Origin of the sequence: Pseudomonas sp. 1D4 (assembly GCF_001728925.1) — a bacterium.
GTDB lineage: Bacteria > Pseudomonadota > Gammaproteobacteria > Pseudomonadales > Pseudomonadaceae > Metapseudomonas > Metapseudomonas otitidis.
This window is the reverse complement of the sequence record NZ_LXJQ01000005.1, coordinates 56,655-112,235: the sequence shown is the minus strand read 5'-3', so window position 1 is coordinate 112,235 and position 55,581 is coordinate 56,655. Positions and strand designations below refer to the sequence as shown.

The following is a 55,581-nucleotide window of genomic DNA, read 5'->3' as shown; positions in this document are numbered from 1 at the left end:
GGCAACCCGCCGGATGCCGAGGAGCCGCTGGGCATGATCCTGCCCAAGGGCATCTCTCCGCTGGCCGATGAATCCTGGGCCGTGACCATCGAATACGAGGAAAGCGGCTACGTGTCCGACGAGGATGCCAGCGACATCGACTACAACGAGATGCTGCAGGGCATGAAGGATGACACCGAGGAAGACAACACCTGGCGCGCCGAGAACGGCTACGAGCCGGTGCAGTTGATCGGCTGGGCCTCCCAGCCGCGCTATGACGCCAACGGGCGCAAGCTGCACTGGGCCAAGGAGCTGAAGTTCGGCGATGCCGAAACCCACACCCTGAACTACAACATCCGCGTGCTGGGCCGTAAGGGCGTGCTGGTGCTGAACTTCATCGCCAACATGGATCAGTTGCCGACCATCGAGCAGAACCTGCCGGCGGTGTTGGCGATGACCGAGTTCAACCCGGGCAACCGCTACGCCGACTTCAACCCGGAACTGGACAAGGTCGCGGCCTACGGCCTGGGCGCGCTGATTGCTGGCAAGGTGGCAGCCAAGACGGGCCTGCTGGCCATCCTGCTGGTGCTGTTGAAGAAGTTCTTCTGGGTGCCGATCGCCATCGGTGGCTGGGTCATTGCCCGTGTCCGTGGGAAGAGGAAGGAGGCCGCCCAGGCTGCCGAGCCGGCCCAGCCGGAGGCGGCGCCGGTGGTGCAGCCGAGCCAGCCGGTCGAACCCGCCGCAACAGTGATGGACCTGAACCGCGAGGAGCCGCCCAAGTCCTGACGGTTGCTGCTGTCCGGGGTGATGCGTCAACCCGGGCACACATGAAAACGCCGCGATACCCGAGAGGGGATCGCGGCGTTTTCGTTTGTGATGTACCCCGGCAGCGGCGCCGCCGGGGTCCAGGTCAGAAGCGGTAGGTGACCTGGGCACCCAGGCCGTGGGCGCTGTTCTTGTAGGTGGAGGAGTAGTTGCCCTTGCTGCTGCTGCTCTGGTTGACGGTGGCTTCGTCTTCCTTGAGGTAGGAGTAGGCGAGGTCCACGGTCCAGTCGTCGCTGGGGCTCCAGGCGGCACCGAGGCTGAGGATCTTGCGGTCGTCGGTGGGGATGCGCGGGGAGCGGTACTCGTTGCGGGTCGGGCTCTGGTCGTAGGCCAGGCCGGCACGCAGGGTCCACTCGCGGTTCAGCTTGTAGGCCGCGCCGACGGCGTAGGACCAGGTGTCGCGCCAGTGCTGTTCTTCGGTGATGGTGCCGAGTGCCCCGGCCAACGGGCCGCGTACACCGTCGTTCTCCACCTTGATTTCCTCCAGGCGGCTCCAGCGGGTCCAGGTGGTGCCGGCGTAGAGGGTCCAGTCGGCGTTCAGGTCGTGGGTGATGGAGAAGTCGACCGACTCGGGCGTTTCCAGGTCCAGGGAGGCGTCGTACTTGCCGGCCGAGCCCGCCAGCACGCCGCTGGTGGAGACGGTGGTGTCGCCACGCAGCTTGTACTTGACCTTGGAGTGGTAGGTCAGGCCCAGACGGGTGCTGGGATCGACCTCGAACAGGACGCCGGCGTTGAAGCCCAGAGCGGTGTCGTCGCCCTTGACCTTGACCTTGCCGTCCGCAGCGCCCGGAACCGGGTTGGGCAGGGCCGAGGTCAGCTCGCCGTCGATGCGGTTGATGGTGGGGCCGAAGCCGACGGAGAGCTGGTCATTGATCTTGTAGCTGACGGTGGGCTGCAGGGTGACCACGCGGACTTCGCTGCGGGTGCCGTAGTAGCGGCCCTGGAAGCCCTTCTCATAGTCGGTCACCAGGCCGAAGGGCACGTACATGCCGAGGCCGAAGGTCCATTTGTCATCGATGGGCTTGACGTAGTAGCCCATGGGCACGCCGATGAACGGGACCATGTCGCCGTCGTTGCTGCCCGAGAAAGAGCCACGGCCATGGTCGATGTCGGTCTTGGCGTCCAGCAGGGCGAAACCGCCGCTGACCTGCTCGCGCTTGAGGCGCGACATGCCGGCAGGGTTGCCGAATACGGTGGAGGCGTCCTCGGCCGAGGAAGAGCGACCGGCGAAGGCAGTACCCATACCGCTAACGCTCTGTTCGTTGATGGCGAAACCGCCGGCGAGGCTGTAGGTAGAGGCGCCGGCAACGGCGAGAGCGAGGCTGGTCTTTATGACTCTTGTGATCACGGTTGACTCCTGGGTCTGGTAAGGCGGGGGCGGAAACTAGCAGGATTTCCAGACCCTTTCCAGCCACGTGAGTTCCCGTCAAATCCGCATTCTAGAGGCTTCCGTGTGGCAAATTGCCGCTAATTTCATGCTTCGTGCAAAAAGGTCTTGGACGCTCGTTCCTGACTGGCTGGTCAGTGATCGGTGTTTCTTAGGCGGCCTGTTGGCGTTGTCCTACGCATCGGTTCCACGCCTCAAGGTAATCGCTGGGATTTCCCTGCGGGTTGAATACGCGCCTCCAGACGTCGGCCATGCCAGGCCAGTCATCCGCCGAGGGCATCACGAGGACTTCGCTTTCCACCAGCAGCCAGGCGATGGCGGTGGCGTAGCGCAGGTTCACCGCGAGTTCCAGGTGGGGAGCGCCGAGGAAGGCGTGCTGGCTGGCAAGGCCCCGTACCAGGCTGGCCAGGTCCGGATCACGTGCCAGGTGCTGGTCCCAGAGTTGGCGATGGTGCGCTTCGCTGATGTGGTAGAGGCCGTAGCCGGCGCGATCCCCGAGGGCCGTGCCAAGGTCGGACTGGCACGCGGCGGCGCCGAGCAGGAGCACTTCGGCCGTGGGGGAGGGACGTTGCAGGTAGGCCAGGGTGGGGCGGATGACGTGTTGGCAGAGGTCGTGTGCGGCGATGCCCATGATGCCCTCGCGAAAGGTGCCGGCGGGGTCGGGGGCGTGTGGCAGCTTCTCGTTCTGGGAAAGGACCCCGCCGGGAGCGGGGTTAGCCGCTCGATTTGAAGTGTAGTGGGATAAAGATGCTGTAAAGGCCTGTTTTTAAACTGTTTGGCGTCTTGCGCAAGGCGCCATATGCCAGACAGTCATTAACAGCTTGCGGAGTAGGCCGCCCGGTGACGGGCGGCCTGGATCACAGGCCGGTGGCCACGGGGCGGCTGGGGTCGGTGATCCATTCGCTCCAGGAGCCTGCATAGAGCGGTGCGAGCGGGTAGCCGGCGAGGCTCAGGGCGAACAGGTTGTGGCAAGCGGTGACGCCGGAGCCGCAGTAGACCACGAGGCTGTCCGTGGGGCGGTCGGCGAGGAAAGCCTGGAACCGCTGGCGCAGGGCCGGGGCGGGCAGGAAGCGGCCGTCGGCGTCGAGGTTGTCGGTGAACACTGCGCATTGGGCGCCGGGGATGTGTCCGGCGACGGGGTCGATGGGTTCCACCTCGCCCTTGAAGCGCGGCAGGGCACGGGCGTCCAGCAGGGTGAGTGCGTGGGCATCGAGGCGGGCCTGGAGCTGACGGGCATCCAGCACCAGGCTGGGGTCGGCTGTACCGGTGAAGCTGCCGTTGCGCTCGGTGGGGTGTTCCGCATCCAGGGGCAGGCCGGCATCGCGCCAGGCCTTCAGGCCGCCGTCGAGCAGGTAGACGCCATCGCGCTTGCCCAGCCAGGCGAGCAGCCACCAGGCGCGGGCGGCGAAGGCGCCGGGGCCGTCGTCATGCAGCACGATGGTGCTGGTGTTGTCCACGCCCCAGCGGCGCAGGGCGGCGACCAGCCTATCCGGCTCCGGCAGCGGGTGGCGTCCGGTGATGCCCGGTTGTACGGGGGCTGAGAGATCGCGCTCGAGATCGGCGAAATGTGCACCCGGGATATGCCCTTCGGCGTGGCTGCGCTGGCCGTAGCTCGTGTCGTCCAGGGCGAAGCGGCAGTCGAGGATCACCAGGCCGGGTTGCTCCAGACGGTGCGCCAGTTCATCGGGGCTGATCAGTTGCGCGAGTGACATGACGGTCTCCTGTGTCGAATCGATGACGTTGCGCATCATAAGGAACGATCGCGCGTTGCGTCGCGCGGATGAACACGAGATGGGAGGGCCACGATGCCAAACCTGCATTCATTCGCCCAGAGCGCTACCCTGGCACGCCGAGTCGGCGTGGTGGTCGGTTCGGTGCTGTGGACGCTGTATTTCTGCTGCCTTGTCCTGTGGCTGGCGCTCTGGCGGCGTCTGGACCGCAAGCGTGTGGACGGCTTCACGCGGGCCTGGTCGCGGGGGCTGTTGCGCCTTGTACGGGTTCGCTTGTCGGTCCATGGGCGTTGGCCGGATTTCAATGATGGTCGGCGCTACCTGATCCTATGCAATCACTCCAGTCACTACGACATTCCGGCGTCTTTTGTGGCGCTGCCGGGCTCCATCCGCATGTTGGCCAAGCAGGAGCTGTCCCGGGTGCCTTTCCTGGGGGCGGCGATGAAGGCGGCGGAGTTCCCGTTCATTGACCGGCACAACCGGCGCCAGGCGCTGGAGGATCTTGCCAAGGCGCGCGCCATGATGGAAAGCGGCATTGTGTTGTGGGCCGCGCCGGAGGGCACGCGTTCCCCGGATGGCCGGTTGCAGCCATTCAAGAAGGGCTGCTTCCACCTGGCCCTGGATACCGATGCGGTGATCGTGCCGGTGGCCATTCGCGGCATTCATCGCGTACTGCCGGCGCGTACCTGGCGTTTCAACCTGGGGTTGCCGGTGTCTGTGCATGTGGGGGAGCCGATCGATGCCAGCCAGTACGATGTGGCGCGGCTGGGGACGCTCATGGAACTGACCCGTGAGCGAATGGAGGCCTTGTTGGAGCCTGGGGTGGCGCAGCCGGAAGCGGTGAGGCAGGGACTGCTGGAGCCGGCCTGAACCTGCTCGCAGCGGCGAAGGGGGAGGGCGGTTAACGAGCCGCCCAGCCTGAGAGGGCTCAGTGCTGTGAACGAGGCATGAAAAAGGGACGCCATTGGCGTCCCTTTTTCATGGAGCAAGCAGGCCTCAGACGGTCGGCTTGTCCTTCTCTTCCTCGCTGGCCTGCTGTTCTGCAGCAGGTTGCTCGGCTTCGACGGTTGCGGCTTCTTCTGCCTGGGCCTCGGCCTGGACGGCTTCAGCTTCGGCGGCCGGTGCGGCCTCTTCGGTCGGCTGAGCTTGTGCCTCGACAGGGGCTTCGGCCACGAGCGGCTCCTCGACCACTGCAGGTGCGGCAGCCTCGGCTTCGACCGGGGCCGCGGCAGCGGTGGCAGCGGCTTCACGGGCCAGGCGCTCGGCCTCCTGCTGGCGACGACGAACCTCGCGAGGATCGTTGGGCGCGCGGCCGGTGCTGCTCACGCTGGTGGTGGGCGCAGCGGGGGCGACTTCGACGCTCGGAGCAGGCTCGGCGACGACTTCTACTGCGGGCTCCGGCTGGGGCTCGGCTGCCTGGGGCTCGACGACAGCAACCGGCTCGGCAGCTTCGGCGACTTCAACCGGCTGAGCTTGAGGCTCGCTGGCCGCTTCGGCGCTTTCGGTCTGCTCGGTCACGGCAGTGATCGGTTCGCTGGCTTCGGGCGCGTAATGCGGCTGGCGCAGCTCAAGGCTGGCCTGCTGCTCGGTGGCCTGGCTGTCGGCGTTCGCTTGGGGCTCTGCCTCGGCTGTCTCTGCTGCTTGGCTGGCGGCTTCGACGGCGATCACGGAGCCGGCGGCGACCGCTGCAACCACGGCAGCATCGGAGGGCTCGTTGGCCTGCTCGGCATCGCCTTCGGCTTCTTCGTTGCCTTCCAGCGACTCGTCGCCATTCACTTCACGCTGACGCTCGCGGCGGTTGCTGCGGCGGCGCTGGCCACGGGAGCGACGACGGGGGCGTTCGCCGTCCGCGCCTTCCTGGCCGTCGTCCAGCAGCTCTTCGCTGTCGTTCAGCAGTTCTTCTTCGCTCTGGGCATTTGCAGCCTGTTCGGGGCGCGGTTGGCGCTCTTCACGGGGCGGACGCTCACCACGCTCGCGGCGGTTCTCCTGACCTTCACGCGGCTCGCGGGCTTCGCGGGGCTGGCGCTCCTCACGGGGCTGACGCTCTTCGCGGGGTTGGCGTTCCTCACGGGCCTGGCGCTCTTCACGCGGTTGGCGCTCTTCGCGAGGCTGACGCTCCTCACGGGGCTGGCGCTCTTCGCGCGGGGCGCGCTCTGCACGAGGTTGGCGCTCTTCGCGCGGCTCACGGCCTTCGCGGGGCTGGCGCTCCTCACGCGGTTGACGGTCCTCGCGAGCCTGACGCTCTTCACGCGGCTGGCGCTCTTCGCGAGGCTTGCGCTCGTCGTCACGACGGCCTTCACGGCCTTCGCGGCGGCGGTTCTGCTGGCGGCCGTTACGACGCTCCTCGCCGGTACGGGCAGGGCGCTCGCTGGTGGTGGCCTTCTCAGGCGCAGGGCTCGGCTCGTCCTTGCCGGCGAACAGGCTGACCAGCGACTTCACCAGGCCCTTGAACAGGCTCGGTTCGGCGGCGGCAACGGCAGCGGTGGGCGGTGCCATCGGGGCCGGGGCGGTCGGTGCGGGAGCCGGACGCTCGGGGGCAACGGTCTTCACGGCGGCCTCCTGGCGAACCAGGGTGCGGGTGGAGGTGGCCGGATGGTGTTCCTCGACTTCGGTCGGGGTCATCTCGTAGCTGGACTGGCCAGTGAGGACTTCCGGGTTGTCGTCGCGCAGGCGCTGGACTTCGAAGTGCGGGGTTTCCAGGTGGTCGTTCGGCAGGATCACGATGCGGGCGCGGGTGCGCAGCTCGATCTTGGTGATGCTGTTGCGCTTCTCGTTGAGCAGGAAGGCGGCGACCGGGATCGGCACTTGGGCACGGACTTCGGCGGTGCGGTCCTTCAGGGCTTCTTCCTCGATCAGACGGAGGATGGCCAGGGACAGGGATTCGACGTCGCGGATGATGCCCTGGCCGTTGCAACGGGGGCAGACGATGCCGCTGGTTTCACCCAGGGACGGGCGCAGGCGCTGGCGGGACATTTCCAGCAGGCCGAAGCGGGAGATGCGGCCAACCTGGACGCGGGCACGGTCGGCTTCGAGGGCTTCGCGGACCTTCTCTTCCACGGCGCGCTGGTTCTTGGCCGGGGTCATGTCGATGAAGTCGATGACGATCAGGCCACCGATATCGCGCAGACGCAGTTGGCGGGCGATTTCCTCGGCCGCTTCCAGGTTGGTCTGCAGGGCGGTTTCTTCGATGTCACCACCTTTGGTGGCGCGAGCGGAGTTGATGTCGATGGACACCAGGGCTTCGGTCGGGTCGATGACGATGGAGCCGCCGGAGGGCAGCTTCACTTCGCGCTGGAAGGCGGTTTCGATCTGGCTCTCGATCTGGAAGCGATTGAACAGCGGGACGCTGTCCTGGTAGAGCTTGATCTTGTTCTGGTACTGCGGCATCACCTGGCGGATGAAACTCAGGGCTTCTTCCTGGGCCTCGACGCTGTCGATCAGCACTTCGCCGATGTCCTGGCGCAGGTAGTCGCGGATCGCGCGGATGATGACGTTGCTTTCCTGGTAGATCAGGAAGGGGGCGCCGCGCTCACCGGAGGCTTCTTTGATGGCACTCCAGAGTTGCAGGAGGTAGTCGAGGTCCCACTGCAGTTCTTCGCTGGAGCGGCCGAGGCCGGCGGTACGCACGATCAGACCCATGTCGGCCGGCGCGTTCAGGCCGTTCAGGGCTTCGCGCAGTTCGTTGCGCTCTTCGCCTTCGATGCGACGGGAGATGCCGCCGGCACGGGGGTTGTTCGGCATCAGCACCAGGTAGCGGCCGGCGAGGCTGATGAAGGTGGTGAGGGCTGCGCCCTTGTTGCCGCGTTCTTCCTTCTCGACCTGGACGATGACTTCCTGGCCTTCGTTGAGCACGTCCTTGATGTTGACGCGGCCCTCGGGGGACTTCTTGAAGTATTCGCGGGAGATTTCTTTCAGCGGCAGGAAGCCGTGACGTTCGGCACCGAAGTCGACGAATGCGGCTTCGAGGCTGGGTTCGATGCGGGTGATGCGGCCTTTATAGATGTTGGCCTTTTTCTGTTCGCGGGCGCCCGACTCGATGTCCAAGTCATACAGGCGTTGGCCGTCGACCAGGGCAACACGCAACTCTTCGGGCTGAGTTGCGTTAATCAGCATTCTTTTCATGTAGTACCGTCGGTTTCCGGGGCTACCGGAAACGGCGATCAGCACACACGACTCTCGCGGTCGGTGTCAGGTGCGTGTCAGGAGCGGATTAATGCTCCCGTGTCCAGCGACATCAGGCCATCTGGCCGGAGTCGCGACGACGTCTCCCGCTGCTGTTGTCGTAACAGAAGCAACGTTTATCAGGAGGAGGAATCAGCCATCGGCAGCGGACGGAATAAAACGTCTTGGTTGAAACGCTGCTACGCAGTCCGACGGTTGTGCATCTCCACCCTACACTTGTCCCTTGAAAATCGGGTGCCGCTCGCAGAATCCGTAGCGGGTTGCATTTACCGCGACCGCCCAAGGGTGGTCACGCGTCATGGCTCAAGGCTTTTTTCTCCGAATAGTCGCTGTTCTGGAGCGAAAATCCTGACGGACGGCCTGACGTCCTGAATGGGTTGCACGTGGCTGGGATGGCAGTCTTGGCGAGCATCCGGGGCACGGCCGCTTTTGGCGGCGTTCGCGACTATAGCAGCAATCATTAAGTGCTTCAAATCCATAAAAAATTGTTATGATCGCCGCCATGACAACTCCCTCCTCTCCGACTTCCGGCGTGCAAATGCTCGAAGTCGCGCCGGAATATGCCGGCCAGCGTATCGATAATTTCCTCCGGACCCAGCTGAAAGGCGTCCCCAAGACTCTGATCTATCGCATCTTGCGCAAGGGTGAGGTGCGGGTGAACAAGGGGCGCATCAAGCCTGAGTACAAGCTTCAGGCTGGAGATGTGGTCCGCGTGCCGCCGCTGCGTCTCGCTGAGCGGGATGAGCAGGTACCGGTTGCCCAGGGGCTGCTTGAGCGTATTGAGGCCGCCATTGTTTACGAGGACAAGGGTTTGATCGTCCTCAATAAGCCAGCAGGCATCGCTGTGCATGGTGGCAGTGGTCTCAGCTACGGGGTGATCGAGGCGTTTCGTCAGTTGCGGCCCGATGCGCGTGAGCTTGAGTTGGTCCATCGCCTGGATCGGGATACCTCGGGTCTGCTGATGATCGCCAAGAAACGCAGCATGTTGCGCCATCTCCACGAGGCACTGCGCGGTGATGGGGTGGACAAGCGTTACCTCGCTTTGGTTCGGGGCAGTTGGCCGACGTCGAAGAAGAAGGTCAGCGCGCCACTTCTGAAGAACACCTTGCGATCCGGCGAGCGGATGGTGGAAGTAAGTGATGAGGGTAAGGATGCTTTGACCGAGTTCCGCGTGCTGCGGCGTTTTGGTGAGTTCGCCACTTTGATCGAGGCGAGCCCGATCACTGGACGGACCCATCAGATTCGCGTTCACACTCGCCATGCCGGTCATGCCATTGCTGGCGATCCGAAGTATGGGGATGAGGATTTTTCCCGGGAAATCCGTGAGCTGGGCGGCAAGCGTCTGTTCCTGCATGCTTATGCGCTCTCCCTGGTGCTGCCCGATGGCACGCCTCTAAATCTTGAGGCGCCAGTGGATGAGGCGTGGTCGCAGACCCTGGAGCGGATTGGTGCCTGACTATCAACTGCTGATCTTCGATTGGGATGGAACTCTGGTGGATTCCATCTCGCGCATCGTCGAGTCCCTTCGAGTGGCGGCTGATGCTTGCGATTTACCGCAATTGGACGATTCGGCCCTCAAGGGCATCATCGGTCTCGGCTTGCCCGAGGCGATTGCAGTGCTTTACCCGGACCTGGCTGATCCGCAGCGGATCGCTCGCTATCGAGAGGTCTATGCCTCGCACTACAGTCATCTGGAAGCGGCCCCGTCGCCGCTCTTTGCGGGTGTGGAAGATGCGCTGGAGTCGTTTCGCGAGGCTGGCTATCGCCTGGCGGTGGCAACGGGCAAGACGCGGCGCGGGCTTGATCGTGTTCTGGCGGGGCGAGGTTGGGAGCGCTATTTCGATATCACTCGCTGCGCTGATGAAGCTGCGAGTAAGCCTGATCCCCTGATGCTGTGCCAGATCATGGCGCACTGCGGTGTCGATGTCGGTGCGTCGCTGATGGTGGGGGATTCGCCCTTTGATCTGCGCATGGCGCGCAATGCGGGAATGGACTGCGTGGCGGTCGGTTACGGCGCACAGTCGCTGGATGTCCTGCGGCTGGAGTCGCCGACACTAGCAATCGAGCATTTTGATGAGCTTCGCCATTGGCTTGCCAGTGGTGCGAACAATCCAGTGAACAAGGTGGAACTGCATGTCTGATGAATGGAACGCATCGGCACCCGCTGGTGGTGATGACAAGAGTTGGAAGCTGCTTGAAAAGGCAGTCCTGGCGGGCGTTCAGGAACAGCGGCGAGCCAGGCGCTGGGGTATTTTCTTCAAGCTCCTGACCTTCTTTTATCTGTTCGGCGCGCTGCTGATGTTTTCGCCGTTGTTCGATCTGCAGAAGACGGCGGCACGTGGTGAGACCCATACGGCACTGGTCGAGGTTCGCGGCATGATTGCGGACAACGAGGCTGCGAGTGCCGACAACATCGTGAGCAGTCTCAGGGCGGCCTTCGAGGATCCGAAGACCAAGGGTGTTGTGCTGCGCATCAACAGCCCGGGCGGCAGCCCCGTCCAGTCGGGCTACATCTATGACGAGATCCGGCGGCTGCGGGGTGAGCATCCCGATACCAAGGTCTATGCGGTGATCACTGATCTTGGGGCATCTGGTGCCTACTACATTGCCAGTGCGGCGGATGAGATCTATGCGGACAAGGCAAGCCTGGTGGGGTCCATTGGTGTCACGGCGGCCAGCTTCGGCTTCGTCGACCTGATGGGTAAGCTGGGTGTCGAGCGTCGTGTCTATACCTCGGGCGAGCACAAGGCGTTCCTTGATCCGTTCCAGCCTCAGAAGGACGACGAAACTCGCTTCTGGCAGGGTGTGCTGGATACCACTCATCGCCAGTTCATCGAGAGTGTGAAGAGGGGGCGAGGTGATCGGCTGAAGGTCGATGGGCATCCCGAACTCTTTAGCGGCCTGGTCTGGTCCGGTGAGCAGGCTCTTGAGCTGGGTCTGGTGGATAAGCTCGGTAGCACCAGCTACGTGGCGCGCGAGGTCATCGGTGCCAAAGAAATCGTCGACTACACGAAGCAGGACACGCCGTTCGATCGCTTTGCCAAGCGCCTGGGTGCGAGCATGGCTGAGCAGTTGGCAATGTGGATGGGGTTCCAGGGGCCTTCGCTGCGCTGAACCTCGCAGGTAGTTGCCAGAAAAGCCCGGCTTGTGCCGGGCTTTTTCGTATCAGGGGACCTGCCGGCCTTCGGCGAGCAGCATGTCCACCAGGCGGATCAGTGGCAGGCCAACCAGGCTGGTGGCGTCCTCTCCCTCTGTGGTGCGGAACAGTGCGACGCCGAGCCCTTCCGCCTTGAAGCTGCCGGCGCAGTCGTAGGGCTGCTCTGCCTGCAGGTATCGCTCGATGGTGGCTTCGTCCAGTTTGCGGAAGTGCACGGTGAAGGGGATGCAATCCACCTGGCAGCTGCCGGTTCGCGTATTGAGCAGGGCGAGGCCAGTCAGGAAGCTCACGCTGGCACCGCTCGCGGCCATGAGTTGTTGCTTGGCGCGGGTGAAGTCGCCGGGCTTGCCCAGTACCTGCTGGCCGAGTACGGCGACCTGGTCGGAGCCGATGATCAGGTGTTGGTCATGGATGTGCGCCAGGGCTCGGGCCTTCTGTTCGGCGAGACGGCGCACGAGGTGCTCGGCGCTTTCACCTGGGTGACGTGTTTCATTGATGGCGGGCGCGCTCCAGGTGAAGGGAAGGCCCAGGCGCTCCAGCAGGGCGCGCCGGTAGGGTGAGCTGGATGCGAGCACCAGATTGGTCATGATCGACTCCGCGAAAAAGTGCCGCGATTCTATCGGGCGTGCCGCGCGGCGGACAGGTCGGAATTTGTTTTGACAGGGCAGGGGGGCATCCCTAGAATACCGCGCCTATGTTGAATGGGCCGATTCCAACTCACGTCGATCCGCGCAAGATGGCCGATCGCAGCGCCACCCTTCAGGGTGAGCTGCCTCTCGCCAGTCTCGAGCGTTTGTGCGATCCCCTCTCCGATGACGCAGGTCGCGTCACCGTGAAGCTTTCGTTCGAGCGCGACGAGCAGCGCACTGTGGTGATCCACAGCGAGCTCGACGTCGAGGTCAAGATGGTATGTCAGCGTTGCCTGGAGCTGGTCGCGCTGCCGATCCACAGCGAGTGTACGTACGCCGTGGTGAAGGAGGGTGCGGACAGCCAGTCACTGCCCAAGGGCTATGACGTGCTGGAAGTGGGTGAGGATCCGCTGGATCTTCTGACTCTGGTCGAGGACGAGCTTCTGCTGGCCTTGCCCATTGTTCCGGCCCATGACCCTGAAGAATGCCAGCAGCCGGCGGGGCTTGATGAGCCCGAACCGAGCGAGGACGAGGTTCCGCGGTCCAACCCGTTCAGCGTACTGGCGCAGTTAAAGCGTGACCCAAACGTTTAGGAGTTAATTGATTATGGCTGTTCAGCAGAACAAAAAATCCCGCTCTGCCCGTGACATGCGTCGCTCCCACGACGCCCTCGAGGCCAATGCCCTGTCCGTCGAGAAGAGCACCGGTGAAGTTCACCTGCGCCACCACGTCTCCCCGGACGGCTTCTACCGTGGTCGCAAAGTGATCGACAAGGGCTCGAACGAGTAATCCTTGTCCGTCTCTGTTATAGCGATTGACGCAATGGGCGGGGACTTCGGTCCCCGTTGCATTGTTCCGGCCAGCATTGCCTGCCTGGCTGAGTTTCCCTCCTTGCATCTGGTTCTTGTCGGCCAGGCTCCCGTCCTTGAAGATCTCATCGCCTGCGAAAGCGGAGTCGATCGCCGGCGGCTGTCCGTCGAGCATGCTGCCGAAGTGGTGGCGATGGACGAGCGCCCCTCGCAGGCGCTGCGCGGCAAACCCGACTCCTCCATGCGTGTCGCTCTGGACCTCGTCCGTGCCGGGCGTGCCCATGCTTGCGTGAGCGCCGGCAATACCGGTGCGTTGATGGCGCTTTCCCGCTACGTACTCAAGACCCTGCCGGGGATTGATCGGCCTGCCATGGTCACCGCGATCCCTACGGCGCGTGGCCATTGCCACCTGCTGGATCTGGGGGCCAACGTGGATTGCAGTGCCGAGCACCTTTACCAGTTTGCGGTGATGGGAAGCGTTGCTGCTGAGGCGCTCGGGTTGCGCAGCCCTCGTGTGGCGTTGCTGAACGTCGGCACGGAGGACATCAAGGGCAACCAGCAGGTCAAGCTCGCGGCAAGCCTGCTTCAGCAGGCCAATGGGTTGAACTACATCGGCTACATCGAGGGCGATGCGCTGTATCGCGGCGAAGCGGATGTGGTGGTCTGCGATGGCTTCGTCGGCAATATCCTGCTCAAGTCCAGCGAGGGTCTGGTGGCGATGATTGCCGCGCGCATCGAGTCCCTGTTCACCGAGAATCTTGGCTCCCGTCTGGTCGGTGCGCTGGCGCTGCCGCTGTTGAGTCGCCTCAAGGGCGACCTGGCTCCGTCCCGCCACAACGGTGCGAGCTTCCTCGGGCTGCAGGGGATTGTGGTGAAGAGTCACGGCTCCGCAGGGGCGGATGGCTTCCAGAGTGCGATTCGTCGTGCCGTCATCGAGGTGCGGGAGAATCTGCCGCAGAGACTCCATGGGCGGCTTGAGGATCTGTTGCTCTAGGATGTGACCGTTGGACGAGGGCTGTCATCCAACTGTCAGTCCGTTGCGCCCGGCCTGCCGGGTGCGCGAATCGAACAAGGCAAACACGGGAACCGTTCCAATGTCCGCATCCCTCGCATTCGTTTTCCCCGGCCAGGGCTCCCAGTCCCTTGGCATGCTGGCCGAGCACGGTGCTTCGAGTCGTCTGGTCGTCGATACTTTCGGCGAGGCCTCTGAAGCCCTCGGCTATGACCTGTGGACCCTGACCCAGCAGGGGCCAGAGGAAGATCTCAATCAGACCGACAAGACCCAGCCCGCGATCCTGACAGCATCCATTGCGCTGTGGCGCCTGTGGCAGCAGGAGGGTGGTGTGCGTCCGGCTTTTGTTGCCGGTCACAGCCTGGGCGAGTACTCCGCTCTGGTGGCAGCAGGCAGCCTGCAGTTCGCTGACGCCGTGAAGCTCGTCGAGCAACGTGGGCGGTTGATGCAGCAGGCTGTCCCGGCTGGTCAGGGTGGCATGGCAGCCATCCTTGGGCTGGAGGACGCTGATGTGCTGGCCGCTTGCGCCGAGGCTGAAAAGGGTGACGTGGTCAGTGCAGTGAATTTCAACGCCCCAGGCCAGGTGGTGATCGCGGGTTCGGCTGCGGCCGTCGAGCGTGCCATCGAAGCCTGCAAGGCGCGTGGTGCCAAACGTGCGATGCCGCTGCCGGTTAGCGTGCCGTCCCACTGTGCCCTGATGAAGCCTGCTGCAGAGCGTTTCGCCGAGTTTGTCCAGGCGCTGGACTGGAAGGCGCCCGAGATCGCGCTGGTGCAGAACGTCAGCGCCTCGGTGGTGACCGATCTTGATGTGCTCAAGGCCGACCTCCTGGCTCAGCTCTACAGTCCGGTCCGCTGGGTTGAGTCGATGGTGCGCCTGTCCGAGCAGGGTGTGACCGATCTCGTCGAGTGCGGCCCCGGCAAGGTCCTGAGTGGCCTGAACAAGCGCTGCGTCAAGGGCATCGCCACCCATAACCTGGATACCCCCGACGCCTTCGCAGCCGCTCGCGCTGCGCTGGCCTGATCAAGGAGAAGACCATGAGTCTGCAAGGTAAGGTCGCACTGGTTACCGGCGCGAGCCGTGGTATCGGCCAGGCCATCGCCCTGGAACTGGGCCGCCAAGGTGCCGTCGTCATCGGCACCGCCACCACGCCGGGCGGCGCCGAGCGCATTGCCGAATACCTGAAGGAACACGGCATCGAAGGGGCCGGCCTGGTTCTGGATGTCAGCAGCGATGAATCCGTCGCCAGCACGCTGGAGCACATCCAGCAGCATCTGGGGCAGCCGCTGATCCTGGTGAACAATGCCGGCATCACCCGTGACAACCTGATGCTGCGCATGAAAGACGACGAATGGTTCGACGTCATCAATACCAACCTGAACAGCCTGTTCCGCTTGAGCAAGGCGGTTCTGAGGGGCATGACCAAGGCGCGCTGGGGCCGCATCATCAACATCGGCTCCGTGGTCGGTGCGATGGGCAACGCCGGCCAGGCCAACTACGCCGCTGCCAAGGCCGGTCTAGAGGGCTTCGGTCGTGCGCTGGCCCGTGAAGTGGGCTCTCGCGCCATCACCGTCAACTCCGTTGCCCCTGGCTTCATCGATACCGACATGACCCGCGAACTGCCCGATGCGCAGCGCGAGGCTCTGTTGACCCAGATTCCGCTGGCTCGCCTCGGCCAGGCCGAGGAGATTGCGAAGGTGGTCGGATTCCTCGCTTCCGATGGTGCTTCCTACGTCACAGGGGCTACCATTCCGGTGAACGGTGGGATGTACATGAGCTGAATGTGACGAATCCCCTCAGGAAACTGTCATACGAGCTGTCTAAAATCCGGTACTTGAGTGCAATTGGGTTCTGGACGGCTCCTGACGGGGCCTGAAGGGGTTCGGAGTCCTGCTTGAAAAGCAGAAAACCCTTTCTATACACTGCAGCCCAAGCTGCACGGATTTTTCCATAGGAGTGAAAACAAGGTATGAGCACCATCGAAGAACGCGTCAAGAAGATCGTCGCCGAGCAACTGGGCGTCAAAGAAGACGAAGTCACCAACAGCGCTTCCTTCGTTGAAGACCTGGGCGCCGACTCCCTTGACACCGTTGAGCTGGTGATGGCTCTGGAAGAGGAATTCGAGACCGAGATTCCGGACGAGCAAGCCGAGAAGATCACCACCGTTCAGGAAGCCATCGATTACATCAACGCTCACGCGCAATAAGTAATCGTCGGTTCCCCGACCTGGAAAAGCCGCACGACCCTGAAGGTCGTGCGGCTTTTCTTTAAGCGGTTTTTGTCGCCGATCAGCAACATGTAAAAAGGAGAGCGCTGTGTCGCGTAGACGCGTCGTGATCACAGGTATTGGCATGCTGTCGCCCTTGGGTAACAACGTTGCCGACAGTTGGCAAGGCATCCTGGCTGGCCGCAGTGGCATCGGCCTCATCGAGCATATGGATCTGTCGGCCTATGCCACCCGTTTCGGCGGTTCGGTCAAGGGCTTCGATGTTGAGCAGTACCTGTCGGCCAAGGAAGCACGAAAGCTCGACCTGTTCATCCAATACGGCTTGGCTGCCAGTTTCCAGGCGGTGCGCGACGCTGGTCTGGAAGTGACCGATGCCAACCGCGAGCGCATCGGCGTAGCCATGGGCTCGGGCATCGGTGGCCTGACCAACATCGAGAACAACTGCCGTTCGTTGATCGAGCAGGGGCCGCGGCGCATTTCGCCGTTCTTCGTTCCAGGCTCGATCATCAACATGGTGTCCGGCTTCCTGTCGATCCACCTGGGAATCCAGGGGCCGAACTATGCCATCGCCACTGCATGCACCACCGGCACCCACTGCATTGGCATGGCGGCACGCAACATCGCCTATGGTGAAGCGGATGTGATGATCGCCGGCGGCTCCGAGATGGCGGCCTGTGGCCTCGGCCTCGGCGGCTTCGGTGCGGCCCGTGCGCTGTCCACCCGCAACGACGAGCCGACCCGCGCGAGCCGTCCGTGGGACAAGGGGCGCGATGGCTTCGTGCTGTCGGATGGTGCGGGGGCGCTGGTGCTTGAAGAACTGGAGCACGCCCGTGCCCGTGGCGCCACCATCTATGCCGAGCTGGTCGGCTTCGGCATGAGTGGCGATGCCTTCCACATGACCTCTCCGCCGGATGACGGCGCCGGTGCCGCGCGCTGCATGCGCAATGCCCTGCGTGATGCCGGTCTGAATGCGGACCAGGTGCAGTACATCAATGCCCATGGCACCTCGACGCCGGCCGGTGACCTGGCGGAAGCCGCTGCCGTTAAGAGTGTCTTCGGCGATCACGCCTACCGTGTTGCGGTGAGCTCGACCAAGTCGATGACCGGTCACCTCCTGGGTGCTGCCGGGGCCGTTGAGGCGATCTTCAGCGTGCTGGCGATCCGCGACCAGGTGGCTCCACCGACCATCAACCTGGAGGAGCCGGACGAAGGCTGCGACCTGGATTTCGTGCCTCACCAGGCGCGCTCCATGCCTATCGACGTCGTCCTGTCCAACTCCTTCGGCTTTGGCGGCACCAACGGTTCCCTGGTGTTCCGTCGCTTCGAGGGTTGATGGACGACTGGATCGATGGCCGGCCGGCCGCCTCCCTTCCCATCAGGGATCGCGGCTTGGCCTACGGCGATGGACTGTTCGAGACCATCGCCGTTCGCCGGGGCGTTCCAAGCCTGTTGGAGCGTCATCTGGCGCGCTTGGCTGAAGGCGCGCGTCGGCTCTTCCTGTCCCTGGATCTGGAGACCGTTCGTAACGAGCTCCTGGCATTCTCCGCCGAATTGGGGGAGGGCGTCGCAAAGCTCATCGTCACCCGGGGTGATGGCCTGCGCGGCTATGCACCCTCCAGCGGCCCTGCTCGTCGCCTGCTGATGGCCAGTCCATTACCTGCCTACCCGTCGGTATGCGCTGAGGAGGGCATTGAGCTCTTTTCCTGTTCTACCCGCCTGGCCGAACAACCTTTGCTGGCAGGCCTCAAACATTTGAACCGGCTTGAACAGGTGCTCGCGCGCGCCGAGTGGAGCGACCCTCGTTATGCGGAGGGGCTCATGCGGGACCATTCGGGCCGGTTGATCGAGGGCGTGTTCAGCAACCTCTTCCTGGTGCGTGATGAGCAGTTGCTGACGCCGGATCTGCAGCGCTGTGGCGTGCGGGGCGTCATGCGCGCGGCGTTGCTGGACTTGGCTGTCGCCGAGGGTGTCAAAGTCCAGGTCCGCGACATCGCCTTCGACGAACTGGCGTTTGCCGACGAGGTCTTCACCTGCAACAGTCTTTATGGCATCTGGCCGGTGCGTGCATGCGGCGAGCATGTCTGGTCGGTGGGGCCGCTCACCCGTAAACTGCAGCCCCTTGCCCTCGCCCAACTGGATTGCTGATTCGTGATACGCAAATTGCTCATGCTGCTGCAGGGTGGCCTGTTCCTCGCTGGCCTCTTGCTGGCGTTCGCGGGTTGGCAACAGCATTTGGCTCTTAGCCAGACCCTCAATCTTGGCGAGGAACGTCTGCTCGACGTGCCGAACGGCGCCACGCCCGGTGGTGTGCTCAATCGACTGGAAGAGCGGGGTGTCATCCACAGTGCCTTCTGGTTGCGCCAGTATTGGCGTTTCAACCTTTCCGGTCAGGCCCTGCACAGCGGTGAGTACCGCATGACTCCTGGCATGACTGCCGAAGGGTTGCTCGGGCTCTGGCAGCGAGCCGAGGTCGTCCAGTACAGCCTCACCTTGGTCGAAGGCTGGAACTTCCGCCAGTTGCGTGCCGCGTTGGCCAAACAGGCCAGACTGGAGCAGACCCTGGCGGGTTCCAGCGATGAGGAGGTGATGAGGCGCCTCGGCCTGGAAGGCAAGCATCCTGAGGGGCGGTTCTTCCCCGATACCTACCGTTATGTCCGCGGTATGCGAGACATCGATCTGTTGCGCCAGGCTCACCAACGGTTGGAACGGGTTCTGGACGAGGAGTGGCAGTCCCGTGCCCAGGGCTTGCCCTACAAGAACGCATATGAGGCGCTGATCATGGCCTCGATGGTGGAGAAGGAAACCGGGGTACCGGAGGAGCGCGGGCAGATCGCTGGCGTATTCATCCGTCGGCTCCAGCAGGGCATGCTGCTGCAGACTGACCCCACGGTGATCTACGGCCTGGGTGAGCGGTATACCGGCAAGATCACCCGTGCCCACCTGCGAGAGGCCACTCCTTACAACACCTATGTCATTGCCGGAATGCCGCCAACACCCATCGCCATGGTGGGGCGCGAGGCCATCCACGCGGCCCTCAACCCGGTGGAAGGCAAAAGCCTCTACTTCGTCGCCCGTGGCGACGGTAGCCACGTTTTTTCGGAGACCCTCGAAGCGCACAACAAGGCGGTCCGTGAGTTCCAGCTCAACCGCCGTGCGGACTACCGCTCGAGTCCCGCTCCCGTCAGCAAGAAGGACACCCCGTGAACGGCCTGTTCATTACGCTCGAAGGCCCCGAAGGGGCCGGCAAGAGCACCAATCGCGACTTCATCGCCTCTCGCCTGCGCGAGCGTGGCGTTGAAGTCCTGCTAACCCGCGAGCCCGGTGGCACGCCGCTGGCCGAGCGCATCCGCGAGTTGCTGCTGGCGCCCAGTGACGAGTCGATGGCGGTGGATACCGAGCTGCTGCTGATGTTCGCCGCACGCGCCCAGCACCTGGATCGTGTCATTCGTCCAGCCCTCGAGGCTGGGCAGGTGGTGCTGTGTGACCGGTTCACCGACGCTACCTACGCCTATCAGGGGGGAGGGCGGGGGGTGCCGATGGCGCGTATTGCTGAACTGGAACGCTTCGTCCAGGGCAGCCTGCGTCCGGACCTGACTCTGGTGTTCGACCTGCCGGTGGAAGTGGGCCTCCAGCGTGCAGCGGCTCGAGGCCGGCTGGATCGCTTCGAGCAGGAGGATCGCAGCTTCTTTGAAGCCGTCCGACAGACCTATCTGGAGCGGGCGGACCAGGCGCCCGAGCGCTACCGGGTGATCGACGCGGCGAAGCCCCTTGCTGATGTCCAGCGCTACCTGGATACCCTCTTGCCTGAACTGCTGGAGCGTTGCCATGGCTGAGGCCTACCCCTGGCAGGATTCGCTTTGGCAGCACCTGGCCGGACGCACGCGTCATGCCCACGCCTACCTTCTGCATGGGCCGGCAGGCATCGGTAAGCGCGCGCTCGCCGAACGCCTGATGGCTCGGTTGTTGTGTCAGCAACCTTCGGGAAACGATGCCTGTGGCCAGTGCAAATCGTGCTTCCTGCTTGCCGCGGGTACTCACCCTGACAACTACGTGCTGGAGCCCGAGGAGATCGACAAGGCGATCCGTGTCGATCAGGTGCGAGACCTGGTGGATTTCGTCGTGCAGACCGCTCAACTGGGTGGACGCAAGGTCGTACTGCTCGAGCCGGCCGAGTCCATGAACCTGAACGCAGCCAATGCCTTGCTCAAGAGTCTTGAGGAGCCCTCCGGCGACACCGTGCTGTTGCTCATCAGCCACCAGCCGAGTCGCCTGCTGCCCACCATCAAGAGCCGCTGTGTGCAGCAGGCGTGCCCGTTACCAGGCGAGGCCGAGAGTCTGACCTGGCTCGCCCGAGCGTTGCCTGACAGTGATGCCGCGACTCGCGCGGACCTGTTGGCTCTGGCCGGCGGCTCGCCCTTGACCGCACTGCGTCTGCACGGACAAGGCGTGCTGGAGCAGCGTGCCCAGGTGGTGGAGGGGGTTAAGAAACTGATCAAGCAGCAGGTCGGTGTCAGCCAACTGGCCGAAGGCTGGAATGCGCTGCCGCTGGTATTGCTGTTCGACTGGTTTTGCGACTGGGCCCAGTTGATGCTGCGTTACCAGTTGACGCAGGACGAGGCGGGACTGGGGCTGGCAGACATGCGCAAGGTCGTCCAGTACCTGGCAGACAAATCCTCCCAGGCCAAGGTGCTGGCGATGCAGGAGTGGCTCCTGCAGCAGCGGCAAAAGGTGTTGGGCAAGGCCAATCTCAACCGTGTCTTGCTTCTCGAAGCCTTGCTGGTGCAGTGGGCAAGCTTGCCCGGACCGGGCTAGAATCGCCCACTGAGCCAGCCAGCAGGAACGCCGAATGAGTCTCCCACCCAATCTAGGCCCGCGTAACGGGATCCTGTCCCTGACGATCAAGGACAAGTCCGTGCTTTACGCCGCCTACATGCCGTTCATCAAGAACGGTGGCCTGTTCATTCCCACCAACAAGAGCTACAAGCTCGGTGACGAGGTGTTCATGCTGCTGAACCTGATGGATGAGCAGGAGAAGATCCCGGTGGCGGGCAAGGTGGTGTGGATCACCCCGAAGGGCGCCCAGGGCAACCGGGCTGCCGGCATTGGTGTGCAGTTCAACGATGGCGACACCACTGCCCGCAACAAGATCGAGACCTACCTGGCCGGTGCGCTGAAGTCTGATCGCCCCACCCACACCATGTAATCCCCGGCGCCGCCGACGGGCGGCGCTTCCCTGTATCCCTCCAGTGGCACCCCGCACCATGTTGGTCGACTCTCATTGTCATCTTGATCGCCTTGATCTGGCTGCCCATGGCGGCTCGCTTGACGCAGCACTCGACGCGGCTCGCGCCCGAGGTGTTGGGCAATTCCTCTGCATTGGCGTGAGCGCCGACAACGCTGGCGCAGTCAAGGCCCTGGCCGACCGCTACGGTGATGTGCACTGCTCGGTCGGTGTACACCCGCTGGATCTCGCGCCCGGTCAGCCCCCAGCCCTGGACTGGTTGCTGCAGGAGCTTGACCACCCGCGTGTGGTGGCCATTGGCGAGACCGGGCTCGACTATCACTACGAGCCGGAAGCAGCGGAGCTCCAGCAGCAGGCTTTCCAGTTGCACCTTGAGGCTGCGCGGATCACCGGCAAGCCGGTCATCATTCATACCCGCGAGGCGAGGGCGGACACCCTCGCCCTGCTGCGCGAAGCCGCGCTGCCCCAAGCGGGCGTGTTGCATTGCTTCACTGAGGACTGGGACATGGCCCGCGCTGCACTCGACATCGGCTTCTACATCTCCCTGTCGGGGATCGTCACCTTCCGCAATGCCGAGGCGCTGCGTGAGGTTGCTCGCCAGGTTCCAGCCGATCGGCTACTGGTAGAGACCGATTCCCCCTACCTGGCACCGGTGCCCCACCGGGGCAAGGCGAACCTGCCGCAGTATGTGCGCGAGGTGGCGGAGTTCCTGGCAGAGCTGCGGGGTGTGTCCTATGACGTGCTGGCCGAGCAGACCACGGCCAACTTCTACCGCCTGTTCCCGCTGGCGCAGCCGGCTGCCTGACGCGCGGGCAAAAAAAACCCGGGTTCTGGGGGATGAATCCGGGTCAAGACCATTAGGAGTAAACAAAGTACGCGATCCTCAGTACTTTGGCCGGTGGGGCACTTGGGGGAGATGCCGCACGCCGGTAAAGGGAAGTATTGGCCAATATCCCCGAGCGTCCAGAGAAGATCGGTCGTTTTTTAAACAGATTTGGAATACCTCCGCCCCCGCTGAGTCCCCCCTGTTCCTGTCTACCGTCTTGCATGTCGCAGCCCCGAAAGGGTGAGGGTAATGTGACTTTTTCCCTTTTATCGGACTTGCTATGGGCGTTTAATTGCCTGGCGTCGCCTTATAGATTGCTGATCGCATCTGGTCGATTTGATGTCTGGATGGCTTGAGGGCGTTTCGTTCGGAAGGGGCAGAAGCCTTCTGGGTCGTGCTTTACAGCCATCTGGCTGCGTGACGGCTACCGCCTAATATGCTCGGCTGGGTGTCGGCAATACGCTCATAGTCGGATGTTCCGTGCATTTTGTCGGCATTTAGGCATAATACGCGGCTTGATTTTTGACCCTATAGTCCCTTTATGCAGAAAGAACCCCGTAAAGTCCGTGAGTTTCGCCGCCGCGAGCAGGAAATCCTCGATACCGCGCTCAAACTGTTCCTTGAGCAGGGCGAGGACAGCGTCACCGTCGAGATGATTGCCGACGCAGTGGGTATCGGCAAAGGCACGATCTACAAGCACTTCAAGTCCAAGGCGGAGATCTACCTTCGCCTGATGCTGGACTACGAGCGCGACCTGAACGAGCTGCTCCACTCGGCGGACGTTGACCGCGACAAGGAAGCGCTGTCCCGCGCCTATTTCGAGTTCCGCATGCGGGACCCGCAGCGCTACCGGTTGTTCGACCGCTTGGAAGAAAAAGTGGTGAAGAACAGCCAGGTGCCCGAGATGGTGGAGCAGTTGCACAAGATCCGTGCGTCCAACTTCGAGCGCCTGACCCAGTTGATCAAGGGACGTATCGCCGAAGGCAAGCTGGAGGATGTTCCGCCGTACTTCCACTATTGCGCGGCTTGGGCGCTGGTGCATGGCGCCGTTGCGCTCTACCACTCGCCCTTCTGGAGCAACGTTCTGGAAGACCAGGAAGGCTTCTTCCAGTTCCTGATGGACATTGGCGTGCGCATGGGCAACAAGCGCAAGCGTGACAATGAGTCGCTGTCCGGCTGAGTGATGGACGCCTGCTGGGCGCCGAGCCATGGGACGAGCTCGGGGCCCGGCGATATACTGCGCTACCCCCTCCTTGGAGCGTCCCGTGATCGTCGATCGACAAGGCAGGCGGTTTCGCAACCTGCGCATCAGCCTCACTGCCGCTTGCAACTACGCCTGCACCTACTGCGTACCTGACGGCAAGCGCCTGGTCGCCGCCCATGACGAGTTGTCTGCCGATGCGCTGGTGCGCGGTGTGGCTTACCTGATCGAAGCAGCGGGCATCGAGCGATTACGCATCACCGGCGGCGAGCCCCTGGTCAGCCCCAAGCTCGAAGCCTTTCTGGATGGCATCGACCAGCTCGGCCTCGATGACGTCAGCCTGACCACCAACGGCCAGTTGCTCTCCCGCAAGTTGCCCGCGCTGCTTGCCAGTGGCATCCGCCGCCTCAATGTCTCCCTGGATACCCTTGACGCCGATGCCTTCCGCCGGATCGCCAGGGGAGGGGACCTGGCGTCCGTGCTTCGTGGAATGGATGAAGCGGCCGCTGCCGGGGTCAGGATCAAGGTCAACATGGTGCCGCTGCGGGGTCAGAACCTCGATCAGGTGCTGCCCCTGCTGGAGTACTGCCTGGCGCGCGGTTTCGAGCTGCGCTTCATCGAGCTGATGCGCATGGGGCATCTGGCCCGCGACGCCGCCGGCTTCCAGCGTCAGTTCGTCGGCCTGGATGAGTTGCTGGCCGCCATTGGCGAGCGGTACGCCTATGTTCAGGCCGATGCGCCGGTGGACGCGACGGCGTTGCGCTATGAGATTCCGGGGCGCGGCCACTTCGGGGTGATCGCCAATGAGAGCGTGCCCTTCTGCCGGACCTGTTCGCGGCTGCGCCTGTCGTCCACGGGCTGGCTGCATGGCTGCCTGTCCTCCAGCAATCGCCACTATGTGGGGGACTTGCTGCACAAACCCCGTCACCAGGCACTCCCTGCACTGCAGCGGCTGCTCGTCAGCGCGTTGGCGGACAAGCAGGATGTCGCCTTCTCCGGTGGTGTGACGGTCATGAAGATCATCGGCGGCTGATGGCCGCCTCGGCGAGAAACAGCCCATGAGCTTTCCCGTTTCCTATATCGAACCCGTGTTCCGGCCGCCGAGTGAGGCGAACTCCCTGATCCTGCCGGTGACCAACGGCTGTTCGTGGAACCAGTGCACCTTTTGCGAGATGTACACACAGCCCCAGAAGAAATTCCGGGCGCGTGACGAAGCGCAAGTGCTGGAGGAAATCCGCCGCTGCGGCGAGCAGCTGATCGTCCAGCGGGTATTCCTGGCCGATGGCGATGCGCTGGTGCTGCCGACTCACCGCCTGCTGACGATCCTTCGCGCCATTGCCGAACACCTGCCGGAGGTGACGCGCGTCTCCAGCTATTGCCTGCCGAGGAACTTGCGTCGCAAGTCGGTCGAGGAGCTGAAGGAGTTGGCCGATGCAGGCTTGGGGATGGTGTATGTCGGTGCCGAGTCGGGGGACGACGAGGTGCTGGCCCGGGTCAACAAGGGTGAAACTGCGGCCTCGACCCGCGATGCCTTGCTGAAGCTCGGCGAGGCTGGCATCAACCGTTCGGTGATGATCCTCAACGGGCTGGGCGGAACGGTGCTCAGTGGCCAGCATGCTGATCATTCAGCGCAGTTGATGAGCGAGACCCAGCCCGAATTTCTCTCCACGCTGGTAGTCAGCTTTCCCATGGGGGATGACCGCCTACGGTCGCGTTTCGAGGATTTCCGTCCCCTTGATCAGATTGGCCTGTTCCGCGAAGTCGAGCGGATGCTGGAGGGGTTGGAGCTGCACGACACGGTCTTTCGCAGTGACCATGCGTCCAACTACCTGGTCCTCAAGGGGCAGTTGGGAGCGGACAAGCCGCGCCTGCTGGAGCAGGTGCGCCAGGCCATCGCTGCGCCAGAGCGCGCCAATCTTCGCCAGGAATGGCAGCGCGGGTTGTGATGGCGCGGAACCTGCATTTCATACCGCCAGTGCCGGATTTACGTCGTTGGACGGAGGAACGTTATGCATAGGCTGATGGTGTTGCTGGTGATCGTGGCGTTGGGTGGCTGCATGAAGGTGAGTGACCTGGCCCTGGGCGCCCGGGACCACATGAGCGATGCGGGCCTGCTGGACCACAGTGAGACTCGCCGTGCCAATACGTGGCGCCTGCAGGCGGACTCCCTCATCTATATCGCCCAGAGCGCCTTCGTGCCGGAGAACGGCACCCATACTCGGCCGAACGTGGTGGCGGAGGAGACGTTCCGGGGCTTCGTCGAGTATTTCCCCATGGTTCGTCGCGCACGCCAGCCAGTGAGCCTGGAGCAGGCGATGAGCGAGGCGCGGGCGGTTGGGGCGAACTACCTGCTGTATACGCGCTTCGCCGATGCGGATGACCGGATCGGCACGCTGGAAGAGTGGGAGGACCAGGAAGCGGTAGACCGACTCGGCGTCGACAACGGTGTGATCCAGCTGATGCTGATCGAGACCAACACCCGTTACCTGGTGGATACCGCACGGATCACCAACCGCGGTGGGTTGTTCACCTTCTATGACCAGAAGCCCGAGGGCCTGATCGGTCCGCCCCTGAGAGAGTATGCGCGCAGCCTGTTGGGGCTGAGCCGCTGAGGAGGATTTCATGAGCGACACAGGCAAGGCAGGTGATCTGCTGGCACAGCTGCCCAAGGGAAAGGGGTTGCCGCCTGTGCACCTGTGGAACCCCGATTTCTGCGGCGACATCGACATGCGCATCGCCCGGGACGGGACCTGGTACTACCTCGGTTCGCCCATCGGGCGGAAGCCGATGGTACGGCTGTTCTCGTCCATCATCCGCCGCGATGGTGACGACTACTTCCTGGTGACACCGGTGGAAAAGGTGGGCATCACCGTCGAGGACGCGCCCTTCGTTGCAGTAAGTGTCGAGGTGGGCGGGGAGGGCGAGCGGCAGGTGCTGCGCTTCGTCACGCATGTCGAGGACGAGGTGGAGGCCGGCGCCGAGCACCCCATTCGCGTGGTGATCGATCCGCTCACCCAGGAGCCTTCGCCCTATGTGCATGTGCGGGCCAACCTGGAGGCGTTGATACACCGCAATGTCTTCTACCAACTGGTCGAGTTGGCGGTGGTGCGCGAGATCGATGGGCGTCGCTGGCTTGGAGTCTGGTCGGGTGGGGAGTTCTTCCCGATCGGCGAAGAACCTTGATCGGCTTTCCCACAAATAACAAAAAAGGCCCCTTGGGGCCTTTTCTGCTTGTGGCGATTACATGTTGGGGTAGTTCGGGCCGCCTGTGCCTTCCGGGGCAACCCAGGTGATGTTCTGCGCCGGGTCCTTGATGTCGCAGGTCTTGCAGTGGACGCAGTTCTGGGCGTTGATCTGGAAGCGCTTGTTGCCGTCTTCCTGGGTCACCACCTCGTATACGCCGGCCGGGCAGTAGCGTTGGGCGGGCTCGTCGTACAGCGGCAGGTTCTTCTCGAGCGGGATGCTCGGGTCGGTGAGATTCAGGTGGCAGGGTTGTTCCTCTTCATGGTTGGTGTTGGAGAGGAATACCGAGGACAGCTTGTCGAAGCTGATCTTGCCGTCCGGCTTCGGATAGTCGATGCGCTGGGACTGGGCGGCGGGCTTCAGGCAGGCGTAGTCCGGCTTGTTGTCACGCAGGGTGAAGGGAATCTTGCCGCCGAACCAGTTCTGGTCGATGTAGTTGAATGCACCGCCGACCAGGGCGCCGTACTTGTGGATGGCAGCGCCGAAGTTGCGGCTGCAGAACAGCTCGTCGTACAACCAGCTGGACTTGAAGGCATCGACGTAGCCGGTCAGCTCGTCGCCACCTTCCTTGCCGGCGGCCAGGGCGGCAGCGATGGCCTCCGCAGCGAGCATGCCGGACTTCATGGCGGTGTGGCTGCCCTTGATCTTGGCGAAGTTCAGGGTGCCCAGGTCGCAGCCGATCAGCGCGCCGCCCGGGAAGACCATCTTCGGCAGGGAATTCAGGCCGCCCTTGCAGATGGCGCGGGCACCGTAGGCGACGCGCTTGCCGCCTTCCAGATACTGCTTGATCACCGGGTGGTGCTTGTAGCGCTGGAACTCGTCGAACGGCGAGAGGTAGGGGTTGGCGTAGGACAGGTCGATGATCAGGCCCACGACCACCTGGTTGTTCTCCAGGTGATAGAGGAAGGAGCCGCCCGTGTTCTCGGTGCCCATAATGTCCATCGGCCAGCCGGCGGTGTGCACCACCAAGCCCTGCTCATGCTTGGACGGGTCGATGTCCCAGATTTCCTTGATGCCGATGCCGTAGTGCTGGGCGTCTGCTTCGGAGTCGAGGTTGTACTTCTTGATCAGTTGCTTGCCGATGTGGCCACGGCAGCCTTCGGCGAACAGGGTGTACTTGGCACGCAGTTCCATGCCAGGGGTGTAGTAGCCTTCCTTCGGGTTGCCTTCACGGTCGACGCCGAGGTCGCCGGTGACGATGCCGCGAACCACGCCGTTCTCATCGATCAGCGCTTCCTGGGCGGCGAAGCCCGGGTAGATCTCGACGCCCAGGCCTTCGGCCTGCTGGGCCAGCCAGCGGCACAGGTTGCCCAGGGAGATGATGTAGTTGCCCTCGTTGTGCATGGTCTTGGGCACGAAGAGGTCGGGGATCTTGATCGCGCCTTCGGCATCCTTGAGCATATAGATGTCGTCGCGCTTGACCGGCGTGTTCAGCGGAGCGCCCAGCTCCTTCCAGTCAGGGAACAGCTCATTGAGCGCGCGGGGTTCGAAGACTGCACCCGAGAGGATGTGGGCGCCGACTTCGGAACCTTTCTCGACCACGCACACGCTGATCTCCTGACCAGCTTCGGCGGCCTTCTGCTTCAGTCGGCATGCTGCGGACAGGCCAGATGGGCCGGCGCCGACGATGACGACGTCGAATTCCATGTATTCGCGTTCCACTGTCTATCTCCTCAAGGCTCTCTTCGATGTTTTATGTGGGAGGGCTAGGCTCGATCCCTGACCAGAGCTGGCGCATTATATCCACACCCTTTGGCGGGTCCAATACAAACGTTTGTTTGAATTTTGTCAAAGCCTGATAGGATAAGGCTCTGCGGCTTATGACTGGGTGTTTTTCCGTATTGACCGGTTTGGGTGTTACGGTCAAGATACGGGCGGTTTTGCGCTCGCCGTATGGGCTGACCGTCGGTTCCGGCCGATGAGCATCACCCGCCAGGTTCGCCTTGGCGACATTCTTATTTCACCGGAGAGTAACGAGGAATCCATGAAGGTTCTTGTAGCTGTCAAACGAGTGGTCGACTACAACGTCAAGGTCCGCGTCAAGGCGGACAACTCCGGCGTCGACCTCGCCAACGTCAAGATGTCGATGAACCCCTTCTGCGAGATCGCTGTCGAAGAGGCCGTGCGTCTGAAGGAAAAAGGCGTCGCGACCGAAATCGTCGTCGTCACCATTGGCCCGAACACCGCTCAAGAGCAGCTGCGTACTGCCCTGGCCCTCGGTGCTGACCGCGCCATTCTGGTCGAGTCGGCCGATGAACTGAACTCCCTGGCCGTCGCCAAGCTGCTGAAAGCCGTCGTGGACAAGGAGCAACCCCAGCTCGTGATCCTCGGCAAGCAGTCCATCGACAGCGACAACAACCAGACTGGCCAGATGCTGGGCGCCCTCACCGGTTTCGCTCAGGGCACTTTCGCCTCCAAGGTCGAAGTCGCCGGCGACAAGGTCAACGTCACCCGTGAGATCGACGGCGGCCTGCAGACCGTGGCCCTGAACCTCCCGGCCATCGTCACCACCGACCTGCGCCTGAACGAGCCGCGCTACGCTTCGCTGCCGAACATCATGAAGGCCAAGAAGAAGCCGCTGGACGTGGTTACCCCCGACGCCCTGGGCGTTTCCACCGCCTCCACCGTCAAGACCCTGAAAGTAGAAGCGCCTGCTGCCCGCAGCGCCGGCATCAAGGTCAAGTCCGTGGCTGAACTGGTCGAGAAACTGAAGAACGAGGCGAAGGTAATCTAAATGGCTATCCTGGTTATCGCTGAACACACTAACTCCGCCCTGGCCGCCGCTACCCTGAACGTAGTGACCGCTGCCCAGAAGATCGGCGGCGACATTCACGTCCTGGTTGCCGGTTCCGGCGTTGGCGGTGCTGCCGAAGCGGCTGCCAAGGTTGCTGGCGTTTCCAAGGTACTGGTTGCTGACAACGCGGCTTTCGCCCATCAGCTGCCGGAAAACGTCGCGCCTCTGATCGCCGAACTGGGCAAGGGCTACAGCCACGTCCTGGCTGCTGCCACCACCAACGGCAAGAACTTCCTGCCGCGCGCTGCTGCGCTGCTGGACGTCGACCAGATCTCCGAGATCATCGCCGTTGAAAGTGCCGATACCTTCAAGCGTCCGATCTACGCCGGTAACGCCATCGCCACCGTGCAGTCCACTGCTGCCATCAAGGTGATCACCGTTCGTACCACCGGTTTCGATGCCGCTGCTGCCGAAGGTGGCTCCGCCGCCATCGAAGCCGTAGGTGCTGCCAACGACGCTGGCAAGTCCGCCTTCGTGGGCGAAGAGCTGGCCAAGTCCGACCGTCCCGAACTGACCGCAGCCAAGATCGTCGTATCCGGCGGCCGTGGCATGGGCAACGGTGACAACTTCAAGCACCTGTACGCCCTGGCCGACAAGCTGGGCGCTGCCGTCGGTGCTTCCCGCGCCGCCGTCGACGCCGGCTTCGTGCCGAACGACATGCAGGTCGGCCAGACCGGCAAGATCGTTGCCCCGCAGCTGTACATCGCCGTGGGCATCTCCGGTGCCATTCAGCACCTGGCCGGCATGAAGGACTCCAAGGTCATCGTCGCCATCAACAAGGACGAAGAAGCCCCGATCTTCCAGGTGGCTGACTACGGCCTGGTGGCTGACCTGTTCGAAGCCGTACCCGAGCTGGAAAAGCTGGTCTGATCCCGCTGCCCCAGTCGTGAAAAAGCCCGCCTCCTGGCGGGCTTTTTCATGCCTGCATGATTCCTGGCGGCAACCATCCCGACCTGTCTCCTGAAGTCTGCATGTCCTTGCCTGCTTCGCGCTGCGGTCCACTGTAGTCCCGAGGGCTGTCGGCCGGATAACAAAAAGCCCGCCATAAGGCGGGCTCTTCGAGCGGTCCAGCCGGTGTCAGCGTGTCAGCTTCAGGCTGCGAACCATCGCCAGTGTCATCAGCAGGGCGGTGGCAGCCCAGCCGATGGCCTGGATATTGCCCAGGGTTTCCTCGACGAGCTGGGGAATGATACCCAGGCCGATCATCAGGGCCAGCAGCAGTGTCTCGCGGCGCGAGGCGCTGACCGGGCGAGCGAGATAGAACAGCGCCGGCAGCAGCAGTGCTGCGCTGGGGAAGCTGCGGTAGCGCGCATCGAACACCAGGCCCAGCATCAGTACCGCGCCGACGAAGCCGGCACCGAGCAGCCACCAGCCGCCACGGGCTTCCAGCCAGGCGAACAAGCGTTCACGCGCTGCACCCCGGGCGGACAGGCTCAGCACGCCGTGGGCCAGCACCACCAGGTTCAGCGCCACGATGGCGGCGGCCCAGGCCCACTCGCCGGCATAGCGTGCGGTCACGCGGGTCAGCTCGGCCCACATGCCGATGCTGCCGGCACCCAGGGCGGCCAGCAGCGGCATCAGCCAGGCAGCGCGTACCGAGGCAGGGCGGCCACCCAGGGCCATGGCGACCAGGAACAACAGGGCGCTGGCGCCCAGCCAGTTCGGCCAGTGGGGGAGGTTCGAGACCGGCCCGGCCAGGACGCCCTTCTCGGTGCGGTCAGCGCTGAACAGGCCCCAGTAGCCGCCCACCGCGCCTTCGCTGACGCGCTTCCAGGGCTGGTCGAAGGCTTCGATCAGGTTGTAGCGCCAGCCGTTCTCCTCGGCCATGTGGACGAAGCCACGGATGAACTTGGCCTCGTTGACGCGGCTGGGCAGGGCCGTTTCGCGTTGGCGTCCCTCGCTGGGCCAGCCGGTCTCACCGATCAGGATGTCCTTCGGCGCAAAGCGCTTGCCGAAGTCCTCGCGGATCTCGCCTACATGGGCAAGAGCCTCGTCGATGCCCGCCGGATCATCTTCCCAGTAGGGCAGCAAGTGGATGGTGAGGAAGTCCACCGTCGGCGCCACCTCGGGATGGCGCAGCCAGAACTCCCACACATCGGCGTAGGTCACTGGTTGCTTTACCCGGGCTTTCACTTCGGTGATCAGCTTGGCCAACTGGGTACCGGTCACTTCCTTGCGCAGCAGGGTCTCGTTACCGACGATCACCGACTCGACCACGTCCGGGTTGGCGTTGGCGGCTTTCACCAGGGCATCGATTTCCTTGCCGGTGTCCAGCGCGTTGCCGTTGACCCAAGCGCCGAGCATCAGCTTCAGTCCGTGCTTGCGGGCCAGCTCCGGTATGGCCTCGAGGCCGGTCATCGAATAGGTGCGCACGCAGTGGAAGCGCGTCGCCAGCAGCGCCAGGTCGGCATCCATGCGTTCGGGCCGCAGGACGAACGGCTGGTCGAACGGCGACTGGTCCTTGTCGAAGGGGCTGTAGGACGCGCACTGCAGCTTGTGGGTTGGCGTGGCGGCGTCCGGCAGGATTACCGGCTTGCCCTGGCTGTACCAGAGGCCGGCAAGCGACAGCAGGGCGATCAGCGATGCGAACAGGTAGGGAAACAGGGGGAATCGGCTGGTTGGGCTCATTGGATGTGTCGCGACTGGCGGCAAAGCGCCGAATCTTAGCGGATTCACACCCCGCGTAGGAATGTGCCTTTCCTCGCGGTCCGCCCGGGCCGGTGTCCAGCCGTTACCGTCAGTGTCAGGCGTGGCGATGGGCCCAGCTCGCAATGCCGTTCTCGCCACCGATGCCACGGGCTTCCAAGCGCTTCCAGACTTTCTCGTGCAGGTAAAAACCCACCGAGTTCACCAGGGGTTCCACCAGGGCCACCAGGCCGCCGACCGTCACGCTGCCAGTGAGCAGGTAAGCCACGGTGAAGGCAATGCCGAAGTGCATGAGGGTGAAGGTCATGGTCTTGAGCATGATGGCGCTCCCGGTTGCGAATGATTCATGTTCGCTAGGCTAGTGACCCTGCGATACGAAAGGAAATTCAACGCAGGAATGGTGGCGATAGCCCGGATCAATCAAGGGCGTACGACCTTCGTCTAGAAAGCGGCGGCGCTACGACTAAGGTCGTCTGTCACCCGTGCATGGTCGATCTAGAGTTGCTTTCACCACCCATGTGCTGTGGAGGACAACAACAAAATGAACGACAGCATTTACCAACGGATTCACGAGAATCCGCGCTTCCAAGAACTGGTGACCAAGCGTGAACGTTTCGCCTGGTTGCTCTCTGCCATCATGCTCGGCCTCTACCTGGCCTTCATCCTGCTGATCGCCTTCGAGCCGCAAGTCCTGGGCACGCGCCTCAGTGCTGACTCGCCCATCACCCTCGGCATCCCGATCGGCGTCGGGATCATCCTCACCGCCTTCGTCCTGACCGGCATCTACGTGCGCCGCGCCAATGGCGAGTTCGACCGGCTGAACCAGGAAATCCTCAAGGAGGCGCAGCAATGAGCGCGCGTATTCTCTCGCTTCTTGCCGCCGCGGGCCTGATGGTCGCCGCGCCGGCACTCTGGGCAGCCGGTGCCATCGAAGGCGATGTGCAACGCCAGCCGATGAACGTGTCCGCGATCGTCATGTTCGTGGCCTTCGTCGGCTTCACCCTCTGCATCACCTACTGGGCCTCCAAGCGCAGCAAGTCGACTGCCGACTTCTACACCGCCGGCGGCAGCATCACCGGCTTCCAGAACGGCCTGGCGATTGCCGGCGACTACATGTCCGCCGCGTCCTTCCTAGGTATTTCCGCGCTGGTATTCACCTCGGGTTATGACGGCCTGATCTACTCCATCGGCTTCCTCGTCGGTTGGCCGGTGATCCTGTTCCTGATCGCCGAACGCCTGCGCAACCTCGGCAAGTACACCTTCGCCGACGTCGCCTCCTACCGCCTGAAGCAGAAGGAGATCCGCACCCTCTCTGCCTGCGGTTCGCTGGTGGTGGTGGCCTTCTACCTCATCGCGCAGATGGTCGGTGCCGGCAAGCTGATCGAGCTGCTGTTCGGCCTTAACTACCACGTCGCCGTGGTCCTGGTGGGCATCCTGATGGTCTGCTACGTGCTGTTCGGCGGCATGCTGGCCACCACCTGGGTGCAGATCATCAAGGCCGTGCTGCTGCTCTCCGGCGCCTCCTTCATGGCGATCATGGTGCTCAAGCACGTCAACTTCGACTTCGCCGCCCTGTTCAGCGAGGCCATCAAGGTCCACCCGAAAGGCGAGGCCATCATGAGCCCCGGCGGTCTGGTGAAAGACCCGATATCGGCCATCTCCCTGGGCCTGGCGCTGATGTTCGGTACCGCTGGCCTGCCGCACATCCTGATGCGCTTCTTCACCGTGAGCGATGCCAAGGAAGCCCGCAAATCGGTGTTCTTCGCCACCGGCTTCATCGGCTACTTCTACATCCTGACCTTCATCATCGGCTTCGGCGCCATCCTGCTGGTCAGCACCAACCCGGCCTTCAAGGACGCCACCGGCGCCCTCGTCGGCGGCAACAACATGGCTGCGGTGCACCTGGCCAACGCCGTGGGTGGCAGCCTGTTCCTCGGCTTCATCTCCGCCGTTGCCTTCGCCACCATCCTCGCGGTCGTGGCAGGCCTGACCCTGGCCGGCGCCTCGGCTGTGTCCCACGATCTGTACGCCTCCGTGATCAAGAAGGGCAAGGCCAACGAGAAGGATGAGCTGCGCGTCTCGAAGATCACCACCGTCGCATTGGGCGTCCTGGCCATCGGCCTGGGCATCCTGTTCGAGAAGCAGAACATCGCCTTCATGGTGGGCCTGGCCTTCTCCATCGCCGCCAGCTGCAACTTCCCGGTGCTGATCCTTTCCATGTACTGGAAGAAGCTGACCACCCGTGGTGCCATGATCGGCGGCTGGCTGGGTCTGGTAACGGCCGTCACGTTGATGATCCTCGGCCCGACCATCTGGGTTCAGATTCTCGGCCACGCCGAAGCCATCTACCCCTACGAGTACCCGGCCCTGTTCTCCATCCTGGTGGCCTTCGTCGGTATCTGGTTCTTCTCCATCACCGACAAATCCACCGCGGCTGATGAAGAGCGTGCACGCTTCTTCCCGCAGTTCGTCCGCTCCCAGACCGGCCTGGGTGCCAGTGGCGCCGTCGCCCACTGATCGCTCGGCCAACAAGAAGAAGGGCAGCCACTGGCTGCCCTTCTTCTTTTTCGAGCCGGTCGTTCGCCGCGCTAGATGCGGCCCAGCAGCATCAGCACGATGACGATCACCAGCAGCGCACCGACGATGCCCGACGGGCCATAGCCCCAGGAGCGGGAGTGGGGGAAGACCGGCAGTCCGCCGACCAGCAGGAGGATCAGGATCAGCAGCAGGATGGTGCTCAGGCCCATGGTGGACTCCTTGGTTCTGATTGGTTCTGGACTTCCTGGCGCAGGGCGGTGAGGCTGTGCGGCCTTTTCTACCCATGCCCATGTGCTCCGACTTCAGCGGAGCACGGTGTGTTCAGGGTGTTTTCAATCCAACTTTTATCGAGGGGCGGCGTGGGACGCGCCGATGGCGAGCGGATGATCGAACGGATAGCGGCGGATGCCGTGGTGCTGGTGCACCTGGCCTTCATTGTTTTCGTGCTGCTGGGTGGGTTGGCTGTGCTGGTGCGCAACTGGATGGCGATGCTGCATCTGCCCGCCGTGGCCTGGGGCGCCTGCGTGGAGCTGCTGCACCTGCGCTGTCCGCTCACGGACCTGGAGAACAGCTTGCGGCACGCGGCGGGTGAGTCGGGCTACCCCGGTGGCTTCGTCGAGCGCTATATCCTGCCGGTGATCTACCCGGCCGGGCTGACCGATGCCATCCAACTCTGGCTGGGCGCCGTGGTCATCTGCCTCAACCTGCTGGTCTACGGACTGGTGCTGTGGCGTGTGCTGAGGCGCCGCGTAGCATTCTGAGGCGCTGTCGGGGATGCCGCTCGCGGGGCGCTGTGCAAGCTCGTGAAGCAACGTTTTGCACCGGTCATTCAGCGTCCTGATTTCGCGCTTCGGCGCCAGGGGCCTCGCTACACTGCGGGCATCTAGCACAGCAGAAGGCACCCTCACCATGCACAACCGCATCATGATCACTGGCGCCGGCTCGGGCCTGGGCCGCGAGATCGCCCTGCGCTGGGCCCGCGAAGGCAGCAAGCTCGCCCTGTCTGATGTTAACGAGGCCGGCCTGGCGGAAACCCTCGCCCTGGTTCGCGAAGCCGGCGGCGATGGCTTCACCCAGCGTTGCGACGTGCGTGACTACAGCCAGCTCACCGCATTCGCCCAGGCCTGCGAGCAGAAGCTCGGCGGCATCGACATCATCGTCAACAACGCCGGCGTGGCCTCCGGCGGCTTCTTCGAGGAGCTGTCCCTGGAGGATTGGGACTGGCAGATCGCGATCAACCTCATGGGCGTGGTCAAGGGCTGCAAGGCCTTCCTGCCGCTGCTGCAGAAGAGCCGTGGCCGCATCGTCAACATCGCCTCCATGGCGGCGCTGATGCAGGGGCCGGCCATGAGCAACTACAACGTGGCCAAGGCCGGCGTGGTGGCCCTGTCGGAAAGCCTGCTGATCGAGTTGCGCCAGGAGGGCATCGGCGTCCATGTGGTGTGCCCATCCTTCTTCCAGACCAACCTGCTGGATTCCTTCCGTGGCCCGACCCCGGCCATGAAGCAGCAGGTGGGCAAGCTGCTGGAAAGTTCGCCGATCAGCGCCGCCGACATCGCCAGCCATATCTACGACGAAGTGGCTGCCGGCACCTTCATGATCCTGCCTCACGAGCAGGGCCGGATGGCCTGGACCATCAAGCAGAAGAACCCTCAGGCCCTCTACGACGAAATGGCCACCATGGCCGAGAAAATGCGCGCCAAGAACCGCCAGGCGTCCTGATCGACCGGTCAGTTTATGGGGCTTCCAGCCTTGCCTGGCCGGGGAGTGGAGTAGTAGGGTTCCGCTCCCCGGCCTGCCTGCCGATCAACCTGGAAACCCCGTGAAGCCTGTATCCCGAGCCCTCCTGATGCTCGCCCTGGTGCTGGGGGCGATCAACCTTCGTCCCGGCATCACCTCCCTCGCTCCCCTCATCGAGCGCATTGCTGCCGAGCTTTCCCTGAGCCGGGGGCTGGTCAGCCTGACCACTGCATTGCCGGTCCTGTGCATGGGGCTGCTGGCGCCTCTCGCCCCGCGCCTGGCCGTGCGTTTCGGCCTGGAGCGGGTCATTGCCGGCTGCCTGGGATTGATCGGGCTGGCCCTGGCGGCCCGCCTCGGTTCCCACCACAGCGCGGTGCTGATCGGCAGTGCTGCCGCGCTGGGCGCTGGCATTGCCATCGCCGGCCCGCTGATGTCGGGCTTCATCAAGCGCCATTTCCATGACCACGTCGGCCGGGTCGTCGCCTGGTATGCCCTGAGCATGACCGTGGGCGGCGCAGCGGGTGCCGTGCTCACCGACCCGGTGGTGATGCTTGCCCAGGGCGGTTGGCACCTGGGCCTGGCGGCCTGGGCCATTCCGGCTGGCGTGGCGATGCTGCTCTGGCTGTGCCTGCCCAATCGGGCCGAGAAGGCGGAGGAGGGCGGGGCTGCCGGCCTGCCCTGGCGAGAGCCCAGAGCCTGGCTGATCACAGCGCTCTTCGCCATCCAGGCCGGGCTGTTCTATGCCCTGGCTACCTGGCTGGTGGCTCGCTATACCGAAGCCGGTTTCAGCAGCTTGCGCAGCAACAGCCTGTTCAGTCTGTTCATGCTGATGGGGCTGCCCAGCTCGTTCATCCTGCCCTGGCTGGCCCAGCGTTTCGGCAACCGTTATCACCTGCTGCTGGGGTGTGGCTTCATTACCACGCTGTGCCTGGCCATGATCACCTTTGCACCGACCCAGGTGCCCGGGCTCTGGGCGCTGTTGCTGGGCCTGGGGCTCTCCGGTTCCTTCTCCCTGGCCATGGTGCTGCCGCTCTACGAGGTGAACAGCTCCCTCGCGGTGAGCCGATGGACGGCGATGATGCTGTTCGCCGGCTACAGCCTGGGCAGCCTGACGCCGGTGCTTGCCGGCCTGGGGCGTGACCTGGCGGGCAACTATCAGGTGCCGTTCATGGTCATCACCGGGCTGGCTTCGCTGCTCTGTGTGCTGGCGTGGCTCCTGGGGCGACGCAGGGCTGAAGCGCGGAAATAGCGCGCAGTTCCTTTCCTGGCTGCCGGCCCTGTGTTAGAAGGCTGCCTCAGTTTTCCTGGAGTGCTTGTGTGGACTCTGAATCCATCGTCTATGGCTGCATCCGCGATTGGCCGTCCGATGATCCCGAGGTGCTGGATCATCGCCGCGAGACCAATCGCGCGGTGATCGAGCGCCTGCCTGCCGGCGATATCTGGCCCTTCCTCGGCCGCGAGATGTTTTCCTTCAGTCGCCGCCCCGGACTCGGCCTCTACCAGACCCAGGTGATCCACTTCGGCGCCAGCTACCCGGCTATCGAGTACGAGTGGAACCTCTGGGTGAAGCAGTTCGAAGCGTTGCTGGAACAGCTCTACTGGGGCAGCGCCGTGGTGCACCTGGAGACGGAGCTCAACGGCACCCACACCTTCCGCTGGGAAAGCGAGCAGGGCTTCCACAGCCCGCAGGAAGCCGGCCTGCGCGTGCGCTGCGCCTGGGAACGGGAAGGCGCGTTGCGCGGCTGACGCCATGCGGCCGGCACGGTCGCACTTGCCCTGGAGGCATCCATGCTCAATTACCTCTGGTTCTTCCTCGCGGCCCTGTTCGAGATCGCCGGCTGCTACGCCTTCTGGATGTGGCTGCGGCTTGGACGCAGTGCGCTGTGGATCGTCCCGGGGCTGTTGAGCCTGACCCTGTTCGCCCTCCTGCTCACCCGGATCGAGGCGGCCTACGCCGGGCGGGCCTACGCGGCCTACGGCGGGGTCTATATCGTCGCCTCGCTCTGTTGGCTGGCCTTCGTCGAGCGCACTCGCCCCCTGGCCAGCGACTGGCTGGGGGCGGCGCTCTGCGTCATCGGTGCTGTCATCATCCTGCTCGGGCCTCGCGTTTCCTCGTCCTGAGCCCCTCTGTCGCGTTTGTCTGATCCTGTTACCGGTTGGGGTGGAAAGCCGCCCTGCGACTGCTAGATTTTCGCACTCGGTGTTCGAAGATCCCTACGTCAGGCCCGCTCAACCATAACAAGCAGGACGGACCCCGCCATGGATACCTGCCAATCGTTTTCGACCGTCGAAATCAAGAATCTGGTGTTCCAGCACCTGTGCGACTGCTCGCCTGCCCAGCAGGTGGTGTTCGCTGCCTGCCGCGTGCCTTTCTATGCCTGCACCCGCTTGCGCTTCGGCGAGCCGGAAGATGTGCTGGTGGTGGCCGAGCTGCCCAATGGCATCCTCTATTTCGGCGAGGGTGACGAGGGCTTCGGGCTCGGCCTGCCGGACGGGCAGGGGCGGCTGCACTGCCAGGGACAGTACGCCCTCGCACTGACCCAGGCGCTCAGCCGAGCGGGCTTTCATCGCTAGGCGAGCAGGCACTGCGCTGGGTTTATGCCTCGCTGGAATGAGGTCATAGCGAAACGATCCAATGAAATGGCTTGCGCACAAAATAAGTGAGCGATAAATTTATCGCCATGAAAAGTTGTACGCTAAATAAAATCGCGCAAATCAAATCGGATCTACCCCAACGCAACCTGATCATGAGGACCGCACCATGAGCATCGAAAACGTCGTATACCGCGCCTACGCAGAAGCCACCGGTGGCCGTGATGGCCGTGCAGTTTCCTCCGATGGCGTGCTGGACGTCGCCCTGACCACCCCGCGCGAACTGGGCGGTGCCGGCGGCTCGGGCACCAACCCTGAGCAACTCTTCGCGGCCGGTTACTCGGCGTGCTTCATCGGCGCGATGAAGTTCGTCGCGGCACGGGACAAGTACCCGATGCCGGCTGACGCTTCCATCGAAGGGATCGTCGGCATCGGCGCCATCCCCAACGGCTTCGGCATCGAGGTGGAGCTGCAGATCAGCCTGCCGGGGATGGACAAGGCTCAGGCCCGCGAACTGGTGGACAAGGCCCACATCGTCTGCCCGTACTCCAACGCCACCCGCGGCAACATCGACGTCACCCTGACTCTGGTCTGACCGCCGGCACGAATGAAAAAGGCCCCTTGCGGGGCCTTTTTCATGTCAGGCGAGTTTCAGCAGGGTCATGCCCCCTACCAGCAAGCTCAGGCCGAGCCAGCCGCGCCAGGCCAGCCGCTGGCCGAACAGGGCCCAGCCGAGGGCAACGGTGGCGATGATGCCGAAGCCGCCCCAGATGGCGTAGGCCATCGACAGCTCCATGCCCTGCACCGCCTGAGCCAGCGCGGTGAAGGCCGCGAGGATGCAGAGGATGGACAGGCCGCCGAGCAGGCGCCGGCGGAAGCCGTCGGAGTACTTGAGCAGGACGTTGGCCAGGACTTCCAGGACGATGGCCACGCCCAGCCAGGCGAAGTGAATCCAGGTCACGGTGCTCATGCTGCTACCTCCTGGCGAGTCGGCTCGGTCGAGCTGTGGGTGCCGAACTTGATCAGCAGGATGCCGGCGATCATCACGCCGATGCCCAGCGCCTTGGCCAGGCCGAGGCTTTCCCCGAGCCAGGCGACGCTGACGGCGGTGATCAACACAATGCCGATGCCCTCCCAGAGGGCGTAGGCAACCCCGACCGGGACGCGCTTGACGGCCAGTGCCAGGAAGAAATACGACAGGCCGATCAGGCCGTACATCAGCAGGTGCCCCAGCACTGGGTTGTTTTCGTTGGCAAAGGACATGGAGGTGGTGCCGACGACCTCGAAGAAGATCGCCGTCAGAAGATAGATCCAGGAACGCATGGTGCCCTCCCATGGGCATTGCGGGCTCGCCGTCAGTGGCGAATGGCCCGTGTTTCGGATTCGGGTGTGCGCAGGGCGCAGGTGGCCGAAGTCGTCCGGCCCGAATGGGAGGGGCGCTACAGGTCGCCGGTCCAGTGGCCCTCGCGGGACACCAGACGGGAGAAGGACAGGGAAGGGGAGTGACTGTTCAACATAATGAACGGAATATTAACTTTAGGTATCCATGCGTATCAATCGATAGGTTTTGGCTAAATATTTCCGCAATTGTTAAGGGCTGGAGCGCACTTGCTTTCGGAGCTGGCAAAAAACTGTTCGCTTTATTGATCGTTATGGCGCTTCGGCGCCCTGGAGCGGCAGGCGCTGCCAGAGGCACCTGGAAAACGCGCTGGATGGCCCGTTCCACGGGGCTTAGACCATGGTCCAAGTCCGGTAAGACCATGGTCGAATGGCCCCACTGACAGGCGGGGGATACAAAAGACGGCATACAAAAACAACTACCCGTCGAGGTATGAGACATGAGTGCTGCTTCACTGTATCCGGTGCGTCCCGAGGTGGCTGAAAAGTCGCTGACCAACGAGGCGACCTACAAGGCCATGTACCAGCAGTCGGTGATCAACCCCGATGGTTTCTGGCGCGAGCAGGCTCAGCGCATCGACTGGATCAAACCCTTCACCAAGGTCAAGCAGACCTCCTTCGACGACCACCACGTCGACATCAAGTGGTTCGCCGACGGCACCCTCAACCTCTCCGCCAACTGCCTGGACCGTCACCTCGCCGAGCGCGGCGACCAACTGGCGATCATCTGGGAAGGCGACGACCCGTCCGAGCACCGCAACATCACCTACCGCGAACTGCACGAAGAAGTGTGCAAGTTCGCCAACGCCCTGCGCGGCCAGGATGTGCACCGCGGTGACGTGGTCACCCTCTACATGCCGATGATTCCCGAGGCAGTGGTGGCCATGCTGGCCTGCACCCGCATCGGCGCCATTCACTCCGTGGTCTTCGGCGGCTTCTCTCCCGAGGCCCTGGCCGGCCGCATCATCGACTGCAAGTCCAAGGTGGTGATCACCGCCGACGAAGGCTTGCGCGGCGGCAAGAAGACCCCGCTGAAAGCCAATGTCGACGACGCCCTGACCAACCCCGAGACCAGCAGTGTGCAGAAGCTGATCGTGGTCAAGCGCACCGGTTCGGACATCAAGTGGAACCCGCACCGCGACGTCTGGTACGAGGACCTGATGAAGGTCGCCTCCAGCCAGTGCCTGCCGAAGGAAATGGGCGCCGAGGACCCGCTGTTCATCCTCTACACTTCCGGCTCCACCGGTAAGCCCAAGGGCGTGCTGCACACCACCGGCGGCTACCTGGTCTACGCCTCGCTGACCCATGAGCGCGTGTTCGACTACCGCCCGGGCGAAGTCTTCTGGTGCACCGCTGACATAGGCTGGGTCACCGGCCACACCTACCTGGTCTACGGGCCGCTTTCCAATGGCGCCACCACCCTGATGTTCGAAGGCGTGCCGAACTACCCGGACGTCACCCGCGTCGCCAGGATCATCGACAAGCACAAGGTCAACATCCTCTACACCGCCCCCACCGCCATCCGCGCGATGATGGCCGAGGGCAAGGCCGCCGTGGCAGGTGCCGACGGCTCCAGCTTGCGCCTGCTGGGTTCGGTGGGCGAGCCGATCAATCCGGAAGCCTGGCACTGGTACTACGAAAACGTCGGCAAGTCCCGCTGCCCGATCGTCGACACCTGGTGGCAGACCGAGACCGGCGCCTGCCTGATGACCCCGCTGCCGGGGGCTCACGCCCTCAAGCCGGGTTCTGCCGCACGGCCCTTCTTCGGCGTGCAACCGGCGCTGGTGGACAACCTGGGCAACCTGATCGAGGGTGCCGCGGAAGGCAACCTGGTGATCATCGACTCCTGGCCGGGCCAAGCCCGTACCCTGTACGGCGACCACGACCGCTACGTCGACACCTACTTCAAGACCTTCAAGGGCATGTACTTCACCGGTGACGGTGCCCGTCGCGACGAGGACGGCTACTACTGGATCACCGGCCGCGTCGACGACGTGCTCAACGTCTCCGGCCACCGCATGGGCACCGCCGAGATCGAGAGCGCGATGGTCGCCCACCCGAAAGTCGCCGAGGCTGCCGTGGTGGGCATCCCCCACGACATCAAGGGGCAGGGCATCTACGTCTACGTCACCCTCAACGCTGGCGTGGAATCCTCCGAAGCGCTGCGTCAGGAGCTGAAGCAGTGGGTGCGCCGCGAGATCGGCCCCATCGCCACGCCGGACGTGATCCAGTGGGCACCCGGCCTGCCCAAGACCCGCTCCGGCAAGATCATGCGGCGCATCCTGCGCAAGATCGCCGTGGCCGAGTACGACACCCTCGGCGACATCTCCACGCTGGCTGATCCTGGCGTGGTGCAGCACCTCATCGACACCCACCGCACCATGCAGGCCGCCTGATCCGACTACTTCCCGCTCCAGCGAACGCCCCGCCCGGCCACAAGCCCGGCGGGGCGTTCTGCTTCTGGTCGATTGATATCGGATGGTGCCTGCGGATGACAGGCTGCAATGGGGGATAGCGAGCGGTAACAGTCGGGGTGTAACCTTGCGCGCCATTCTGGGGCGCCAGGGAGCAGATTGCCCCGGGCTGGTGCTGCGCGAGGTGAGTCTGACAACCTGGTGATCGGCTGGAGGGCCTGTTTTTTCTGGGGTTGTTGGAAAGTGGTCTGGTAATTGCTTTTTCAGAAGGTTCTGAATTGAACTGCCTAGCCATAAAAGAAGGTTTCTGTCAATCTCTCCCTCTCGGCCGTCCTGGCCTTTTGTAATTTGTTGTCGCATTGAAGAAATATCGACTTTAGGGCTGTCGCTAGAATGCCGCTCACCCGGCCAAGGCCAATTCCCTGAGTTCAATCAAGGTAATTCCCGCGCCTATTTCTACAATTCGCTGAATGGTCTGGGCACGATCTCTCCTGCCAGCAGATGCTTCCCTATTCCAAGGAGTCAAACATGAAGAAGATTGCCCTTCTCGGCGCTCTGGCGCTGACCCTGCTGTCGCCGCTGGCAGCCACTGCCGATGATTCCAAGCCCCTGCGTATCGGCATCGAGGCCGCATACCCGCCCTTCGCCTTCAAGACCCCGGACGGCAAGATCACCGGCTTCGACTACGACATCGGCAACGCCCTCTGCGAAGAGATGAAGGTCAAGTGCCAGTGGATCGAGCAGGAGTTCGACGGCCTGATCCCCGCCCTCAAGGTGCGCAAGTTCGACGCCGTGCTGTCCTCGATGACCATCACCGAAGACCGCAAGAAGTCCGTCGACTTCACCAACCGCTACTACCTGACCCCGATCAAGCTGGCGATGAAGGCCGGCACCGTGATCAACGACCCGCTGGCGGACCTGAAGGGCAAGAAGGTCGGCGTTCAGCGCGCCAGCACCTATGACCGCTTCGCCACCGAGGTCTACGCCCCGGCCGGTATCGAAGTGGTGCGCTACAGCTCGCAGAATGAAGTGTTCCTCGACATGACCGCCGGCCGCCTCGACGCGACCCTGGCCGATGCCGTGAACATCGACGACGGCTTCCTCAAGACCGAAGCCGGCAAGGGCTTCGCCCTGGTAGGCCCGGACTACACCGATCCGAAGTACTTCGGTGAAGGCGCCGGCATCGCCGTTCGCAAGGGCGACAAGGCCCTGGCGGACAAGATCAACGCCGCCATCGCCGCCATCCGTGCCAACGGCAAGTACAAGGAAGTCCAGGACAAGTACTTCCAGTTCAACATCTACGGCGAGTAATCCCCTCCGCCCTTCCCCGGAAGTGGCACAACCAGGACGTTGAGGCCGCCCCGCGACCACGGGGCACCTCTAAAAACTACCTGCGTTGTCATCGCGGCGTTAAAAACAGCCTCAAAATGCTCATTTACCCCACGTAAACTGCGCTTTTTCGTCTGTTTTTGCCTTGCGCTGACTGCCTCGTCCACGTTTTTAGAGGCGCCCTACGGCACCGCGCGACCGGGCGTCACGGTCGGCGGTTAACCTGCAGGTTGTGCCACTTTTTCATTGCAGCGGTGCTGTCCGGTTTCACCTGGGGCGCTGCAAGAGGACCTGAAATATGCTCAACGGCTACGGCTCGACCATTCTCGAGGGTGCCTGGCTCACCCTGCAGTTGGCGTTGTCCTCCATGTCCATGGCCATCCTGCTCGGCCTGGTCGGCGCGGCCTTTCGCCTGTCGCCGGTGCGCTGGCTGGCCATCATGGGCGATGCCTACGCCACCGTGGTCCGCGGCATTCCCGACCTGGTGCTGATCCTGTTGATCTTCTACGGCGGCCAGCAGGTGGTGAACCTGGTGGGGCCGATGGTCGGTTATGACGATTACATCGACCTCGACCCGTTCTGGTCCGGGGTCTTTACCCTCGGCTTCATCTTCGGTGCCTACCTGTCCGAGACCTTCCGGGGCGCCTTCATGGCCATTCCGAAAGGGCAGGGCGAGGCCGGCTTCGCCTACGGCATGAACGGCCGCCAGGTGTTCTTCCGCATCCTGGTGCCGCAGATGATCCGCTTCGCCATCCCCGGCTTCACCAACAACTGGCTGGTGCTGACCAAGGCCACCGCGCTGGTGTCCGTGGTGGGCCTGCAGGACATGATGTTCAAGGCCAAAAGTGCGGCAGACGCCACCCGCGAGCCCTTCACCTTCTTCCTGGCCGTGGCGGGTCTGTACCTGGTGCTGACCAGCGTGTCGCTGCTGGCATTGCGCTTCCTGGAAAAACGTTACTCCGTCGGCATCAAGGCCGCCGATCTGTGAGCGAGAGGGCGCATCCGTGATCTTCGACTACACCGTCATCTACGAGAACCTGCCGCTCTACTTCAGCGGCGTGCTGGTGACCCTCAAGCTGCTGGCCATTTCCCTGGCTGTCGGCCTGCTGGTGGCCGTGCCCCTGGCGCTGATGCGGGTCTCCAAGCAGCCCATGGTCAACTTCCCGGCCTGGCTCTACACCTACGTTATCCGCGGCACCCCGATGCTGGTGCAGCTGTTCCTCATCTACTACGGGCTGGCCCAGTTCGAGGCCGTGCGTGCAAGCTGGCTCTGGCCCTACCTGTCCAACGCCACCTTCTGCGCCTGCCTGGCGTTCGCCATCAACACCAGCGCCTACACCGCCGAGATCCTCGCCGGCAGCCTCAAGGCCACGCCCCACGGCGAGATCGAAGCGGCCAAGGCCATCGGCATGTCCCGCGCCAAGCTGTACCGCCGCATCCTGCTGCCCTCGGCCCTGCGCCGTGCGCTGCCGCAGTACAGCAACGAAGTGATCATGATGCTGCACACCACCAGCCTGGCCTCCATCGTCACCCTGGTGGACATCACCGGCGCCGCGCGCACCGTGAACTCGCAGTACTACCTGCCGTTCGAAGCATTCATCACCGCCGGCCTGTTCTACCTGTGCCTGACCTTCATCCTGGTTCGCCTGTTCAAGCTGGCCGAGCGCCGCTGGCTGGCCTACCTGGCCCCGCGCAAGGCCTGATGCCATGGAGCGCATCGACCACGAACTGCCCTGGGGCCTGCCCGGTACCCGCCGCCAGCTGAGCGTCTTCCGCTTCGGCGCCGGCGCGCGCAAGGCGTACCTGCAGGCGTCCCTGCATGCCGACGAACTGCCGGGCATGCGCGTGGCGGTGGAGCTCAAGCGGCGCCTGGCCGAACTGGAGGCCGAAGGCCGCCTGACCGGCTGCATCGAACTGGTGCCGGTGGCCAACCCCATCGGCCTCGGCCAGGTGCTGCAGGCCACTCACCTGGGTCGCTTCGAGTTCACCAGTGGGCGCAACTTCAACCGGGGCTTCGTCGACCTGGCAGCCCAGATCGAGGCCAGCCTGGAAGGGCGCCTGGGTGATGATGCCGATGCCAACCGCACCACCATCCGCGAGGCCATGCAGGCCGCCCTGCGCCAGTTGCCACCGGCCGCTTCGGAGCTGGAGGGCCTGCAGCGCCTGCTGCTGACCCACGCCTGCGACGCCGACCTGGTGCTGGACCTGCATTGCGACCTGGAGGCGGCCGTGCACCTGTACTGCCTGCCGCAGCACGCCACGCCGCTGGCCGGGCTCTCGGCCCGCCTGGGGGCCGCTGCCGTGCTCACCGCTGAAGAGTCCGGCGGCAGCTCCTTCGACGAGGCCTGTTCGCTGCCCTGGCTGCGCCTGGCCCGGCGCTTCCCGCAGGCGTCGATTCCGCTGGCCTGCGTGGCCAGCACGGTCGAGCTGGGCGGCGTGGCCGATACCGACCGCCCGCTGTCCGAGGCGCGCGCCGAGGCCATTCTCGCAGTACTCGCCGAGCACGGGCTGATCGACGGTGACTGGCCGGCCGCACCGCCGGCACGGTGCGAGCCGACCCCCTTCGAGGGCACCGAACTGCTCTATCCGCCCCATGCCGGCGTGGTTAGCTTCCTGCAGCCTGCCGGTGCGCGGGTCAGGGCGGGTGAGCCGCTGTTCGAAGTGATCGACCCCTTGAGCGACCGCCATTCAACGGTGTGCGCCACGGTGGACGGCGTGCTGTTCGCCCGTGAGCGCACCCGCTTCGCCCAACCCGGACTGTGGCTGGCCAAGGTGGCCGGCCGTGAACCCATTCGTCAGGGACGCTTGCTGAGCGACTGATCCAATCGCATCGAGATCGAGACCATGTACAAACTGGAAGTCCAAGACCTGCACAAGCGCTACGGCAGCCATGAAGTCCTCAAGGGCGTCTCCCTGGCCGCCAAGGCGGGCGATGTGATCAGCATCATCGGCTCGAGCGGATCGGGCAAAAGTACCTTCCTGCGCTGCATCAACCTGCTGGAGCAGCCCCACGGCGGCAAGATCCTGCTCAATGGCGAGGAGCTCAAGCTGGTGGCCAACAAGGATGGCGGCCTCAAGGCGGCCGACCCCAAGCAGCTGCAGCGCATGCGCTCGCGCCTGGCCATGGTGTTCCAGCACTTCAACCTGTGGTCGCACATGAGCGCCCTGGAGAACGTCATCGAAGCGCCGGTGCACGTGCTCGGCGTGTCGAAGAAGGAAGCCATCGAGAAGGCCGAGCACTACCTGGCCAAGGTCGGCGTGGCCCACCGCAAGGACGCCTACCCGGCGCACATGTCCGGCGGTGAGCAGCAGCGCGTCGCCATCGCCCGCGCCCTGGCGGTGGAGCCGGAGGTGATGCTGTTCGACGAGCCCACTTCCGCCCTCGACCCCGAACTGGTGGGCGAGGTGCTCAAGGTGATGAAGGACCTGGCCCTGGAAGGCCGCACCATGGTGGTGGTCACCCACGAGATGGGCTTCGCCCGTGAGGTGTCCAACCAGTTGATTTTCCTGCACAAGGGCGTGGTCGAAGAGACCGGCTGCCCGAAGGATGTGTTGGCCAATCCACAATCCGAGCGGCTCAAGCAGTTCCTCTCCGGAAGCCTCAAGTAAATCGTGCCGACTGAGGCTAAGCTGCCTGCCATGACTGCCCAACGAATCGGTTTCCTGCTTTGGCCCGGCACCAAGGCCATGACCCTGGCGCTGGCCGAGGAGGCCCTGCGCGTCGCCCAGCGCCTGCACCCGGAAGTGGTCTACGACCTGCACTTCCTCCAGGCCGAGCCGCCGGCCGAAGGCGGCTGGCGCCTGCCGGGCGAGCCCTGGACCGGCAGGCTGGAAGGGCTGACACGCCTGTTCCTGCTGGCTGACGAGCCGCCGGCGGCGGTGTCCGTCGGGCTGGCCACGGCACTGAAGCAGGTGGCCCGCACCGGCTGCGTGGTGGGCGGGCTCTCCGCCGGGGTCTACCCGCTGGCGCAACTGGGCCTGCTGGACGGTTACCGCGCGGCGGTGCACTGGCGTTGGCAGGACGATTTCAGCGAGCGCTTCCCCAAGGTCATCGCCACCAGCCATCTGTTCGACTGGGACCGCGACCGCCTCACCGCCTGTGGCGGCCTGGCTGTGCTCGACCTGCTGCTGGCGGTGCTGGCCCGTGACCACGGCGCCGAGCTGGCCGGCGCCGTGTCCGAGGAACTGGTGGTGGAGCGCATCCGCGAAGGCGGCGAACGCCAGCGCATCCCGCTGCAGAACCGCCTCGGCTCCAGCCACCCGAAGCTCACCCAGGCGGTGCTGCTGATGGAGGCCAACATCGAGGAGCCGCTCACCACCGACGAGATCGCCCAGCACGTGTGCGTGTCGCGTCGCCAGCTTGAGCGCATCTTCAAGCAGTACCTCAACCGCGTGCCCAGCCAGTACTATCTGGAGCTACGCCTGAACAAGGCCCGGCAGATGCTGATGCAGACCAGCAAGTCGATCATCCAGATCGGCCTGTCCTGCGGCTTCTCCTCCGGCCCGCACTTCTCCAGTGCCTACCGCAACTTCTTCGGCGTCACCCCCCGCGAAGACCGCAACCAGCGGCGCAGCGGCGGCCCCTTCGACAACCAGCCGGCGCTGTCCGAGCGCGGCTGATCACCGGTGCCGGGCGGGCGGCTTGCAGCGCCCGGCGCCTCGTTCCTTTCTTCCTTGTGCTGGCAGCCCCGGTTGCGGGTGCGGCGTGCCAGTGCATGGCGTCTCGATGCGCCGTCTCGCCCCGTGTCCTTGCGCATGATGGATACCCGCTGGTCATCCCGTGGCGAATACGCTGTGCCCCGTGCGTCCTGTGGCGATCCGCGTTTAAACTGCGCCTTCCCGACGCTTTCTGTCGCATTTCCGAAAGCCTCGGATTTTCGCGGGTTTGCGCTGTAAGAAGTTGTCGCTTGGCGGCAATGCCAACCCCGGATCACTCCCTACAATCCTTTCACCACTAGCCGCTTCAGGCAGGAGAAACTGATGTCCGTTGAGCATGCGCAGGTCGAGCGCGCCGATTTCGATCAGCTGATGGTCCCCAACTATGCCCCCGCCGCGTTCATCCCGGTGCGAGGCCAGGGTTCCCGCGTCTGGGACCAGAGCGGCCGTGAACTGATCGACTTCGCCGGCGGCATCGCCGTGAACTCCCTGGGGCATGCTCACCCGGCACTGGTCAAGGCACTGACCGAGCAGGCCAACAAGCTCTGGCACGTTTCCAACGTCTTCACCAACGAGCCGGCCCTGCGCCTGGCCCGGAAGCTGGTGGACGCCACCTTCGCCGAGCGCGTGTTCCTCGCCAACTCCGGCGCCGAGGCCAACGAGGCCGCGTTCAAGCTGGCCCGTCGCTACGCCCATGACGTTTATGGCCCGCAGAAGCACGAGATCATCGCCGCCACCAACAGCTTCCACGGCCGCACCCTGTTCACCGTGACCGTGGGCGGCCAGCCGAAGTACTCCGACGGCTTCGGTCCGAAGATGGAAGGCATCACCCATGTGCCGTTCAACGACCTGGAAGCCCTGAAGGCCGCCATCTCCGACAAGACCTGCGCCGTGGTCCTCGAACCCGTGCAAGGGGAGGGCGGCGTGCTGCCGGCCGACCAGGCCTACCTGGAAGGCGCCCGCAAGCTGTGCGACGAGCACAACGCGCTGCTGGTGTTCGACGAAGTGCAGAGCGGCATGGGCCGCAGCGGCCACCTGTTCGCCTACCAGCACTACGGCGTGACCCCGGACATCCTCTCCAGCGCCAAGAGCCTGGGCGGCGGTTTCCCCATCGGCGCCATGCTGACCACCACCGAGATCGCCAAGCACCTCTCCGTGGGCACCCACGGCACCACCTACGGTGGCAACCCGCTGGCCTGCGCCGTGGCCGAAGCGGTGCTGGACGTGATCAACACCCCCGACGTGCTCAGCGGCATCACCGCCAAGCATGAGCGCTTCAAGGCACGCCTCGAGGCCATCGGCCAGAAATACGGCCTGTTCAGTGAAGTACGCGGCCTGGGCCTGCTGATTGGCGCAGTGCTGGCCGATGCCTGGAAAGGCAAGGCCAAGGACGTGCTCAACGCCGCCGAGAAGGAGGCCGTGATGGTGCTGCAGGCCAGTCCGGACGTGGTGCGCTTCGCGCCCAGCCTGGTGATCCCGGATGCCGACATCGACGAAGGCCTGGACCGTTTCGAGCGCGCCGTGGCCAAGCTGACCCAGGCCTGAGGGCCCGGAAGGCGCGGCACAGGAGGTGCCGCGCCGCACAACCAGGGATGAAGGTTTTTCATGCGTGATCGGCGGCCCATTGGCCGCCGTTTTCTCCGGTCGGCCAACGGCGCCGCCGGAGCCTTTATTGAAGGAGTGACCCCATGCTGGTGATGCGCCCTGCGCAAATGGCCGACCTCGCCGATGTTCAGCGACTGGCCGCGGACAGCCCCGTGGGTGTCACGTCCCTCCCGGATGACGCCGGTCGCCTGGGCGAGAAGATCACCGCCTCCGAAGCGTCCTTCGCTGCCGAAGTGAGCTTCAACGGCGAGGAAAGCTACTTCTTCGTGCTGGAAGACACCGAGCGCGGCTGCCTGGTGGGCTGTTCCGCCATCGTCGCCTCCGCCGGTTTCTCCGAGCCCTTCTACAGCTTCCGCAACGAGACCTTCGTGCATGCGTCCCGGGAGTTGAAGATCCACAACAAGATTCACGTCCTCTCGCTGTGCCACGACCTCACCGGCAACAGCCTGCTGACCAGCTTCTACGTCGAGCGCGACCTGGTGAACACCGCCTTCGCCGAGCTCAACTCCCGTGGCCGCCTGCTGTTCATGGCCAGCCACCCCGAGCGCTTCGCCGACGCGGTGGTGGTGGAGATCGTCGGCTACAGCGACGACCAGGGTGAATCGCCGTTCTGGAACGCCGTCGGGCGCAACTTCTTCGACCTCAACTACGTCGAGGCCGAGCGCCTGTCGGGGCTGAAGAGCCGCACCTTCCTCGCCGAGCTGATGCCGAACTACCCCATCTACGTGCCGCTGCTGCCCGACGCGGCCCAGGAGTCCATGGGGCAGGTGCACCCGCGCGCGCAGATCACCTTCGACATCCTCATGCGCGAAGGCTTCGAGACCGACAACTACATCGACATCTTCGACGGTGGCCCGACCTTGCACGCCCGCACGTCCGGCATCCGCTCCATCGCCCAGAGCCGCGTGGTGCCGGTGCGCATCGGTGCCGCGCCCAAGGTGGGCCGCCAGTACCTGGTGAGCAACGGCCAGTTGCAGGACTTCCGCGCCGTGGTGGCCGAGCTGGACTGGGCCCCGGGCAAACCGGTGGAACTCACCGCCGAAGCCGCCGAAGCCCTGGGCGTCGGTGAGGGCGCCAGCGTGCGCCTGGTGGCGATTTAACCCCGAGTGCCAGCCCTGGGCGGCGTGCCGCCCGACCTGCCGCTCGCAGCACGAAGCTCTAACGGAGTGACTATGATCGTTCGTCCCGTACGCAGCGCCGACTTGCCGGCCCTGATCGACCTGGCGCGCAGCACCGGCGCCGGCCTGACCACGCTGCCCGCCAACGAGGAGCGCCTGACCCACCGTGTGGGCTGGGCCGAAAAGGCATTCCGTGGTGAGGCCGAGCGGGCCGATGCCGACTACCTGTTCGTGCTCGAGGACGACGACGGCAAGGTCGTCGGCATCTCCGCCGTGGCCGGCGCCGTGGGCTTGCGCGAGCCCTGGTACAACTACCGCGTCGGGCTCACCGTCAGCGCCTCCCAGGAGCTGAACATCCACCGGCAGATCCCCACGCTGTTCCTGGCCAACGACCTGACCGGCAACTCCGAGCTGTGCTCGCTGTTCCTGCACGCCGGCTACCGCACCGGCCTCAACGGCCGCCTGCTGTCCAAGGCGCGCTTCCTGTTCATCGCCGAGTTCCCCGAGCTGTTCGGCGACAAGGTGATCGCCGAGATGCGCGGCATGTCCGACGAGCACGGTGTCTCGCCGTTCTGGGAGAGCCTGGGCCGGCACTTCTTCAAGATGGAGTTCTCCCGCGCGGACTACCTCACCGGCGTCGGCAACAAGGCCTTCATCGCCGAGCTGATGCCCAAGTTCCCGCTCTACACCTGCTTCCTCTCCGAGGCGGCGCGGGACGTGATCGGGCGCGTGCACACCGACACCGAGCCGGCTCTGGCGATGCTCAAGGGCGAGGGCTTCAGCTTCCAGGGCTACGTCGACATCTTCGACGCCGGCCCGGCCATCGAATGCCAGACCGCGAAGATCCGCGCCGTGCAGGACAGCCAGGCGCTGGTGCTGGCCGTCGGTACGCCGGGCGACGATGCCACGCCGTACCTGATCCACAACCGCAAGCGCGAGGATTGCCGCGTCACCGCCGCCCCGGCGCGCCTGGCCGCCGGCACCCTGGTGGTGGATGCCGACACCGCCAAGCGCCTGAAACTCTCGGCGGGCGCCTCGGTTCGCGCCGTGCCCCTGTCGGCCAAGGAGTCCGTGAAATGAGCACCCATTACATCGCAGGCGCCTGGCAGGCCGGGCAGGGCGAGGCCTTCGACTCGCTGAACCCGGTCACCCAGGAATCCGTCTGGAGCGGGCAGGGCGCCAGCGCCGAGCAGGTCGAAGCGGCCGTAGCTGCCGCCCGTGCGGCCTTCCCGGCCTGGGCCCGCCTGAGCCTGGAGGCGCGCATCGCCGTTCTCGAACGCTTCGCCGCCACCCTCAAGACCCGCGCCGACGAACTGGCCCGCTGCATCGGCGAGGAGACCGGCAAGCCGCTGTGGGAGTCCGCCACCGAAGTGACCAGCATGGTCAACAAGGTCGCCATCTCCATCCAGAGCTACCGCGAACGTACCGGCGAGAAGAGCGGCCCGCTGGCCGACGCCACCGCCGTGCTGCGCCACAAGCCCCACGGCGTGGTCGCCGTGTTCGGCCCCTATAACTTCCCCGGCCACCTGCCCAACGGCCACATCGTGCCCGCGCTGCTGGCCGGCAATGCCGTGGTGTTCAAGCCCAGCGAGCTGACCCCCAAGGTGGCCGAGCTGACGGTCCAGTGCTGGATCGAGGCGGGCCTGCCCGCCGGCGTGCTCAACCTGGTGCAGGGCGGCCGCGAAACCGGCGTCGCCCTGGCTGGCAACCCGGGCATCGACGGCCTGTTCTTCACCGGCTCCAGCCGCACCGGCAACCTGCTGCACCAGCAGTTCGCCGGCCGCCCGGACAAGATCCTGGCGCTGGAGATGGGCGGCAACAACCCGCTGGTGGTGGACGAGGTGGCCGATGTCGACGCGGCTGTCTACACCATCATCCAGTCCGCCTTCATCTCCGCTGGCCAGCGCTGCACCTGCGCCCGCCGCCTGCTGGTGCCGGTCGGCGCCTGGGGCGACGCGCTGCTGGCACGCCTGGTGGCGGTGGCGGCGAGCATTCAGGTCGGCGCCTTCGACGCCCAGCCGGCACCTTTCATGGGCTCGGTGATCTCCCTGGACGCGGCGCGCCATCTGCTCAAGGCCCAGGAGCACCTGATCGCCCAGGGCGCCACGCCGCTGCTGGCCATGTCCCAACCGCTGGAGACCGCCGCGCTGCTGACCCCCGGCATCCTCGACGTCACCGCCTTGGCCGAGCGCCCGGACGAAGAGTTCTTCGGCCCGCTGCTGCAGGTGATCCGCTACGACGGTTTCGAGGCCGCCATGGCCGAGGCCAACGCCACCCAGTACGGCCTGGCCGCCGGCCTGCTTTCGGACTCCCGCGAGCTGTACCAGCGCTTCTTCATCGAGAGCCGAGCCGGCATCGTCAACTGGAACAAACAACTGACCGGGGCCGCGAGCAGTGCGCCCTTCGGGGGCGTCGGCGCGTCGGGCAACCACCGCGCCAGCGCCTACTACGCCGCTGACTACTGCGCCTACCCGGTCGCCTCGCTGGAAAGCGAAACCCTCGCCCTGCCTGCAACCCTGACGCCTGGAGTCAGCCTATGAGCGCCCATGAAGTGAACTTCGACGGTCTGGTCGGCCCGACCCACAACTACGGTGGCCTGTCCTACGGCAACGTGGCGTCGCAGAGCAACAGCCAGGCGGTCTCCAGTCCGAAGGAAGCCGCCCTGCAGGGCCTGGCGAAGATGAAGGCGCTGATGGACATGGGTTTCCAGCAGGGCGTACTGGCCCCGCAGGAGCGCCCCAACGTCGCCGCGCTGCGCAGCCTCGGCTTCGCCGGCACCGACGCCCAGGTGATCGAGAAGGCCGCCAAGGACGCCATGCCGCTGCTGGCCGCCTGCAGCTCGGCCTCCAGCATGTGGACCGCCAACGCCTGCACCGTCAGCCCCAGCGCCGACACCGCCGATGGCCGTGTGCACTTCACCGCTGCCAACCTCAACTGCAAGTTCCACCGCAGCATCGAGCACCCCACCACCAGCCGCGTGCTGGCGGCGATGTTCGCCGACGAGCGCCACTTCGCCCACCACGCCGCGCTGCCGGCGGTGGCGCAGTTCGGTGACGAAGGCGCGGCCAACCACACCCGTTTCTGCAAGGGCTACGGCGAGGCCGGCGTGGAGTTCTTCGTGTTCGGTCGCAGCGCCTTCGACAGCCGCTTCCCGGCGCCCTCGCGCTACCCGGCGCGGCAGACCCTGGAGGCCAGCCAGGCCGTCGCGCGCCTGCACGGGCTGAGCGAGGCCGGCGTGGTCTACGCCCAGCAGAACCCGGCGGTGATCGACCAGGGCGTGTTCCATAACGACGTGATCGCGGTGGGCAATGGCGAGGTGCTGTTCCATCACCAGGACGCCTTCCTGGAGACCGACAAGGTACTGGCCGAGCTGCACGACAAGCTGGGCCGCGTCGGTGGCCGCTTCCAGGCCGTGTGCGTGCCCCGCGAGGCGGTGACGGTGGAGGACGCGGTGCGTTCCTACCTGTTCAACAGCCAGCTGCTCAGCCGCGCCGACGGCAGCATGTTGCTGATCGTCCCCGAGGAATGCCGCAACAACGCGCGGGTGTGGCACTACCTGCAGACCCTGACCGCCGAGGACGGCCCGATCCGCGAGGTGAAGGTCTTCGACCTCAAGCAGAGCATGCAGAATGGCGGCGGCCCGGCGTGCCTGCGCCTGCGCGTGGCCCTGAAGGACAACGAGCTGGCGGCGGTCAACCCGGGCGTGATCCTCACCCCCTCGCTCTACGACACCCTGACCGCCTGGGTGGAGAAGCATTACCGCGATCGCCTGAGCGAAAGCGACCTGGCTGATCCACAATTGCTCACCGAATGCCGCACGGCATTGGATGAACTCACCCAGATCCTTAAACTGGGCGCCGTTTATCCGTTCCAACTGAACTGAGCGGCGTGCGGCCGGCGGTGAGGTGTTCCTCGGAACCCTCCGCCCCGCCCGCCGCTCTCTGCCTTACGATCCTGGAGTTCTACACATGTCCGACGCCCTGCAACTCATCCTCGAAGACACCGACGGCACCCAGCTGGAAACGTCCTGCACCCGGTTTGCCGTGGTCTGGCAGGGCAAGGAGGTCTGGATCCAGACCGCTGGCAACGGCCAACTGCTGATCGGCGTGGACGTGGAGGAGGGTGATACCGAGTACGCCAACCTGCTGCTGCGCCCGCTGGCCACCAACCTGGTGAGCCTGCAGCTGGAAATGGAACCGGCCGACGCCGACGACGAAGACGGCCACGTACACGGGCCGGACTGCAACCACGACCACTGAGGACGCGCGGATGCTGGCCCTTGGCAAGCTGCTTGAACTGACCCT

59 protein-coding genes (2 of these 59 running past the window's edge) are annotated in these 55,581 nt (G+C 64.3%); 48 read left to right on the top strand and 11 right to left on the bottom strand.

Features of this window, described 5'->3' with window-relative positions:
* A protein-coding gene (locus A7D27_RS04290) for a DUF2167 domain-containing protein (RefSeq protein ID WP_069559702.1) crosses the window boundary here: on the top strand, positions 1-765 show its 3' portion. Its footprint begins 294 nt before the window's first position; the window shows 765 of its 1,059 coding nt (coding positions 295-1,059); the start codon falls outside the window, past its left edge; the stop codon is at positions 763-765.
* Positions 766-889: 124 nt separating this feature from the next.
* On the opposite strand, the gene A7D27_RS04285 is transcribed toward A7D27_RS04290, so the two are convergent.
* The 3 genes from A7D27_RS04285 to A7D27_RS04275 all read right to left on the bottom strand — a co-directional run bounded on the left by A7D27_RS04285 (position 890) and on the right by A7D27_RS04275 (position 3,903).
* A complete protein-coding gene (locus A7D27_RS04285; RefSeq protein ID WP_069559701.1) occupies positions 890-2,152 on the bottom strand; it encodes an OmpP1/FadL family transporter in 1,263 nt (420 codons plus the stop codon).
* Between the two features lie 190 nt (positions 2,153-2,342).
* Positions 2,343-2,822: a hypothetical protein gene (locus A7D27_RS04280; RefSeq protein WP_069564171.1), complete on the bottom strand. Its 480-nt coding sequence runs from the start codon at positions 2,820-2,822 to the stop codon at positions 2,343-2,345.
* A gap of 226 nt (positions 2,823-3,048) precedes the next feature.
* On the bottom strand, positions 3,049-3,903 hold the full coding sequence (locus A7D27_RS04275) for a sulfurtransferase (protein WP_069564170.1): 855 nt from the start codon (positions 3,901-3,903) through the stop codon (positions 3,049-3,051).
* A 93-nt stretch (positions 3,904-3,996) separates the two neighbouring features.
* On the opposite strand from A7D27_RS04275, the gene A7D27_RS04270 reads away from it, so the two are divergent.
* A complete protein-coding gene (locus A7D27_RS04270) occupies positions 3,997-4,791 on the top strand; it encodes a 1-acyl-sn-glycerol-3-phosphate acyltransferase (RefSeq protein WP_069564169.1) in 795 nt (264 codons plus the stop codon).
* 126 nt (positions 4,792-4,917) lie between these two features.
* On the opposite strand, the gene rne is transcribed toward A7D27_RS04270, so the two are convergent.
* Positions 4,918-8,043: a ribonuclease E gene (gene rne / locus A7D27_RS04265; RefSeq protein ID WP_083265516.1), complete on the bottom strand. Its 3,126-nt coding sequence runs from the start codon at positions 8,041-8,043 to the stop codon at positions 4,918-4,920.
* A gap of 562 nt (positions 8,044-8,605) precedes the next feature.
* On the opposite strand from rne, the gene rluC reads away from it, so the two are divergent.
* From rluC to sppA, 3 genes are read left to right on the top strand one after another with little or no spacing between them, the layout of a single operon-like run.
* On the top strand, positions 8,606-9,559 hold the full coding sequence (gene rluC / locus A7D27_RS04260) for a 23S rRNA pseudouridine(955/2504/2580) synthase RluC (RefSeq protein ID WP_069564200.1): 954 nt from the start codon (positions 8,606-8,608) through the stop codon (positions 9,557-9,559).
* On the top strand, positions 9,552-10,244 hold the full coding sequence (locus A7D27_RS04255) for an HAD-IA family hydrolase (RefSeq protein ID WP_069559696.1): 693 nt from the start codon (positions 9,552-9,554) through the stop codon (positions 10,242-10,244). Before rluC ends, A7D27_RS04255 begins: the two co-directional genes overlap by 8 nt.
* Positions 10,237-11,217, top strand: coding sequence for a signal peptide peptidase SppA (gene sppA / locus A7D27_RS04250; RefSeq protein ID WP_069564167.1), 981 nt, complete (start codon positions 10,237-10,239; stop codon positions 11,215-11,217). The genes A7D27_RS04255 and sppA overlap by 8 nt, the downstream gene beginning before the upstream one ends.
* A 51-nt stretch (positions 11,218-11,268) precedes the next feature.
* On the opposite strand, the gene A7D27_RS04245 is transcribed toward sppA, so the two are convergent.
* Positions 11,269-11,847 (bottom strand): nucleoside triphosphate pyrophosphatase, encoded by a 579-nt coding sequence (locus A7D27_RS04245; RefSeq protein WP_069564166.1) that lies wholly within the window; start codon positions 11,845-11,847, stop codon positions 11,269-11,271.
* Positions 11,848-11,954: 107 nt separating this feature from the next.
* On the opposite strand from A7D27_RS04245, the gene A7D27_RS04240 reads away from it, so the two are divergent.
* The 18 genes from A7D27_RS04240 to A7D27_RS04155 all read left to right on the top strand — a co-directional run bounded on the left by A7D27_RS04240 (position 11,955) and on the right by A7D27_RS04155 (position 26,387).
* Positions 11,955-12,482 (top strand): YceD family protein, encoded by a 528-nt coding sequence (locus A7D27_RS04240; protein ID WP_069559693.1) that lies wholly within the window; start codon positions 11,955-11,957, stop codon positions 12,480-12,482.
* Positions 12,483-12,495: 13 nt separating this feature from the next.
* On the top strand, positions 12,496-12,678 hold the full coding sequence (gene rpmF / locus A7D27_RS04235; protein WP_069559692.1) for a 50S ribosomal protein L32: 183 nt from the start codon (positions 12,496-12,498) through the stop codon (positions 12,676-12,678).
* A gap of 3 nt (positions 12,679-12,681) precedes the next feature.
* On the top strand, positions 12,682-13,692 hold the full coding sequence (gene plsX / locus A7D27_RS04230) for a phosphate acyltransferase PlsX (RefSeq protein WP_083265515.1): 1,011 nt from the start codon (positions 12,682-12,684) through the stop codon (positions 13,690-13,692).
* A 100-nt stretch (positions 13,693-13,792) separates the two neighbouring features.
* Positions 13,793-14,731 (top strand): ACP S-malonyltransferase, encoded by a 939-nt coding sequence (gene fabD, locus A7D27_RS04225; RefSeq protein ID WP_069564165.1) that lies wholly within the window; start codon positions 13,793-13,795, stop codon positions 14,729-14,731.
* 14 nt (positions 14,732-14,745) lie between these two features.
* A complete protein-coding gene (gene fabG / locus A7D27_RS04220; RefSeq protein ID WP_044412409.1) occupies positions 14,746-15,489 on the top strand; it encodes a 3-oxoacyl-ACP reductase FabG in 744 nt (247 codons plus the stop codon).
* A gap of 188 nt (positions 15,490-15,677) precedes the next feature.
* Positions 15,678-15,914: an acyl carrier protein gene (acpP, locus tag A7D27_RS04215; protein WP_016493661.1), complete on the top strand. Its 237-nt coding sequence runs from the start codon at positions 15,678-15,680 to the stop codon at positions 15,912-15,914.
* Positions 15,915-16,023: 109 nt separating this feature from the next.
* Positions 16,024-17,268, top strand: a complete 1,245-nt coding sequence (fabF, locus tag A7D27_RS04210; protein ID WP_069559690.1) for a beta-ketoacyl-ACP synthase II — start codon at positions 16,024-16,026, stop codon at positions 17,266-17,268.
* Complete coding sequence (gene pabC, locus A7D27_RS04205) at positions 17,268-18,080, top strand: aminodeoxychorismate lyase (protein ID WP_069559689.1); 813 nt, start codon at positions 17,268-17,270, stop codon at positions 18,078-18,080. Before fabF ends, pabC begins: the two co-directional genes overlap by 1 nt.
* A gap of 3 nt (positions 18,081-18,083) precedes the next feature.
* Complete coding sequence (gene mltG, locus A7D27_RS04200) at positions 18,084-19,139, top strand: endolytic transglycosylase MltG (RefSeq protein ID WP_069559688.1); 1,056 nt, start codon at positions 18,084-18,086, stop codon at positions 19,137-19,139.
* Positions 19,136-19,768 carry a dTMP kinase gene (tmk, locus tag A7D27_RS04195; RefSeq protein WP_069564164.1) on the top strand — a complete coding sequence of 211 codons (633 nt, stop codon included), beginning with the start codon at positions 19,136-19,138 and terminating at the stop codon, positions 19,766-19,768. The genes mltG and tmk overlap by 4 nt, the downstream gene beginning before the upstream one ends.
* Positions 19,761-20,747, top strand: a complete 987-nt coding sequence (locus A7D27_RS04190) for a DNA polymerase III subunit delta' (protein WP_069564163.1) — start codon at positions 19,761-19,763, stop codon at positions 20,745-20,747. The genes tmk and A7D27_RS04190 overlap by 8 nt, the downstream gene beginning before the upstream one ends.
* 34 nt (positions 20,748-20,781) lie before the next feature.
* Positions 20,782-21,138: a PilZ domain-containing protein gene (locus A7D27_RS04185; RefSeq protein WP_044412389.1), complete on the top strand. Its 357-nt coding sequence runs from the start codon at positions 20,782-20,784 to the stop codon at positions 21,136-21,138.
* 58 nt (positions 21,139-21,196) lie between these two features.
* Positions 21,197-21,982 carry a TatD family hydrolase gene (locus tag A7D27_RS04180; RefSeq protein WP_069564162.1) on the top strand — a complete coding sequence of 262 codons (786 nt, stop codon included), beginning with the start codon at positions 21,197-21,199 and terminating at the stop codon, positions 21,980-21,982.
* Between the two features lie 562 nt (positions 21,983-22,544).
* Positions 22,545-23,183 (top strand): TetR/AcrR family transcriptional regulator, encoded by a 639-nt coding sequence (locus A7D27_RS04175; RefSeq protein WP_069559684.1) that lies wholly within the window; start codon positions 22,545-22,547, stop codon positions 23,181-23,183.
* Positions 23,184-23,268: 85 nt separating this feature from the next.
* Positions 23,269-24,237 carry a GTP 3',8-cyclase MoaA gene (locus A7D27_RS04170; RefSeq protein ID WP_069564161.1) on the top strand — a complete coding sequence of 323 codons (969 nt, stop codon included), beginning with the start codon at positions 23,269-23,271 and terminating at the stop codon, positions 24,235-24,237.
* A 25-nt stretch (positions 24,238-24,262) separates the two neighbouring features.
* The gene (locus A7D27_RS04165; protein ID WP_069564160.1) at positions 24,263-25,150 is read left to right on the top strand and encodes a radical SAM protein; all 888 of its coding nucleotides are present in this window, start codon (positions 24,263-24,265) and stop codon (positions 25,148-25,150) included.
* A 63-nt stretch (positions 25,151-25,213) separates the two neighbouring features.
* The gene (locus A7D27_RS04160; RefSeq protein ID WP_069564159.1) at positions 25,214-25,816 is read left to right on the top strand and encodes a DUF4823 domain-containing protein; all 603 of its coding nucleotides are present in this window, start codon (positions 25,214-25,216) and stop codon (positions 25,814-25,816) included.
* A 10-nt stretch (positions 25,817-25,826) separates the two neighbouring features.
* Positions 25,827-26,387: a DUF1285 domain-containing protein gene (locus tag A7D27_RS04155; RefSeq protein WP_069564158.1), complete on the top strand. Its 561-nt coding sequence runs from the start codon at positions 25,827-25,829 to the stop codon at positions 26,385-26,387.
* Between the two features lie 57 nt (positions 26,388-26,444).
* Here A7D27_RS04155 and A7D27_RS04150 read toward each other — a convergent pair whose 3' ends face one another.
* Positions 26,445-28,109 (bottom strand): electron transfer flavoprotein-ubiquinone oxidoreductase, encoded by a 1,665-nt coding sequence (locus A7D27_RS04150; protein WP_069564157.1) that lies wholly within the window; start codon positions 28,107-28,109, stop codon positions 26,445-26,447.
* A 322-nt stretch (positions 28,110-28,431) separates the two neighbouring features.
* On the opposite strand from A7D27_RS04150, the gene A7D27_RS04145 reads away from it, so the two are divergent.
* Both A7D27_RS04145 and A7D27_RS04140 read left to right on the top strand, forming a co-directional pair.
* Positions 28,432-29,181, top strand: coding sequence for an electron transfer flavoprotein subunit beta/FixA family protein (locus A7D27_RS04145; RefSeq protein ID WP_069559679.1), 750 nt, complete (start codon positions 28,432-28,434; stop codon positions 29,179-29,181).
* The gene (locus A7D27_RS04140) at positions 29,182-30,111 is read left to right on the top strand and encodes an electron transfer flavoprotein subunit alpha/FixB family protein (RefSeq protein ID WP_069559678.1); all 930 of its coding nucleotides are present in this window, start codon (positions 29,182-29,184) and stop codon (positions 30,109-30,111) included.
* 207 nt (positions 30,112-30,318) lie between these two features.
* On the opposite strand, the gene A7D27_RS04135 is transcribed toward A7D27_RS04140, so the two are convergent.
* Positions 30,319-31,869, bottom strand: coding sequence for a beta (1-6) glucans synthase (locus tag A7D27_RS04135; RefSeq protein ID WP_069564156.1), 1,551 nt, complete (start codon positions 31,867-31,869; stop codon positions 30,319-30,321).
* A gap of 115 nt (positions 31,870-31,984) precedes the next feature.
* Positions 31,985-32,206, bottom strand: a complete 222-nt coding sequence (locus A7D27_RS04130; RefSeq protein ID WP_069559676.1) for a DUF2061 domain-containing protein — start codon at positions 32,204-32,206, stop codon at positions 31,985-31,987.
* 222 nt (positions 32,207-32,428) lie between these two features.
* Between A7D27_RS04130 and A7D27_RS04125 the strand changes: the two genes are divergently transcribed.
* Positions 32,429-32,740, top strand: a complete 312-nt coding sequence (locus A7D27_RS04125) for a DUF485 domain-containing protein (RefSeq protein WP_069559675.1) — start codon at positions 32,429-32,431, stop codon at positions 32,738-32,740.
* On the top strand, positions 32,737-34,404 hold the full coding sequence (locus A7D27_RS04120) for a cation acetate symporter (RefSeq protein WP_069564155.1): 1,668 nt from the start codon (positions 32,737-32,739) through the stop codon (positions 34,402-34,404). Before A7D27_RS04125 ends, A7D27_RS04120 begins: the two co-directional genes overlap by 4 nt.
* A gap of 71 nt (positions 34,405-34,475) precedes the next feature.
* On the opposite strand, the gene A7D27_RS04115 is transcribed toward A7D27_RS04120, so the two are convergent.
* Positions 34,476-34,634 (bottom strand): DUF3309 family protein, encoded by a 159-nt coding sequence (locus tag A7D27_RS04115; RefSeq protein ID WP_069559673.1) that lies wholly within the window; start codon positions 34,632-34,634, stop codon positions 34,476-34,478.
* A 174-nt stretch (positions 34,635-34,808) separates the two neighbouring features.
* On the opposite strand from A7D27_RS04115, the gene A7D27_RS04110 reads away from it, so the two are divergent.
* The 7 genes from A7D27_RS04110 to A7D27_RS04080 all read left to right on the top strand — a co-directional run bounded on the left by A7D27_RS04110 (position 34,809) and on the right by A7D27_RS04080 (position 39,352).
* Complete coding sequence (locus A7D27_RS04110) at positions 34,809-35,186, top strand: DUF2784 domain-containing protein (protein ID WP_069559672.1); 378 nt, start codon at positions 34,809-34,811, stop codon at positions 35,184-35,186.
* A gap of 148 nt (positions 35,187-35,334) precedes the next feature.
* The gene (locus tag A7D27_RS04105) at positions 35,335-36,147 is read left to right on the top strand and encodes an SDR family oxidoreductase (protein WP_069559671.1); all 813 of its coding nucleotides are present in this window, start codon (positions 35,335-35,337) and stop codon (positions 36,145-36,147) included.
* 100 nt (positions 36,148-36,247) lie between these two features.
* Positions 36,248-37,414 carry a CynX/NimT family MFS transporter gene (locus A7D27_RS04100; protein WP_069564154.1) on the top strand — a complete coding sequence of 389 codons (1,167 nt, stop codon included), beginning with the start codon at positions 36,248-36,250 and terminating at the stop codon, positions 37,412-37,414.
* Positions 37,415-37,482: 68 nt separating this feature from the next.
* A complete protein-coding gene (locus A7D27_RS04095) occupies positions 37,483-37,911 on the top strand; it encodes a hypothetical protein (RefSeq protein WP_044412337.1) in 429 nt (142 codons plus the stop codon).
* A gap of 42 nt (positions 37,912-37,953) precedes the next feature.
* Positions 37,954-38,286 (top strand): YnfA family protein, encoded by a 333-nt coding sequence (locus A7D27_RS04090; RefSeq protein WP_069559669.1) that lies wholly within the window; start codon positions 37,954-37,956, stop codon positions 38,284-38,286.
* A 138-nt stretch (positions 38,287-38,424) separates the two neighbouring features.
* Positions 38,425-38,739, top strand: a complete 315-nt coding sequence (locus tag A7D27_RS04085) for a hypothetical protein (protein ID WP_069559668.1) — start codon at positions 38,425-38,427, stop codon at positions 38,737-38,739.
* Positions 38,740-38,926: 187 nt separating this feature from the next.
* A complete protein-coding gene (locus tag A7D27_RS04080; protein ID WP_044412328.1) occupies positions 38,927-39,352 on the top strand; it encodes an organic hydroperoxide resistance protein in 426 nt (141 codons plus the stop codon).
* A gap of 45 nt (positions 39,353-39,397) precedes the next feature.
* Here A7D27_RS04080 and mdtI read toward each other — a convergent pair whose 3' ends face one another.
* Positions 39,398-39,727 (bottom strand): multidrug/spermidine efflux SMR transporter subunit MdtI, encoded by a 330-nt coding sequence (gene mdtI / locus A7D27_RS04075; RefSeq protein ID WP_069559666.1) that lies wholly within the window; start codon positions 39,725-39,727, stop codon positions 39,398-39,400.
* On the bottom strand, positions 39,724-40,080 hold the full coding sequence (locus tag A7D27_RS04070; RefSeq protein WP_044412322.1) for an SMR family transporter: 357 nt from the start codon (positions 40,078-40,080) through the stop codon (positions 39,724-39,726). Before A7D27_RS04070 ends, mdtI begins: the two co-directional genes overlap by 4 nt.
* A gap of 515 nt (positions 40,081-40,595) precedes the next feature.
* Here A7D27_RS04070 and acs point away from each other — a divergent pair.
* From acs to astE, 14 genes are all read left to right on the top strand, one after another.
* The gene (acs, locus tag A7D27_RS04065) at positions 40,596-42,551 is read left to right on the top strand and encodes an acetate--CoA ligase (protein ID WP_069564153.1); all 1,956 of its coding nucleotides are present in this window, start codon (positions 40,596-40,598) and stop codon (positions 42,549-42,551) included.
* Positions 42,552-43,097: 546 nt separating this feature from the next.
* Entirely contained in the window at positions 43,098-43,880 is a 783-nt protein-coding gene (locus tag A7D27_RS04060) for an ABC transporter substrate-binding protein (RefSeq protein ID WP_069564152.1), read from the top strand.
* A gap of 316 nt (positions 43,881-44,196) precedes the next feature.
* The gene (locus tag A7D27_RS04055; protein ID WP_069559663.1) at positions 44,197-44,886 is read left to right on the top strand and encodes an ABC transporter permease; all 690 of its coding nucleotides are present in this window, start codon (positions 44,197-44,199) and stop codon (positions 44,884-44,886) included.
* 16 nt (positions 44,887-44,902) lie between these two features.
* Positions 44,903-45,601: an ABC transporter permease gene (locus A7D27_RS04050; RefSeq protein WP_044412311.1), complete on the top strand. Its 699-nt coding sequence runs from the start codon at positions 44,903-44,905 to the stop codon at positions 45,599-45,601.
* 4 nt (positions 45,602-45,605) lie between these two features.
* Positions 45,606-46,718, top strand: a complete 1,113-nt coding sequence (locus A7D27_RS04045; protein ID WP_069564151.1) for a succinylglutamate desuccinylase/aspartoacylase family protein — start codon at positions 45,606-45,608, stop codon at positions 46,716-46,718.
* Positions 46,719-46,742: 24 nt separating this feature from the next.
* Entirely contained in the window at positions 46,743-47,507 is a 765-nt protein-coding gene (gene aotP, locus A7D27_RS04040) for an arginine/ornithine transport ATP-binding protein AotP (protein ID WP_044412306.1), read from the top strand.
* A 30-nt stretch (positions 47,508-47,537) separates the two neighbouring features.
* Positions 47,538-48,518, top strand: a complete 981-nt coding sequence (argR, locus tag A7D27_RS04035) for a transcriptional regulator ArgR (protein ID WP_069564150.1) — start codon at positions 47,538-47,540, stop codon at positions 48,516-48,518.
* A gap of 360 nt (positions 48,519-48,878) precedes the next feature.
* Positions 48,879-50,099 (top strand): aspartate aminotransferase family protein, encoded by a 1,221-nt coding sequence (locus A7D27_RS04030; RefSeq protein ID WP_069564149.1) that lies wholly within the window; start codon positions 48,879-48,881, stop codon positions 50,097-50,099.
* Positions 50,100-50,242: 143 nt separating this feature from the next.
* Entirely contained in the window at positions 50,243-51,259 is a 1,017-nt protein-coding gene (gene aruF / locus A7D27_RS04025; RefSeq protein WP_069559659.1) for an arginine/ornithine succinyltransferase subunit alpha, read from the top strand.
* 72 nt (positions 51,260-51,331) lie between these two features.
* Positions 51,332-52,357 carry an arginine N-succinyltransferase gene (gene astA / locus A7D27_RS04020; protein WP_069564148.1) on the top strand — a complete coding sequence of 342 codons (1,026 nt, stop codon included), beginning with the start codon at positions 51,332-51,334 and terminating at the stop codon, positions 52,355-52,357.
* Positions 52,354-53,817, top strand: a complete 1,464-nt coding sequence (gene astD, locus A7D27_RS04015; RefSeq protein WP_069564147.1) for a succinylglutamate-semialdehyde dehydrogenase — start codon at positions 52,354-52,356, stop codon at positions 53,815-53,817. Before astA ends, astD begins: the two co-directional genes overlap by 4 nt.
* Entirely contained in the window at positions 53,814-55,160 is a 1,347-nt protein-coding gene (gene astB / locus A7D27_RS04010) for an N-succinylarginine dihydrolase (RefSeq protein ID WP_069564146.1), read from the top strand. Before astD ends, astB begins: the two co-directional genes overlap by 4 nt.
* Positions 55,161-55,245: 85 nt before the next feature.
* Positions 55,246-55,536 (top strand): hypothetical protein, encoded by a 291-nt coding sequence (locus tag A7D27_RS04005; RefSeq protein ID WP_044412286.1) that lies wholly within the window; start codon positions 55,246-55,248, stop codon positions 55,534-55,536.
* A gap of 10 nt (positions 55,537-55,546) precedes the next feature.
* Positions 55,547-55,581, top strand: the 5' end (the start) of a protein-coding gene (astE, locus tag A7D27_RS04000; RefSeq protein WP_069559655.1) for a succinylglutamate desuccinylase. It continues 961 nt past the right edge of the window; 35 of the gene's 996 nt are visible here — the first part of the coding sequence; it begins with the start codon at positions 55,547-55,549; the stop codon falls past the right edge of the window.

Bases quoted from the DNA above. Each gene is read 5' to 3' on its own strand.
- A7D27_RS04280 (WP_069564171.1), bottom strand. From the start codon at position 2,822: ATGGGCATCGCCGCACACGACCTCTGCCAACACGTCATCCGCCCCACC.
- A7D27_RS04275 (WP_069564170.1), bottom strand. From the start codon at position 3,903: ATGTCACTCGCGCAACTGATCAGCCCCGATGAACTGGCGCACCGTCTG.
- A7D27_RS04270 (WP_069564169.1), top strand. From the start codon at position 3,997: ATGCCAAACCTGCATTCATTCGCCCAGAGCGCTACCCTGGCACGCCGA.
- rne (WP_083265516.1), bottom strand. From the start codon at position 8,043: ATGAAAAGAATGCTGATTAACGCAACTCAGCCCGAAGAGTTGCGTGTT.
- rluC (WP_069564200.1), top strand. From the start codon at position 8,606: ATGACAACTCCCTCCTCTCCGACTTCCGGCGTGCAAATGCTCGAAGTC.
- sppA (WP_069564167.1), top strand. From the start codon at position 10,237: ATGTCTGATGAATGGAACGCATCGGCACCCGCTGGTGGTGATGACAAG.
- A7D27_RS04245 (WP_069564166.1), bottom strand. From the start codon at position 11,847: ATGACCAATCTGGTGCTCGCATCCAGCTCACCCTACCGGCGCGCCCTG.
- A7D27_RS04240 (WP_069559693.1), top strand. From the start codon at position 11,955: ATGTTGAATGGGCCGATTCCAACTCACGTCGATCCGCGCAAGATGGCC.
- rpmF (WP_069559692.1), top strand. From the start codon at position 12,496: ATGGCTGTTCAGCAGAACAAAAAATCCCGCTCTGCCCGTGACATGCGT.
- fabD (WP_069564165.1), top strand. From the start codon at position 13,793: ATGTCCGCATCCCTCGCATTCGTTTTCCCCGGCCAGGGCTCCCAGTCC.
- fabG (WP_044412409.1), top strand. From the start codon at position 14,746: ATGAGTCTGCAAGGTAAGGTCGCACTGGTTACCGGCGCGAGCCGTGGT.
- acpP (WP_016493661.1), top strand. From the start codon at position 15,678: ATGAGCACCATCGAAGAACGCGTCAAGAAGATCGTCGCCGAGCAACTG.
- pabC (WP_069559689.1), top strand. From the start codon at position 17,268: ATGGACGACTGGATCGATGGCCGGCCGGCCGCCTCCCTTCCCATCAGG.
- A7D27_RS04190 (WP_069564163.1), top strand. From the start codon at position 19,761: ATGGCTGAGGCCTACCCCTGGCAGGATTCGCTTTGGCAGCACCTGGCC.
- A7D27_RS04185 (WP_044412389.1), top strand. From the start codon at position 20,782: ATGAGTCTCCCACCCAATCTAGGCCCGCGTAACGGGATCCTGTCCCTG.
- A7D27_RS04180 (WP_069564162.1), top strand. From the start codon at position 21,197: ATGTTGGTCGACTCTCATTGTCATCTTGATCGCCTTGATCTGGCTGCC.
- A7D27_RS04175 (WP_069559684.1), top strand. From the start codon at position 22,545: ATGCAGAAAGAACCCCGTAAAGTCCGTGAGTTTCGCCGCCGCGAGCAG.
- A7D27_RS04165 (WP_069564160.1), top strand. From the start codon at position 24,263: ATGAGCTTTCCCGTTTCCTATATCGAACCCGTGTTCCGGCCGCCGAGT.
- A7D27_RS04160 (WP_069564159.1), top strand. From the start codon at position 25,214: ATGCATAGGCTGATGGTGTTGCTGGTGATCGTGGCGTTGGGTGGCTGC.
- A7D27_RS04155 (WP_069564158.1), top strand. From the start codon at position 25,827: ATGAGCGACACAGGCAAGGCAGGTGATCTGCTGGCACAGCTGCCCAAG.
- A7D27_RS04145 (WP_069559679.1), top strand. From the start codon at position 28,432: ATGAAGGTTCTTGTAGCTGTCAAACGAGTGGTCGACTACAACGTCAAG.
- A7D27_RS04140 (WP_069559678.1), top strand. From the start codon at position 29,182: ATGGCTATCCTGGTTATCGCTGAACACACTAACTCCGCCCTGGCCGCC.
- A7D27_RS04135 (WP_069564156.1), bottom strand. From the start codon at position 31,869: ATGAGCCCAACCAGCCGATTCCCCCTGTTTCCCTACCTGTTCGCATCG.
- A7D27_RS04130 (WP_069559676.1), bottom strand. From the start codon at position 32,206: ATGCTCAAGACCATGACCTTCACCCTCATGCACTTCGGCATTGCCTTC.
- A7D27_RS04125 (WP_069559675.1), top strand. From the start codon at position 32,429: ATGAACGACAGCATTTACCAACGGATTCACGAGAATCCGCGCTTCCAA.
- A7D27_RS04120 (WP_069564155.1), top strand. From the start codon at position 32,737: ATGAGCGCGCGTATTCTCTCGCTTCTTGCCGCCGCGGGCCTGATGGTC.
- A7D27_RS04115 (WP_069559673.1), bottom strand. From the start codon at position 34,634: ATGGGCCTGAGCACCATCCTGCTGCTGATCCTGATCCTCCTGCTGGTC.
- A7D27_RS04110 (WP_069559672.1), top strand. From the start codon at position 34,809: ATGATCGAACGGATAGCGGCGGATGCCGTGGTGCTGGTGCACCTGGCC.
- A7D27_RS04105 (WP_069559671.1), top strand. From the start codon at position 35,335: ATGCACAACCGCATCATGATCACTGGCGCCGGCTCGGGCCTGGGCCGC.
- A7D27_RS04090 (WP_069559669.1), top strand. From the start codon at position 37,954: ATGCTCAATTACCTCTGGTTCTTCCTCGCGGCCCTGTTCGAGATCGCC.
- A7D27_RS04085 (WP_069559668.1), top strand. From the start codon at position 38,425: ATGGATACCTGCCAATCGTTTTCGACCGTCGAAATCAAGAATCTGGTG.
- A7D27_RS04080 (WP_044412328.1), top strand. From the start codon at position 38,927: ATGAGCATCGAAAACGTCGTATACCGCGCCTACGCAGAAGCCACCGGT.
- mdtI (WP_069559666.1), bottom strand. From the start codon at position 39,727: ATGAGCACCGTGACCTGGATTCACTTCGCCTGGCTGGGCGTGGCCATC.
- A7D27_RS04070 (WP_044412322.1), bottom strand. From the start codon at position 40,080: ATGCGTTCCTGGATCTATCTTCTGACGGCGATCTTCTTCGAGGTCGTC.
- acs (WP_069564153.1), top strand. From the start codon at position 40,596: ATGAGTGCTGCTTCACTGTATCCGGTGCGTCCCGAGGTGGCTGAAAAG.
- A7D27_RS04060 (WP_069564152.1), top strand. From the start codon at position 43,098: ATGAAGAAGATTGCCCTTCTCGGCGCTCTGGCGCTGACCCTGCTGTCG.
- A7D27_RS04055 (WP_069559663.1), top strand. From the start codon at position 44,197: ATGCTCAACGGCTACGGCTCGACCATTCTCGAGGGTGCCTGGCTCACC.
- A7D27_RS04045 (WP_069564151.1), top strand. From the start codon at position 45,606: ATGGAGCGCATCGACCACGAACTGCCCTGGGGCCTGCCCGGTACCCGC.
- aotP (WP_044412306.1), top strand. From the start codon at position 46,743: ATGTACAAACTGGAAGTCCAAGACCTGCACAAGCGCTACGGCAGCCAT.
- argR (WP_069564150.1), top strand. From the start codon at position 47,538: ATGACTGCCCAACGAATCGGTTTCCTGCTTTGGCCCGGCACCAAGGCC.
- A7D27_RS04030 (WP_069564149.1), top strand. From the start codon at position 48,879: ATGTCCGTTGAGCATGCGCAGGTCGAGCGCGCCGATTTCGATCAGCTG.
- aruF (WP_069559659.1), top strand. From the start codon at position 50,243: ATGCTGGTGATGCGCCCTGCGCAAATGGCCGACCTCGCCGATGTTCAG.
- astA (WP_069564148.1), top strand. From the start codon at position 51,332: ATGATCGTTCGTCCCGTACGCAGCGCCGACTTGCCGGCCCTGATCGAC.
- astD (WP_069564147.1), top strand. From the start codon at position 52,354: ATGAGCACCCATTACATCGCAGGCGCCTGGCAGGCCGGGCAGGGCGAG.
- astB (WP_069564146.1), top strand. From the start codon at position 53,814: ATGAGCGCCCATGAAGTGAACTTCGACGGTCTGGTCGGCCCGACCCAC.
- A7D27_RS04005 (WP_044412286.1), top strand. From the start codon at position 55,246: ATGTCCGACGCCCTGCAACTCATCCTCGAAGACACCGACGGCACCCAG.